The sequence below is a fragment of the Paraeggerthella sp. genome, assembly GCF_048427265.1.
GTDB classification, from domain to species: domain Bacteria; phylum Actinomycetota; class Coriobacteriia; order Coriobacteriales; family Eggerthellaceae; genus Paraeggerthella; species Paraeggerthella hominis.
Window position 1 is genome coordinate 1 of sequence record NZ_DBFOSR010000119.1, and the last position, 55,967, is coordinate 55,967.

Sequence of the window (55,967 nt, forward strand, 5' to 3'; positions counted from 1 at the left end):
GTATCGGGCATAGCGAACAGGACGGCGAGCCCTGTCGTGACAAGGGGGGGCGCGGCGGGTGCGACGCAGGCGCGGCGGGCGCGGGGGCCGGTGCGACGCAGGCGCAAGAACCGGCGCGACGCGGGCGCGCGGGACCAAGCCCGTCAGCAAGCGGACCGCGCACGTTGTGGCGGAGCGCGTCCCGCTTGAACGTTGCAAGTTTGTCAAAACGGAAGAGTTTTGCTGGTCCTCAACCCAGAATAAACCCAACCTGCAAACCTGTGATCAGGCATGATAAAAAACGCTCATAACCACATTGCCTCGACAGGGCGAAAAATCGCCGCAAAACTCGCTGGTTTTGACAGAACCTCGGCCCCACCGTCGAAACGCGCGGCGGCGAAAGCACGAAAACGCGATATGGGCACTTTCGCGAAACGCAGCCGCCGCCGCGCGCACTGTGGGATAATAGGCAAGATTTCGACCCACAAGGAGATTCAAGAATGACCGTGCAGAACCCCCGCATCACGAACCCTGCCGACGTGCGACATCGCTTGCAGCCCGTCGTCGTAGGCGGCGACATCCTGGCGTACAGCTACGTGCGAGAACTCCATCGCGCTTACCAAGTCGAACGCACCATCGTGCTGGCAACGCAGGACATCAAGATGCTGTCGAGCAGCCGCTTCACCGACTATCGCCTGGAGCCGCTCATCCACGATCCGGAAGGCCTGTACGATGCGCTCGAGCGCGTTGCCGCGCAGACGCACGCCGAAGATCCCGACCGCGTGCTGCTGGTCCTAGGTTGCGACGACTGCCACGCGCGCATGCTGTCCGCCGGGAAGGCGCGCCTGGAGGCCGCAGGCTACACGGTCCCCTACATCGATTTCGATCTGCTTGACGAGATCACGCAGAAGCGGCGCTTCTACGAACTGTGCGAAGAACTGGGCATCCCCTACCCGCGCACCTGGTACTTCGACTGCGGCGAAAACGGTCCCGACGAGCTGCCCGTGCACGACTTCCCTTACCCGCTTATCGCCAAACCCTCGAACTCGGCGCAGTTCCAAGACGCCACCATCGAGGGATGGCGCAAGATCTACGAGATCGAGACGCCGGAAGAGCTTGCCCAGGTGTGGCGCAGCATCCGCACGTCCGATTACAACAACGAACTGGTGTTGCAAGACTTCATCCCCGGCGGCGACGACGCCATCCGCACGCTCACCACGTTCTCGGACGCGTCGGGAGACATGCGCGTGGTGTCGGGCGGCGTCGTATGCCTTCAAGACCACGACCCCACCGCGCTCGGCAACCCGCTGTGCATCATGGGGGAACGCGAAGAAGCCATCATCGAGGCCGCAAAGAGCATGCTCGCCCGCATCGGGTACCGAGGATTCGCGAACTTCGACATCAAGTACGACGAGCGCGACGGATCCTTCCGGTTCTTCGAGGTGAACACGCGCTGCGGGCGCAACACCTACTACATGAGCTTGGGCGGCGTGAACTTCGTCACGCTCATCGTGCGGGAATTCATCTTGGGAGAGCGCATCGACTACCGCGAAGCGTACGACCCGTTCGTGTACAGTTGTGTGCCCCGCTACGTGCTCGACCGCAGCATGGAGAACCGCGCGCGCCTGCAACAAGCCCTTGACGTGCTGCGTCGCACAGCCGAGCCCTACCCGCTGCATTACGGGTCGGACTCGTTCATGCACAACATGTGGGCACGCATCATGCACCTGAACCAAATCCCGAAGTTCAAGCGCTTCTACTGGGATACCGACGGCAAGCAGCTGAAGTAACATGGACGCCCATGCCACTTCGAGCACGGGAAGCAGCAACGTGCACCACGGCTTTCGCAGCCTGATCACGGTCTCCGCAGGCTACGGCATTGTGTGCGGGCTCACGTTCCCGCTCATGATATCGAGCACGTTTCTGCAGGAAATGAGTCTTTCGCACGGAGCCGGGAACTCGTTCGGCGCGCTCTTCTTCATCGCGTACACGGCCACTATGCTGATCACGGCGGCCCTTCACGTGTTTCGCCGCAAGGCGGAGCATCGCCTGCGCATGGCCACGGCATTCGGTGCGGCGTTCCTTGGCAACGCGCTCATGCTTGCTCGGCTTCTTGGGGCAATCGAGGGCGGATGGCTCTACGCCATCGTGGTGTCGGGCAGTATCGGATACGGTCTTGCAACTGCGGAATTGGGATGGATAGGGCGAATATCCGCGCTTTCGCGAGAAGGCGGCCCTTCCCTGGCGCGCGCGATCCCCCTAGCCTACCTGATAGGCGGAATCGCGGCGACCATCATCTTCTGGGCAAGCGGAATCATGGAGCTTGCATTCGCGCTTACCATAATCATCGTGTCGGCGGTGCCTTTGATCGCTCGGCAGGAGCTTGAAGCGGCGGGAAGGCGCATCAGCATCTCGGAAGCAGGCGTCATCGATTTCGTGAAAGCCGTTTCGTATCTGGCGGTGTTCTCGTTCGCGTTCGGAGCCGTCAGCCAGGTTGCTGCCACTGCCGAAACCGACATCATTCCCATCCAGGCGCAAGCCATGCTGGGAATCGTCGTGGCCTCGATGATCATGCTGGGCGCTTCGTTTTTGCGCAAACGAGCCGTTCAGGTGTCGGACCTGTACGGCATGCTGTTCCCCATCGTGGCCATCGCCCTTGTCGCGCTGCCCTTCGTCACCTCGCCTGCGGCGCACATCGCCGCGACCGTGCTGGTATTCGTAGCCTTCTATCTTTCCTGCATGAACGTGCGCATCATCGTATGCCAGCTCAGCGAACGTGACAACGTGTCGCTTTGGGTGTACCTGGGAACCGCACTGGGCATCGGCGGCTTGCTCATTCTTGCCGGCGTGGCCCTAGGGGCGCGGGTCTTGGCCCAGGGCAGCCCCGCAACCGGGCTGGCCCTCATATCGCTCACCTCCCTGTTCGTGCTGGCCATGAACCCCGTTTTGTCCACGCGGCTCGAACGCAGAATCCAAAAGCAGGCGGACAACTCCGAACATGCAAGCCAAGCAAACTCGCCCGCGCCCGAAAACCGCGAGGACCCCGCCGCGCTTCTTCGGGCCTTCGCAGACAAGCACGCCATGACCGCACGCGAGAGCGAAGTCCTCGCCTTGCTCTGCCAGGGACGAACACGCACCTACATCGCAGCCGAGCTTGGCTTGTCGCCCAACACCATCAAGGGCTACATCCACAACGTCTATCAAAAAACAGGATCGATCGACAAGCAAGACCTTATCGATCGCGTTGAGCTTTATCGCGACCGCACGGCGCTATAGGCGTCTTGCCGCATCGATTTTCGCAGGTCAAAGCATTCAAAAAGCAGTCGCCAGCCCCACCCTCCATTATGGAGGGTGGGCGGCTTTGCTTGACGATTTCACCTTCCCCACCCCTTTTGGTGCTGGTTCGAGATTCCTCCGTTCGTATGATGGGCCCAGAGCGAACAGGGAGGTTCGCGAAACCGCAAGGATTGGGAGGACATCATGCACAACAAGGGTATCGAAGCTGCCGAGGCTGCATCGCAAGGATTCACGCGTCGGTCGTTTCTGCTCGGCTTGGGCGCAACGGCTGCCGTAGTTGCCGGCAGCGGACTTGCCGGCTGCGCACCGCAGGCAAGCACCGGCTCCGCCGCGCAGGAATCCGACGGCGCTTCGAACGGAAGCGGCAACACGGCCAAAGCGGATACCGTTCAGGCAGTTGCAGAGACGCCGGCCAAGTCCCAGGAATCGAAGGACACCGACATCGTAGTCATCGGCAGCGGCATCGCCGGCATGAGCGCCGCCACCGAAGCAGCTCTCGCAGGCGCGCGCGTCATCGTGCTCGAAAAGCACTCCGTTTCGGGCGGCGACTCGTCCATCTGCACCGGCAACTTCTACTGCTGCGGCTCCAAGAAGCAAGACGACATGGGCCTTACCAACTACGGCACCCCTGAAGAAATCGCCCAGTTCCTGTTCGATCAGTCCGACGGAGACGCGAACATGGACATCTGCCGCATGGTGGCGGAAAACGGCGGCGCGGCCATGGACTGGCTGGTCGGCTTCGGCTGCGACTTTAAGAAGAAGCCCGGCGACGGCGTGTCCGACCGCTCCATGGTATCCACCAACGGAGGCAAGGGCATTATCGATACGCTCATCGCCAAAGCCGAGGAAAACGGCGCTGAAGTCATGATGGAAACGCGCGCTATCAAGATCCTCACCGAAAACGGCAAGGTAACCGGCGTGGTCGCGCGCCAGGGCGACACCGAGTACACGATTTCCGCCAAAGCGGTCATGCTGGCTTCCGGCGGGTTCGACGGTCAGGACTGGTCGAAAGAGCTGTACGCACCCGGCACGGTGGGCTGGCACACCTTCTCGAGCCCCAGCAACACGGGCGACGGCATCGAGTTGGGCAAAGACGCCGGAGCCCTCACGCTGCTCAAGGGCGGCCTTTCGCAGATCCACCTGGTGGGCAAAGAGCCCCTGCCGCTCAACGACGAGCTGTCGCAGCTGCGCATGATCAACACGGGCGTGTTCGTAACCGACCTTGGCTACCGTTGCGCGAACGAATCCATGACCAGCCAATTCGACTACTTCACGCCGTTCATTCAGAGCGGCCGTAAAGAGTTCTTCATCATCTGCGACTCGCAGCAGACCGACAAGCGCATGGAGCTGCTGAAGAAGGGCGTCGAAAAGGGCGTCGTCAACACCGCCGACACCATCGAAGAGCTTGCCGAGCAAGCAGGTCTGCCCGGCTATCCCCTGACGAAGACGATCGAGCAGTACAACAAGCTCTGCGAAGCTGGCGAGGACCCGGCCTTCCATAAGAAGCCCGAAGATCTTCAGCCCGTCGTGCAGGCGCCGTTCTACGCCGTCCAGATCACGCCGAACACCAACGACTCGTTCGGCCAGCTTGCCATCAGCACCAAGGCGGAAGTGCTCGACAAGGATCGCAAGCCCATCCCCGGCCTGTACGGTGGCGGCACCATCGCTAACGCCGAGCTGTTCTACATGCGCTATGCCGTAAGCGGCGCCTCCATGTGCATGGGCACCGTGACGGGTCGCATAGCCGCTCAGGAAGCCATGAAGTACTACGGCGCCTAAGCCAACCGTCCCTCCCCCCTCCAAACGGAAGGCCCTCGTCATGAGGGCCTTCCGTTTTGCATAGAGTCTTTAGGCGATCACACCGGGCGCTCGTGCCCCTCTTCCGTGGTCAGGATAAGCGGACCGTCTTCGGTGATTGCCACGGTCTTTTCAAAGTGAGCCGAAGGCAGGCCGTCGCGCGTGCACACCAGCCACCCGTCGGGCATCACGCGCGTCTTGTACGTTCCCACGTTCACCATAGGTTCGATAGCCAGCACCATGCCAACCTCAAGCTTGACGCCCGTATGCTTCCGGCCGAAGTTCGGCACGTTGGGATCCTCGTGCATGTCGCGTCCAATGCCGTGCCCCACGTACTCGCGCACCACGCCGAAGCCCGCCGCTTCGGCGATGGACTGCACCGCATGCCCGATGTCGCCCAGGCGATTGCCGAGCCGAGCAGCGTCAAGGCCCGCCCACATGCACCGCTCGGTCACCTCGAGCAGGCGCTGCTTTTCGGCCGAAATCTTCCCTACGGGGTAGGTCCAGGCGTTGTCCCCCACCCAGCCGTCAACCGTCGCACCCGTATCGACGGACAGGATGTCGCCGTCTTTGAGCACCACGTTCGCGGAAGGGATGCCGTGCACGATCTGGTCGTTCACCGATGCGCAAATCGAACCGGGAAATCCGCCGTAGCCTTTGAACGCAGGTATGCCGCCTTCTGCACGGATGATGGTTTCCGCCAGCTCGTCCAGCTCAAGCGTGGACACGCCCGCTCGAACATGGGATCCCACCTCGCGCAGCACCAAAGCCGAAATGCGACCGGCTTCCTTCATGGCCTCGATCTCGGCCTTCGACTTCTTTATGATCATACTTTCAACGCACCTTGCCTCTAACGTGCCTGTTCTCTTGTCGCCGACCAGTATAGCACCCCTTCCGAACCCTACGGCCCCGGCTCCCTCGCAGCTTGCCGCCGCAAGTCGATCGCACCGCAGCTCGCACGACGGTCGTGCACAAGGTCGGGCTATACGGCTTCAAGCGGCGGAAGCTTCCAGTCGAAAGAAAGCACGCGCTCGTCCGGGAGGTAGATGCGCATCGTCAACGAGAATACGTCTTCGCACAAAGGCAGCCAGAAGCGCACGCGATCGTCTGCGGGCCCTTCAGCCTGAAGATACAGATCGAGCGATCCGTCCTCGTTGAAGGGCAGGTCGTCCACCTCGCCGATGTTGTAACGGTTTAGCTCGTTGGGTATCAACCGGCCCGCTTCGGTGTAGGCTGTAAGCGACCACCATCCCTCGCTTGCATGGGGCGGGGTTTCGCCCGCGGCCAAAATGCAGGCGGTACGACTTGTCGCCGCGCAAGGGGTTCCCTGCAGCATCCACGACCATCGACGGATACACCGCCATGGTCACGGGATTGGCGAATCCGCCGAACGCCACCACAGCGCGATACGCGTAATCGGTGCCGAACGTGCCCACGCGATCGTCCATGAACATCCAGCCGTTCGAAACGGTGGTGCTGGCATGAGCCGACGAGAAATCGCGATCCAGAAGCGTCGGCAGATACGCAGCCGCCTCGGCAACGCCTTCCCCCAAGGCAGCGATGTCGAACGTCAACCCTGCGCCGATGCCTACGGTTTCGAATTGCGCCAGCGTCGGGGCGTCCTCGGGGGCTCCCGGGTTGCCCGAAGCCAGCCCGTTGAAGCGCGTGAAGAAATCCTGGACGGAAAGCCGTTGTATGAACTCCAAGGGAACGTAGTCGTACGCAGGATAGTACGACCCCTTCGGACACGCGTACCCCGCGCCCTCGTCCAGCGCGTGGGCTGAAAGCGGGTACATTCTCATGCCCTGCTGGGCCTCTCGTACGCCCGGCAGGTCGTCAACGCCAAAGCACTTCGTGCGAAGCAGCAGCCAAACGAAATTCGTGGGCATGGAGACCTTGGTCACGCCCTGCGGAAGCTCGCCCGACCAGAACGGTCCAACAAACGCGTAGGTTGCAGCATCGCTGCCCCCTACTCCGCCCGTACCAAGCACTACGGGCGTGTTGGAGTACCCATCGAACGTCTGAATCGAGCAGTAACGATCCGTGGCGGGCTTGTACAGCAAAATCGGCTCGGCCCCCAGGTCCAGATAAGCCTGCGAGTACACCGTATCCACGTTCGGACGCGTCAAGCTCACCATATCGGGCGTCGCCAGCGCTTGAGCATGGAACAGCTGGTTGATGGGAGCGTGCTCCGCGTCGGGGACCACCACGTTCGTCGTCCGGTCTTTGATGACGCCCATGAGCACCAGCGGATACGCGTACAAGTACGCCCTCTCCAGCAAAGCCACGGTTTCCTGCAGCGTTTCGGGTTGATTCGGGTAAACGGAAGCCTCCATGCAGATCTCCTAACCTCGAAGCGTTTTGGCGCCGAGCGCGCAACGCACCGCACGTCGGGCGCTCCTTTGCCCCAGTGTAGCGGCTTCCTTTTGAAAATCATAGCGAATCGATCAACGAGAAGACGCTTCTCCGAAAGAGGAGCCGATCGTTGCGAAACGCGCATGCAGAGCAAAACGAGAAGACGGGGCCGACGGCTCGTGTTCGTTCCGATGTCAAACACGAATCGTCGGCCCCGTCCCCCTTTTACCCAAGGTCGGTTTCGTCGCGCGGGGGCGGAGGCTTCAACCTGCCCGCTTCGCTCAACGCACGACGCAAGATAAACTCCACCTGCGCGTTCACGCTGCGCAGATCGTCAGCAGCCCAGCGCTCGATGGCCTCCCATAAAGCGGGGTCCACGCGCAAGGGGTATTGTTTGCGTTTCGCCATATCGTCACCGCATCGGCGCACCCGGGAGCAAGCCTGGGTGCGCCGATTCCTTTTACTGGTAGAGCGTGCCCGTGTTCAGCACGGGCTGCGCGTCAGAGTCTCCGCAAAGGACCACCATCAGGTTCGAAACCATAGCGGCCTTGCGCTCGTCGTCCAAGTCTACCACGTTCTTGCTGGATAGCTCGGAAAGCGCCATATCGACCATGCCCACGGCACCCTGCACGATCTTCTCACGCGCAGCGATCACCGCGTCAGCCTGCTGGCGACGCAGCATCGCCTGAGCGATCTCCGGCGCATACGCAAGGTGCGTAAGGCGCGCGTCGTCAATCACCACGCCGGCCTTTTCCAAGCGCACCGAAAGCTCTTCTTTAAGGGCGGCGGAAACCTCCTCGATGTTGCTGCGGAGCGTGATCCCATCCTCGGGCTCGCCGGGCATCTGATCGTAAGCGTACGCGGTAGCCACGTGCCGCAAAGCCGTTTCGCTTTGCGTGTGCACGTAGGAATTGTAGTCGTCCACGTCGAACAAAGCCTTCGCCGTGTTCTCAACGCGCCAAACAACGACATCTGCGATCTCGATGGGGTTGCCACATTTGTCGTTCACCTTCAAGTGGTCGCCGTTGTACGTGCGAGCGCGCAGCGAGATCTTCGTATTCATGGGCACGGCTTTGCCCGTAGCGGGATCAGCCGTGCTGCCAGCACTACGCGAGTAGAACGGGTTCGCCCAATGGAAGCCTTCGTCTCGCACCGTGCCCTTGTAGTCGCCGAACAGGATGAGAACGCGCGCCTGGTTCGGCTGAATGGTGAAGAAGCCCATGAGCAGAATCAACGGAACGATGCATACTCCCACGATGCCTGAAACAAGCAGCCCGACGCCAAGCGCCTGCGCTGTGGTGGTCACCGGAGCATCGTCGGGAGGAAGCATGGTAGCCCCCGTAGCGATTATCGAAGCAAACGCGACGACCAAAACCAGCGTCAACACCAACATCGGCCAGCCGCTTCGCACGTGAACGGTCTTTTCAACGGACATGACGGTTCCTTTCTCAGATTGTCGATACCAACATGATATCACATTGAGATCTTAAAAGAGGGTAAAAGAAAAGGGACCCGCAGGTCCCTTTTCTTTAACGTCTAACAGTGCAGCTTATTCGGCAGCGGCTTCCGTGTAGTTGCGGGTCACGCCCGAGTCAACGGAAACGCCCGGCGTCATGGTGGCGGAGACGGAGATCGACTTCACGTACTTGCCCTTGGCCGCAGCCGGCTTCATACGCAGGATCTCGTCGTACACGGCGCCGTAGTTCTCAGCAAGCTGCTCAGCCGTGAAGCTGGCCTTGCCGATGACAACGTGAGCGATACCGTAGCGGTCTGCACGATACTCCACGCGGCCGCCCTTGAGCTCGTTGATGGCCTTGACGACGTCGTTGGTCACTGTGCCCAGCTTGGGGTTCGGCATCAAGCCGCGGGGGCCCAGGATCTTGCCCAGACGACCAACTTTGCCCATCTGGTCGGGCGTCGCAACAGCGGCGTCGAAGTTGAACTCGCCAGCCTGGATCTGCTGAACCAGCTCATCGGTGCCCACGATGTCGGCGCCGGCTTCCTCGGCGGCGCGGGCAGCCTCGCCCTCAGCGAACACAGCAACGCGAACCGTCTTGCCCGAGCCGTTCGGCAGGCTCACGGTACCACGCAGCTGCTGATCAGCCTGACGGGTGTCGATGCCCAAACGGAAGTGAGCCTCAACGGTCTGGTCGAACTTAGCCGTCGAAACCTCCTTCACAAGGCTGAACGCTTCGAGCGGAGCGTAGGTGGACTCGCCGATCTTCTCGAGAGCCGCACGGTAGTTCTTGGACATTTTCATGATGTTTCCTTTCGTGGTGTGTAGCGGACGCGAAGCGCCCTTCCACTTTCCTGTATCGTCAAAGCAGCTGCGCACATCATGCGCAGCTGCGATCACGCATTGCAGAAGACGTCGTTAGTCGATCGTCTTGCCCTGGAGCATAGCGGCAACCTTCTTGGAAGGCACGTACTTCTTCTTCATCTCGCGACCTTCGATGCGCACGCCCATGCTGCGCGCCGTACCGGCGATGATCTCCATGGCAGCCTCAACCGTGTTGGCGTTGAGGTCCGGGAGCTTGATCTCGGCGATCTCGCGGAGCTGGTCCTCGGTCAACGTGCCGACGGACTGCAGCTGCGGGATGCCGGAACCGCTGTTGATGCCCAGCTTCTCCTTGATGAGCACGGCCGCCGGAGGAGTCTTGCACACGAAGGTGAAGGACTTGTCCTCGTACACCGTGATCTCAACCGGGATGATGGTGCCGGACTGGTCCTGCGTCTGAGCGTTGAACGCCTGGCAGAACTGCATGATGTTGACGCCCTGAGCGCCGAGCGCCGGGCCAACCGGAGGAGCCGGGTTCGCGGCACCCGCGGGGATCTGAAGCTTGATAAAGCCGGTTTGCTTCTTTTCAGCCATGGTGAACTATCCTTTCAGCTGACTGTCACACATAAAGTTAAACGTTGTTTCTATCAACAAAGCGGCTGGTTTCGAGTGAGAAGCCCCGGTCCACGCGGGCACGCGAAGCCGCTTTTGTTCGCACCTTTAGATCTTCGCCACCTGATCGAACGAAAGCTCGACAGGAGTTTCGCGGCCGAAGATGGAGACCATAACCTTCACCTTGCCCGCATCAGGCGACACCTCGGAAACCACGCCATCGAACTCGGCGAGGGGACCCGACACAACCTTGACCGATTGGCCCACTTCCAGGCTCGAAGAAACCGCAGGCTTCTTCTTCGTGTCCGTGCGCTTCATGATCTTGTTGTACTCTTCGCGCGTAAGAGGAGCAGGGTTGCCGTCCGCGCCCACGAATCCGGTTACGCCCGGCGTGTTGCGAACTGCGGCCCAGCTACGATCGTCCAAGTCCATACGGACGAGAACGTATCCGGGGAACACCTTCTTCTCGCTCTCGACGCGACGACCGCCCTCTTTGATCTCGGTGACCGTCTCCGTCGGGATTTCGATAGCGAACACATTGTTCTCAAGACCCATCGTTTCGATGCGCGTCTCGAGGTTCTTCTTAACCTTGTTCTCGTATCCTGAATACGTATGCAGGACGTACCACTTCTTAGCCATCTGCTAAGCCCCCAAACCAGAAATCGCAACCAACAACGGCGTGATAACGACGTTGTCGAGCACGGCGACGTACACGCCGAAGAACAACAAGGCAACAACCACGACAACGCTCCAACGGAGCACGTCCTGCTTAGTCGGCCAGGTAACGCGCTTCAGCTCAGAGCGCACGTCCTTGAGAAAACCGAAGCGGCGCTTCTTCGCCGGCTTCTTCTCAGCCTTCTTCTCAAGTTCCTTGCGCTGCGCCTTGTCCTGCTTGCCGTCGTTCACGGACGTTTCGTTCTTCTGGGATTTCTTGAAGAACTTCCTCTTGGGCGCTTCAGTTTCAACAGCGTCCGCCTCAGCGACCTTGTTCGCCTCGGCTTCGGCAGCCTGAAGCTGCGCCTGCTCCTTGCGAGCAGCACGAGCAGCAGAAGCCTTCGCACGCTGTGTCTTTGATTTCTTCGCCATCTGATTCCTTAACCGGGGATCGTTATCCGTCTAAACGCCAAACAAGCAGCCTGATTCCAAGCTGCTCATCCAAGCAACCTGAATGCAAGCTGCTCATATCTCGAGCTGGCAGGCCAGGAGGGACTCGAACCCCCAACATGCGGTTTTGGAGACCGCCGCTCTACCAATTGGAGCTACTGGCCTATGCTCGTGCAAACCTCAGACGCGCTATCGGGTCTCTTTATGCACCGTGTGGCACTGGCACCACTTGCAGTACTTCTTCAACTCGATACGGTCGGGATTGTTCTGCTTGTTCTTCTTGGTCGTGTAATTGCGGCGCTTGCACTCCGTGCATGCCAAGGTGACCAACGTACGCATGAATTCTCCTTTTACCTAATCCGAACGGCGCTCGAATCGCATACACATGAATTCTCATGAACGGGGCCCGCTGATGCGGGCCCCGCATAAGGTTAACCGGTGAAACAGGGTGCTACTTGATGATCTTGGTCACGCGACCGGAGCCAACCGTGCGGCCACCCTCGCGGATAGCGAAGCGCAGGCCCTCTTCCATCGCGATCGGGTGAATGAGCTCGCCCTTGATCTCGATGTTGTCGCCCGGCATGACCATCTCGGTGCCCTCGGGAAGGTGGGCAACGCCCGTCACGTCCGTCGTGCGGAAGTAGAACTGCGGACGGTAGCCGTCGAAGAACGGCGTGTGGCGGCCGCCCTCTTCCTTCGTCAGGATGTAGACCTGGCCCTCGAACTCGGTGTGCGGGGTCACGCTACCGGGCTTGCAGAGAACCTGGCCGCGAACGATGTCCTCGCGCTTGACGCCGCGGAGCAGGCAGCCGATGTTGTCGCCAGCCTGAGCCTCGTCGAGCAGCTTGCGGAACATCTCGATACCGGTGCAAACCGTGTTAGCGGTTTCCTTGATACCGATGATCTCCAGCGGGTCGTTCACGTGCAGCACGCCACGCTCGACACGGCCGGTGGCAACGGTGCCACGACCGGTGATGGTCATGGTGTCCTCAACAGCCATCAGGAACGGCTTGTCGACCATGCGCTCCGGCGTCGGGATGTAGGAGTCAACGGCGTCCATGAGCTCCCAAACCTTGTCCTGCCACTCCTTCTCACCCTCAAGAGCCTTGAGAGCGGAGCCGCGGATGATCGGGGTGTCGTCGCCGGGGAACTCGTAGCTGTCGAGCAGCTCGCGAACTTCCATCTCGACGAGCTCGAGGAGCTCCTCGTCGTCGACCATGTCGCACTTGTTCAGGAAGACGACGATGTAGGGAACGCCGACCTGACGGGCGAGCAGGATGTGCTCGCGGGTCTGAGCCATGGGGCCGTCGGTAGCGGCGATAACCAGGATGGCGCCGTCCATCTGAGCAGCACCCGTGATCATGTTCTTGACGTAGTCAGCGTGACCGGGGCAGTCAACGTGAGCGTAGTGGCGAGCTTCCGTCTCGTACTCGATGTGAGCGATGGAGATCGTGATGCCGCGCTCGCGCTCTTCGGGGGCCTTGTCGATGTTCTCGAAAGCCGTGAAGTCGGCGTGAGCGGTGCCGTGAGAGCCGTCGTTCTCGGACAGCGTCTTGGAAATAGCAGCCGTCAGCGTCGTCTTGCCGTGGTCAACGTGACCGATGGTGCCGATGTTAACATGCGGCTTGGAACGCTCGAACTTCTCCTTAGCCATGTGTCATCCTCCTTATAGGGTTCGCTTTCGCGAAAACAAAACAAAAAATAACGACGCGTCCGACAAAGCGGACGCGGAATAATGCAAATGGTAGCGGTGACTGGATTTGAACCAGTGACGCCACGGGTATGAACCGTGTGCTCTGACCAACTGAGCTACACCGCCATTTAGCATGGAGCCTGCGATCGGACTTGAACCGACGACCTCTTCCTTACCAAGGAAGTGCTCTACCGACTGAGCTACACAGGCGAAAGATGGTGGGCGCGCTAGGATTCGAACCTAGGTAGGCATAGCCAACGGGTTTACAGCCCGTCCCCTTTAGCCACTCGGGCACACGCCCATAATTCGCTGCTCAATTCATGTGTATTTATCAAGCTGCCTGCCGCTCTTTCGTTTGTCCCGAACGAGCGAGCAGGAGAATAATACGCTAGGATTCAAACCGTGTCAACCATCTACACGCCTCCGGGTGTGTCTCCATCATTCCTCCTCACTTTGACCCTCTTGCATGGATATAGAGTCGGCGGGCTTTTTCTCCCCTATACCGCTATCACCTGGATAAACGGCTTGCAACAGCGGCTGATACGCACTTATGAGGGTATCCAGGCTCATGCGAGCATTTGCTCCGCTTGTCGAAGGAAGCGGCACAAAATTTGCTTCCGGGATCATTTTCCTTGCATAGCGCTTGAAAAGTTCTTCGGCTTTTCTTCCCGTGGTGAACACCGTGGAAATCGAGGCGATTCGCACGATGCGCTCCAGATCGTTGGGGACGGGATTCGCAATGCTTGCATCCGAGGCGCCTTCGATGGTGCACGAGGCCAACACGTCCCAAAGCGCAATATGGTGCCGTAGCGCAAACTGCGCGCGGGCATCGGTGCCTTTTGGTTCTACCTCGTCGAACAAAGCCGCCAAGACCTTCCAGAAGCGATTTTGGGGATGGGCGTAGTAAAAGCCCGCCCTGCGCGAAGCCGGCGAAGGCATGGTTCCCAAGACAAGTACGCGCGAAGACTCGTTGAACACCGGCTCGATCGGGTGAACGACGCTTTCGACTCGGCCCATGCGGCGGCGCTCCCCTACGCTCGGCTGGGAAACTCGACGGACGCCCGAGCCAACACGTGGCCCTGGATGGCGCGGCGAAACTCGTTAAGGTAGTACCCCTCGGGAAGGTCGAGCTCGCAATCGAGCGCATAGACGGTCAGCGTGTAGACATGCGTCTTGTCTGGAGGGTACGGTCCGGAATAGCGTTGCGTCACCTGCGGGTTGGAGCTTCCGCCGGCAAGAGGCGACCAGTTGCTGTTGGATCCCTGAACGCAAGGCACGGCTCCCGACGCGCTTGCATTTTCGGGAATACGGGTTGCGTCGGGCGCAATATTGCAGGCAAGCCAGTGAATCCAGCAGAATCCGCCCACGGGAATGGCGTCCCAATCGACGAACGCAAGCGCAAGCGATCGCGCGCCCTCCGGCACGTCCGTCACCTCGAAAGGAAACGAACGGACAGGATTTCCGTCCACCGTGTATTCCTCCGGGGCGTATTTCCCGAACCTGTCAGGCAAAAGCCCGTTCTCAAGCTCAACGGTTACGCGCATCCCTCTCCCCTTTCGACATCCGGCGCTTGCGCGCGATACGAAAAAAGGGCCGAAGCCCTCTTTTCGTATATGGTTTTCCAACTTAGAACTGAAGCGCCGCCGTGAATTGCGCCCACGACAAGGGGTCGGTGTCGCGCACGTAAGCGTTGAAGGTTGGTGCGTGCACGTAATGCGAGCCGCCGTAGCTGACCGCGATGCCAACGTGGCCGTAGCGCCACAGGACGTCGCCGGGGCGAGCCTGGGACACCGGAACGATATTGGAAGCAGCAGCGTACTGGGCCTCGCTCTGGTGCGGCACGTAGCGACCGACCTGACGGTACGCCCACGTAACCAAGCCGGAGCAGTCGAACGCGTCCGGACCCTCGGCGCCCCAAACGTACGGGCAGCCGATACGGCTCATGGCATAGCCCACCACGCCGCTGTAGTCGCCGACGCTTCCGCCGCCGCCAGAGCCGCCGTTGTTCTGCTTGCGAGCCTCGTCCTCGGCAGCAGCCTGAGCAGCTGCTGCTGCGGCGGCCGCTGCAGCAGCCTGCTCTTGCAGCAGAAGCTCCTGCGCCTCGGCGTCGAGCGTGCTGACCAGTTTGGCCGCGTTATCGACTTTGGCCTGAACCTCAGCCTGAATCTGCTTGGCCTCTTCAGCCTTCTGCGACGCGATCTTTTCCTGGCGAGCATACTCGTCTTTGGCAGTCTGAAGTTCTTCGCGCAGAGTCTTGGTCTCGTTGACCATGTTCGAGTCGTTCTCGTTCATCTGGTTCAGAAGATCCCAGTTCTGCGTGAACTCGTCGAACGACGTAGCGCCCAGGACGAAATCGAGGAAGCTCGAAGAGCCGGAGCGGTACATGCTGCGCGCACGCGTTCCCAGCTTGTCCTGGAGATCGGCGATCTTGCCGTTGGCGTCGTCGATCTTCACCTGCTCGGCCTCCATGGCCTGCTTGGCAGCGTCGCGCTTGTCCAGCGCGGAATAATAGTTGATCTCGGCTGCCTCGAGGTCAGCCTGCAATCCAACCAACTGATTGCGGACGGCGTCAGCTTCGGCTTGCTTCTCAGCAGCCGTCTCTGCGAACGCGGCCTTCGGAGCCATAAAAGAAAGGGCGCCGAGCGCAGCAGCGCCGCTGATAAATGCTCGCCTGTCAAGTCCGATTAGATGCTCGCTCATGCGAAAGCCTCCTAGATTGAGCACGTAGTACGTATGGGCAAAAGCTGAACGAATAATACCATGTTTGCGCCGTGGAACAAAAAGCGTTGTGGAGGCATTTCATAACCCCTGCTCAGGTAGGAAAGACTGGGCAACCGCTTGAAAAGCCGTCCGCCGTATCGGGCTCCCAATGACTTAATGAGCCTGGGAACTGGGCAAATGCATTACCACAACCACTTGTGCCCCTACTTCTATATATAGTAGAACGGGCCCGACGCTTGCGCATCAAGCCCGTTTCCATTCGGTTCGGCAGGTGCAAAACCGCTTTACTTCGAGACGTCGGCCTCCATGTAGTGATCGAACTCGTGCTGCACGGCCTCTGACGGTGCAGCGGTAAGCTTCGACACGATAACGATAGCCAGAAGCGACACGATGAACGCCGGCAAAAGCTCGTAGATGCCGAACACGCCGCCCAAGGGCTTGATGAGGTTATGCCAGATGAGCACCGTTGCCGTACCGGCGATCATGCCGGCAAGCGCACCCTGCATGTTCGTGCGACGCCAGTACAGGCTGCACAGCGTAAGCGGGCCGAACGACGCTCCCAGGCCAGCCCAAGCGTAGCTGACCACGCCGAAAATGGACGAGTTCTCGTCGTACGCCACGAATATGCCGAACAGGAAGACCGCAATGAGCGTAAGACGCGCGACGATCATGACCTGGCGGTCGGTGGCGTCCTTCTTGATGACGCCGCGGAAGATGTTCTCGGCCACCGACGAACCGGCGATCAGCAGGTACGAGGACGACGAGCTCATGGATGCGGCGAAGATGCCGGACACCACAACGCCGCACATGAAAGGCGGCAGGATCATCTGCGAAAGCACGATGAACACGTTCTCGGCCGCCGCTTGCGTTGCGAACTCGGTGGGGATGATGGAACGTCCCACCAGGCCGATGCAGATGCCGCACGCCAGCGACACGACGCACCACACCACGGCGATAACGCGCGATTTCTTGATTTCCTCGGCGTCACGGATGCCCATGAAGCGCACGAGCACCTGCGGCATACCGAAGTAGCCAAGGCCCCACGCCAGCATGGAAGCGATGGTGATGAGCGGATAGTCAGCCGGAACGTCGAACAGCGGCGCGCCGTTTTCCACGATCTGCTTGCCGGCCTCGTCCACGATGGGCACCGCGATTTCCGTGCCGCTCAAGAAGCCGGGGATGCTCTGCAGGAAGGCCACCGTGTTGTCGATGCCGCCCGCCCAGGCCACCGAACCGACAAACACCACGGCCAGTGCGAAGAACATGAGCACGCCCTGCACGAAGTCGGTAGCAACAACGGACAAGTAGCCGCCCACCAGGGTGTACAGAAACACGACGATAGCGCCGAGCACCATCATGGTGGAGTAATCCAGGCCGAACAGCGTGGCGAACAGCTTGCCGCACGTTACGAAGCAGCTGCCCACGTACACGCAGAAGAAGACCATGATGATGATCGCAGCCACCGTCGATACGATGTTCTTCGTATCATGGAAGCGCTTGCTGTAGAATTCCGGCAGCGTGATGGAGTCGCCCGCCACCACGGAATACTTCCGCAAACGCTTCGCCACGAATTTCCAGTTCAAGTAGGTGCCGATCGCCAAGCCGATAGCCGTCCACATGGCATCGGAAGCGCCGGTGAAGTACGCGACGCCCGGCAGGCCCATCAGCAGCCATCCGGACATGTCGGACGCCTCGGCGGACAGTGCCGTCAGCCACGGGCCGACGCCGCGCCCCCCTAGAAAGTACTCCGCCGTCGACGAGTTTGATCGCTTCGCGTACACGAAGCCGATGGTCAGTACGACGATAAAATAGATGAGCATCGCCAGTACGGTCCAGAAGTCGCTGGTGACCACGTTCGTCCCCTCCCCTCATAGTGATCCGATTCAAATCGGAAGATGTGCGAAACGATGGGATTATAAGGCATAACGGTCCGCGAAAGGTCGACTATTCGCCAAGCCGCGAACAGGCTCGGCCGATCGCGCGGGAATACGGCCCTTCCGCGAACCCCGTTCGCCGGGGCGCAGGGAGCGCTGCGCATGGACGCTTTGCGCAATCCGGCAAGCCCGCAAAGCCCCTGGCAGCTGCCCGATCGGGCCGATCGGGACAATCGGGGCTTCGCCCATGGTTGGCCGGCAACGGATACTTTATACTGTGGCGGTACGAGCAAGACGATCAGGCGGAAGGACGCACGATGACAGCGTACGCAGAGCGAGCAACCGAGGAGCTATCCGAGCTCAAGGCGAGTTTGGAACGGGAGCATGCCGCATTCAAAGCACAGGGCCTCGCGCTCAACATGGCGCGCGGCAAGCCCTCGAAGGCGCAGCTTGACCTGAGCATGCCTCTGCTGGAAACGCTGACCACACTCGAAGCCTGCACGGCCTTAGACGGCACCGACGCGCGCAACTACGGCGTGCTCGACGGCCTGCCCGAAGCGAAGGCCCTGATGGCAACCATGCTGGACGATCAGCCCGAAAACGTGATCGTGTTCGGCAACGCCAGCCTGAACGTCATGTACGACACCGTGGCGCGCTGCTGGATGTTCGGCACCTTGGGATCGGCTCCCTGGTGCTCGCTCGATCGCGTTGCCTGGATCTGCCCGACGCCGGGCTACGACCGGCACTTCGGCGTGACCGAGGCGTTCGGCATCGAGATGATCCCCGTTCCCATGACCGAAGACGGTCCCGACATGGACGAAGTGGAGCGCATCGCTGCGTCGGATGCGGCGGTCAAGGGAATTTGGTGCGTGCCGAAGTACTCGAATCCCGGCGGCGTCACGTACTCAGACGAAGTGGTGCGCCGCTTGGCGTCCATGACCTGCGCCGCCGCCGACTTCCGCATATTCTGGGACAACGCTTACGGGATGCACCACCTGTTCGAAGCAGCGGACGAGCAGGACCACCTGCTTGACATCGCACGGGCATGCGCCGAAGCGGGAAATCCCGACCGCTGCTTCAAGTTCGCCTCCACTTCCAAGGTCACGTTCCCGGGAGCCGGGATTTCCGCCATGGCGGCCAGCCCGGCGAACATCGCCGAGGTCAAGCGCTGCATGGGCGCGCAGACCATCGGACACGACAAGCTCAACCAATTGCGCCACGTACGCTTCCTGCGCGATGCCGAAGGGCTGGCAGAGCACATGCGCAAGCACGCCGCCATCCTGCGCCCGAAGTTCCAGCTGGTAGTTCGCAAACTGGAAGAAGGACTGGCCGACGTGGGCGAATGCGCATGGAGCAACCCGCGCGGCGGGTACTTCGTGTCGTTCGATGCGCCGGAGGGAACGGCTGCGCGCGCCGTGGAGCTGGCCAAGGAAGCCGGGGTTACCATGACCGGCGCAGGAGCCACGTACCCCTACGGCCGGGATCCGCGCGACTCGAACATTCGCATCGCGCCCAGCCTGCCGCCGCTTGAAGAGCTTGACCAGGCCATGGACGTGTTCGTTTGCTGCGTCAAGCTTGCCTACGTGGAAAAGCTGCTGCGCTAACGCAACGCAAGCAGAGAAGCGGAGCGGGGCGAAGGGAACGCCGTCAACCCTTCGCCCCGCTCCGCTTTTTATCGGATAGCCGCCAGATCTTCAGCCAGGCTCATGTGGAATTCGACGATCGAACTCCACGTCCTACCGTCGCCCGTAATGATAGGCGTATCGCGTTTGCGCTGATCGATGACGTCGTTGTGGTTAAGCCCAGGCTCCCCTTCCGGCACGCGCAGCTCCTGCCAAGGATCGCGCTTCGTGGACGAAGCGGGAACCAGCCCGTCGTTTTCGCCGTCGTAGCGTTTCACCATCCAGTGCATCCACGCGCCCTTAGGCGAGCGATGGCGCGGCTGCTCGACGGCTCCGAACGTGCGGTACTCGATGTCGGGCAAGTCGGGATACGCTTCGTTGAAGCGAGCGGCGCCCTCCGTCGACAGATCATGCAGCACGCCGATGCAGTCGGCGTACATGTCGCCGTTTTTCGTGGCCTTCCAGTTGATGGGAGACGCAATCCTCTCCAGGCACGACGAGCTCATCCCAAGAAAATGATCGGCGGTTCTCAATCCCCCGTGCGGCGTTGCGAACGTGGTAATGGAGGCGATGCGGCCCCGCATGCTCGGTCGATGAGCCAGGCAACGCGCGTCGAGGCCGCCTTTGGAATGGGCGATGATATGAACCTTGGGGGCTTCGGTTAGTTTGAGCGCCATATCCAGCGTACGCTCAAGCTGGTAGACGTTCGATTGAACCGACCCGAGGGAATCCTGGTTTCCGAACATCGCGATGCCGCCCCGCCGACGAATCTCCTGGGGAATGCGGCCCCACAGGTTCGACTCGATCGCGCTGCGATCATGGGCAAGAATTCCGTGTAGGTACACGAACGGATACGAAGTTGAAAGATCGGTCAAAACGGCTCCGAATCAACGATGATGCGCAACGGTGCTCCCAGCTGCTTTCTGCTATGTACAGGAAACGATTACAGCACGAATCAACGAGCGCGACAAGAAGCCGCTTCGGAATTGCCCAGATCGAACACGCAAACAGCGCAGACGGCAGGGGGCGAACAGTACGTGCCCGCAAGTCGCAAAAGCCTCCCCGGCAACCGAGGTCGTCGGGGAGGCTGCATTCGCAGGCGCCCGGGGAGGGAGGGGACGCTGCGAGGCCTATAGACGCAGGTTACGCGCCCAAGGTATCAAGAGGCTCGTCCAACTTGCCCAGCGCCGAGCGCACGGCAAGCACGCCGAACGTCCAAGCGCGGCCATGCGATCCGCCCGTAATGAACAGCGGGTAGTCGTCGCCATAGTACGAACCGGAAACGTTGCCGGAAGCGTACAGACCGCCCAGAGGCTCGCCATCGGGCTTCACCACTTCAAGCTTTTCATTGATCTTCAAACCGCTCACGGTGCTGAGAACGGCGGGCATGCGCTTGACCGCGTAGAACGGAGGCTGCTTGATTGCATTCCAGGACATAAATTGGCCGTTTACGCCGAAGTCTTCGTCAACGCCCTTTTCTGCAAGTTCGTTGTACCGGGCAACGGTCTTGAGGAATGCAGCCTTCTCGATCCCGCAAGCGTCCGCAAGCTCTTCAAGCGTGTCGGCCTTCACAATGGCGCCGCGCTCGATGGCGTCCTGCCAGTCGGCTTCCGGGTTCGTAGTGGCACGGCTGTGGCTGTTGGGATGCTTGTAATCGCCCTTCGCCGCATGCACGGCCCAATTGGCGTCAGTGATCTGGAAAGCGGTCTGCTCCGGCTGGAGACGGACGGACGTCACCACGCTCTGGTAGCCCAGGTCCTCGTTCGCAAAGCGCTCGCCCTTGAGGTTCACGCGCAACCACGGAATACCGGAGTACGGAGCGCCGCCTTCGGGCATCCACGTGGGATCGAAGTGCATCATGATGCAGTGCGGGCCCTCATCCATGGCCGCACCGGCCCAAAGGCCCATCTTGTGACCGTCGCCCGTGTTGCACGGTGCGCCGTGCATGGTCTGCACGCCTTGCAGCATAGGGGCGAAGCACTCGAGCATTTCGGGGTCGTCGGACAGATCGCCCGTGGCCATGAGAACGCCCTTGGAGGCGTTGATTTTCACGTACGACTTGTCTTTGCGCTGGCCCACGACTCCCGTCACGCGACCGCTCTCGTCCTGGACAAGACGAACCGCAGGAGTTTCGTACATGATGTTCGCCCCTGCAGCCACAGCTTTTTCAACCATGGTATTCAGGAGCAGACGGAACTGCTCGTAGCGCGTTGCCATGTCGTTGTTGATAAACCAGCCATACGTATGACCGCTCTCCAACATGACGGGCGTATGTTCAGGCGTTTGGCGAATGATATAGTCCATAACCTCGCCGCTGCGGCGCAGGAACAGATTGACCGCACGCGGATTGTCGCGGCCATTGGACAAGTTGGCAAAATCGGCGTAAATCTGAGGCAAATCGTACGTCTGGCCTGCTTCCAAGAACTTCTTGGAATTGTAGGCGGCCACGCACCACCCGTTCGTCTGAACCTTTTCCATCTTCTGAAGCACGGTCACTTTAGCCCCGCTCTGCGCGGCAGCAAGCGCAGCCGTCGTGCCCGAAGAACCCAATCCTATGATGCAGATTTCGGTATCGATGGTCTCTGCGATGTCTCCGTCCGCAATGGGCTCAGGTTTCGTTTCCCAGCTCCAGCGCGTCTGCACCGCCTCTTCCTTCTTCTGCTCCCCGGTGTCCTTCGGGGAGCACCCCGCCATACCTGCAACAGCCGCACCCGCAGCCGTTACCGCCGCTGCGGTCAGAAAACCCCTACGAGACAACTCCTTCATGAAACCGCCTCCCTTTCTCGTTCTTTGCTTTCGCACGGTCTCGCATCTGCTTGATGCTGGGCAAGACTTTACGTCGGAAGCGACGGAGGATCGTCACCCATCAGCTGCTTTAACCAGGGGAATTAACGCCTCCCCTTCTCCCCCTTCTTGCTGAAAACAGGGGGATTTCCAGCTCATGCGCGTATTGGAGGCTCTGCAGGCTCATGCAAGTCGGTATAATTGTCCGCACGTCTGGGGAGGCGTATAAAGGAGGGGCGCATGGAGGGCGAACAAAGAAAACTGTTGGGAATGCCGTTCTGTTTTGCGGGAATGGGAATTTTTCGCGCATGGACCGAAACCGTGTACGCCAACACTTCGATAGTGTTCCCCATTCAGGCAAACGCCTTCGCCGACTTCACCGCTTTCAACATGATTACCGCCATCACGCTCGTCGTCGTTGCGCTTGGCGCAAGCAGGATTGCACCTCTGTACGGCAAGTCATGGCCGGCTCCCGTTGCTGCCATCTGCCTCATCGCGTCAACATGCTGTAATTTTTATTCCATACTCGACCCCGGAACCAGTCAATACCTAGGTATCCCCGCCGTCATTGCGGGAGGAGTAGGCATAGCGTTTCTTATTTTGCTGTGGTCGGAGCTTTTCGGATGCCTGAACCCCTTGCGCGTAGCCCTCTACTACTCCGGAGGAATCGTTGTCGGATCGCTCATCCTTTGGCTTTTCAAGGGTTTGGCGCTGCCTTGGCTGTTCGTCTGCACCTGCCTTGTCCCAATGGTATCGCTCGCATGTCTCAAGCAGGCGTACTCCTACCTTCCTGACACCGAGCGGCCCCATGCCACCTGGGGATCGTTTTCGCTTCCCTGGAAGCCAATCGCCGTCGTTGCGCTTTATTCGTTCTCATACGGACTGTGCGAGCACGTATTCGAAGGACCGCTCGGCATCCATTCAGGATTGGGCTGCGTGTTTGCAGGCGTGCTCGTATACGCCTGCATCAGCTTGCGCCGCACGGCTTTCCAATTCTCCGCGCTTTGCAAGATAGCCTTGTTGCTTATTGTATTCTCGCTTGTTCCTTTCGGAGATTTCCTCCCGCGAGGAAGTTTCATTTCAAGCTTTTGCGCTCTTGGCAGCTACACGCTTTGCTTGATTGTAATCATGATCATTCTCAGCAACCTCGTCTACCGCTACGGCGTCAACGCACTATGGCTATTCGGGATCGAGCGAGCAGTGCGCCTTGTTTCCGTGCAAGCGGGAATCGGAACAAGAGATCTCACGAGCCTTGTTGCATCGCCTTTCGCAGTGGATGTTGCATTGGGCGTCGTGGTCACCTTGTCGGTAGTTTTCGCAACAAAGCTACTGCTTTCGGAAAAACAGCTCTCTTCGCCTTGGGGTGCCGTGCTCAAAGAAACCCTCGAAGACGACCAAAACATGCCAACCGAAAGAAATCGCCTGGGAATAAAGTGCCAAGAACTCGCGGAACGAGCGGCGCTCACGCAACGCGAAGAGGAGATTCTTCTGCTGCTTGCGCAAAGGAAGAAGCCTGCCGACATCGAACGCGAACTGTTCGTAGCGAACAGCACCGTAAAGACCCATGTGAAGCACATCTACCAGAAACTCGACGTGCATTCTCGCAAAGAGCTGTTCAACCTGCTGGGCATCGAAAACGCAGGGTAACGGGCTAGCGGGCAAACGACGCACGCCGCATCAAGCGACGGCTCCGAGATGCGCAGAGGGATCCGCGCGCGGAAGCGTTCGGAAGGCGCGCCTTCGCATTTGCCCGCGGGATAGTGGCGCTTCACAGTGAAAAGCCTTCGCCCCGCACCTCCCGCACCTGAAGTATTCGACCAAGAAGCTGCTCCTTTTGCGCCGAACCGCGCTCTTGACAGATCGACGCCAACATACACGTGATCCCTGACTGCTCGATTTTTACTCAAATGTTGCGTACGGACTCGCTCCCTCAAAAGCCGCATCTCCGTGAACTGGGCTAATAGAATGCAGCCCTTAGAGGGACGACGACAAGGAGGGCCTACGGCCCAAAAAACGCAACATTGCGCGTAAAATCGAGCAGAAGCACCGGCCGCTACGTCAAACATCTGCCGGCATCTTGCAAGCCGCTCGTAAAAAAGCCCTCGGCGCAATGCCGAGGGCTTTCAACTTTCAGGAACTCACCACCACGCTTGCATCCGCGCGTTCGCTTACGCCTCCGCGTACACGTCCTTGAGCTTGAGCAGGTGCTCGTAGCGCTCCAGAGCAGCCTTCTCGTTGCGCTCGAACAGCTCGGTCGCGCGCTCGGGGAACTCGCGCGTCAGGCGGCTGTAGCGTGCCTCGTTCATAAGGAACTCCTGGTAGCCGCCCGCGGGCTCCTTGGAATCCAGCACGAACTTCTTGCCCGCAGGAGCAGCCGGGTTGAAGCGGAACAGGTTCCAGTACCCGCAGTCGACCGCCTTCGCCATTTCGTCCTGGCAGTTGGCCATGCCGCCCTTGATGGAGTGCATCTCGCACGGCGAGTAGCCGATGATGAGCGACGGTCCCGGATACGCCTCGGCCTCGGCGATGGCCTTGATGGTCTGGGCCGGCTTCGCGCCCATGGCCACCTGCGCCACGTACACGTAGCCGTATGCCATAGCGATCTCGGTCAGGCTCTTCTTCTTGACGTCCTTGCCGGCGGCCGCGAACTGCGCAACCTGGCCGATGTTGGTAGCCTTGGAAGCCTGGCCGCCCGTGTTGGAGTACACCTCGGTATCAAACACGAACACGTTCACGTCCTCGCCGGAAGCCAGCACATGATCAAGGCCGCCGTAACCGATGTCGTACGCCCAGCCGTCGCCGCCGAAGATCCACACGGACTTCTTGGTCAGGTATTCGCTGTTCTCCAGGATGTCGGCGGCAATGTTGTTACCCTCGGCGATTTCCTGGAGCTTGGCCACATACGCAGCAGCCGCCTCCTTGCTTGCCTCGGCCTCGTTGCGCGCCTCAACCCAAGCTTGCGCCGCATCCTTCACGGCCTGATCAGCATCGGAGGCAAGCAGCTTCTCCGTGTCGGCCAGCAGCTTGTCGCGCACGGCCTCGTGACCCAACAGCATGCCCAAGCCATGCTCGGCGTTGTCCTCGAACAGCGAGTTCGACCATGCAGGACCATGACCGTCCTTGTTCATGGTGTACGGCGAGGTAGCTGCAGGACCGCCCCAGATAGACGAGCAGCCCGTCGCGTTCGCCACGTACATGCGATCGCCGAACAGCTGCGTGACCAGCTTCGCGTACGCCGTCTCGGCGCAGCCCGCGCAAGCGCCCGAGAACTCGAGCAGCGGCTGCTTGAACTGGCTGCCCTTGACCGTCGCATCGCCCAAAGCGGGCTTGTCGGACACCTGGTCGACGCAGTAGTTGAACACGTCTTGCTGAGCCAGCTCGGCTTCCTGGTCCACCATCTTGAGCGAATCGCTCGGGCACACGTTCACGCACACGCTGCAGCCCATGCAGTCGAGCGGCGAAATGGCTAGCGTGTACTGCATGCCTGCGGCGGCCTTGCCCTTCGCCGGCACCAGCGTGATGGCGGACGGAGCAGCGGCGGCTTCCTCTTCGGTCAACGCGAACGGACGAATGGTGGCGTGCGGGCACACGAAGGCGCACTGGTTGCACTGGATGCAGCTTGCCGCGTCCCACGTGGGAACGCTCACGGCAACGCCGCGCTTCTCGTACGCAGCCGCACCCTGCTCGAACTGGCCGTCAGCATGTTCCACGAACGCGGACACGGGCAAACGGTCGCCGTCCATGCGGCCAACCGGCTCCATGATGTCGCGAACCATCTTGACCAGCCCAGGGCGGCCCTCAAGCTCGGCACCCTGGCCCTCGTCCTTCGCGTCAGCCCAGCTGGCCGGCACGTCCACGCGCACGAACGCCGTCGCGCCAGCATCGATAGCGCGATGGTTCATATCCACGACTTCCTGGCCCTTCTTCAGGTACGACTTCGTAGCCGCGTCCTTCATGTACTGAAGAGCCTCGTCCTGCGGGATGACGTTTGCCAGCGTGAAGAACGCCGACTGCAGGATGGTGTTCGTGCGCTTGCCCATGCCGATCTCGCGAGCAAGGTCGATGGCGTTGATGGTGTACAGCTTGATGTTGTTGTTGGCGATATAGCGCTTGGCCTCGGCGCTCAAGTGGTGCTCGAGCTCTTCCGGCGTCCACTGGCAGTTGATCATGAACGCACCACCGGGCTTCACGTCGTTGACCATGCGGAAGCCCTTGGTGACGTAAGACGGGTTGTGGCACGCCACGAAGTCCGCCTTGTTCACGTAGTACGTGCTCTTGATGGGAGAATCGCCGAAGCGCAGGTGGCTGATGGTCACGCCGCCCGTCTTCTTCGAGTCGTACTGGAAGTACGCCTGCACGTACTTGTCGGTGTGGTCGCCGATGATCTTGATGGAGTTCTTGTTCGCGCCCACCGTGCCGTCGCCGCCCAGACCCCAGAACTTGCACTCGATGGTGCCGGCCGCAGCGGTGTTGGGGCTGTTCGGATCCTCGGGCAAAGACAGGTTCGTCACGTCGTCGACGATGCCGACCGTGAACTCGCGCGCCGGCGCATCCTTCTCGAGCTCCGTGTAGATGGCGAACACCGAAGACGGCGGGGTATCCTTCGATGCCAGGCCATAGCGGCCGCCAACCACCGTAAGATCGGTGCGGCCCTCGTGCGCAAGCGCGTTCACCACGTCCATATACAACGGCTCGCCCAGGGAGCCCGGCTCCTTGGTACGGTCCATGACCGCGATCTTCTGCACGGTGGACGGCAGCGCCGCCATGAACTTCTCGGACACGAAGGGACGGTACAGGCGAACCTTCACCAGACCCACCTTCTGGCCGTTGGCGTTCAGGTAGTCGACAACCTCTTCCACCACGTCGCAGAACGAGCCCATGGCCACGATCACGCGGTCGGCGTCGGGAGCGCCGTAGTAGTTGAACAGCTGGTAATCGGTGCCCAGCTTGGCGTTGACCTGGTTCATGTAGTCCTCGACCACGGCAGGCAGCGCGTCGTACACGCCGTTGCACGCCTCGCGGTGCTGGAAGAAGATGTCGCCGTTCTCATGGCTGCCGCGCATGGCGGGACGCTCAGGGTTGAGCGCATGCTCGCGGAACGCGCGCACGGCGTCCATATCGCACATCTCGGCCAGATCGTCGAAATCCCACACGGCGATCTTCTGCACCTCGTGCGACGTGCGGAAACCGTCGAAGAAGTTGATGAAGGGGATGCGACCCTTGATGGCGGCCAGATGGGCGACGGCGGACAGGTCCATGACTTCCTGGACGTTGCTTTCGGCCAGCATGGCAAAACCGGTCTGGCGGCATGCCATGACGTCGGAGTGGTCGCCGAAGATGCTGAGCGCCTGGGTGGCCACGGTGCGCGCGCTTACGTGGAACACGGTCGGCAGCATCTCAGCGGCAATCTTATACATATTGGGGATCATGAGGAGCAGACCCTGAGAAGCCGTGTACGTGGTGGTCAGAGCACCCGCAGCAAGCGAGCCGTGAACCGCGCCTGCAGCGCCGCCCTCGGACTGCATCTCGCACACCTTGACAGTGGTGCCGAAGATGTTCTTCTTTCCTGCAGCGGACCACTGGTCCACCAGGTCGGCCATAGGGCTCGACGGGGTAATAGGATAGATGCCTGCGACCTCGGTAAACGCATAGGAGACGTACGCCGCGGCATTGTTGCCATCCATTGATTTGAATTCTCTCGTCATATTCCTCTCCTTTGAAGGGGATGTGGCCCGACCGGAAATTCGCACGGAGAACGCAAGCCCCCGTGTGACGCAATCGCACGCGCGGGCCCCGACCCTCTTCTCTCGCACAGAACTCTTCGCCTGATCCGACTATACAGCCCTCATAATACCAGTACGAATTCGCCTCGCAGCGCGGCGGACGCACCGGACGGCATGTCGCGGGCGCACTCGTCGGCAAACGGCCTGACTCGCGCGCAAGCAGCACCTGCAAAAAGAGAGCCCGCCTCCCTGAGGAGACGGGCTCGAACCAGCTTCATCGCGCATGCGTTCCGCAAGCAGCGCTTGCCAAGAACCGAGACGCTACTTGCCCAAATCGGGGTGCAGCAGCGAGGGCGCAGCCCCCAAGAGCAAGCGCGTGTAGTCGTCTTTCGGATGTTCGAACACCTCTTTGGCGGTGCCGTTTTCCACAGCCTCGCCCGCGTTCATCACGATGATGCGGTCGGAAATGTAGCGCACCGTCTGGATATCGTGGCTGATGAACACCATGGACAGGCCGAGCTCCTTCTTCAGGTCCATGAGCAGGTTCAGAATCTGTGCGCGCACGGACACGTCAAGGGCGCTCGTGGGCTCGTCGGCAATGATGGCGTCGGGCTTGAGCGACAGGGCGCGCGCAATAGCCACGCGCTGGCGCTGGCCGCCGGACAGCTGGCCCGGCAGCGCGTCGAGCACCGACCCCGGCAGGCCGACCATCTCGATCAGCTCGTTCACGCGAGCCTCGCGAGACGTCTTGTCGCCCACCTTGTGCACCACCAGCGGGTCAAGCAGCTGGTCGTGCACGCTCATGCGCGCGTTGAGCGCCGTGGCGGGGTCCTGGAAGACCACCGAGATCACGCGGCCGATCAAGCGGCGCTGGGCGGCGGAGCGCTTTGTAACGTCCTCGCCCTTGAAGAACACGCGGCCCTCCGTGGGCTGCTGCAAGCCGCACATCACGTTGGCCGTGGTGGACTTGCCGCAGCCGGACTCGCCCACGATGCCCAAGGTCTGACCCGGCATCAGCTTGAGGGTCAGGCCGCGGACGGCCTGCACCTTGTTCGGGTGCAGGATGGAGCCGGTGCGCGTCTTGAACGTCACGCGGATGTCGTCGAGGAAGATGATGGGCGTCTGCCCGTCGGCGGCGGAAGCGTTCGCCACGTTCGTTTCGAGTTCGCTCATAGCAGCACACCTCCGGGAACGTACGGTTTGATGCCAAGGCGCTTGAGTTCGCTGTCAGGCAGCTCGGCGTAGTAATGATCGGTGCTTTCGACGCGCTTGAGCACGGGACGCAGCTGCGACACCTTGTCGGGATGGCTCGAACGCGGCGTGAAGCGGTCGCCCTGAGGGAAGTCCTTCGGGCTGGGAACGCTGCCGGGAACCTGGTGCAGGCGGTCGCCGCCGGCTTCGATGGAAAGCACCGAGCCCAGCAGTCCGCGCGTGTACTCGTGCACGGGGTGGCACAGGATGTCCGACACCGGACCCTGCTCGACCACCTGACCGGCGTACATAACCGTGATGGAGTTCGCCACTTCGGCGACAAGCGCCAGGTCGTGGCTGACGAACACCATGGCGAAGCCCAGTTCCTTCTGCAGCTTGTTCAAAAGGTCGATGACCTGCTTCTGCACGGTCACATCAAGAGCCGTAGTGGGCTCGTCGGCGATGATGACCTTCGGGTCGCGCGTGAGCGCCATGGCGATGAGCACGCGCTGACGCTGGCCGCCCGACAGCTCGTGCGGATAGGAGTCGAGCGTGCGCTTCGGGTCAAGGCCCACCAGCTCCAGCAGCTCCTCGGCGCTACGGGTGCCGCCGCGCTTGGTCAGCTGCTTCATCTGAGCCCTGATCAGCATGGACGGGTTGAGCGAAGACAGCGCGTCCTGGTAGATCATGGCGATTTCGCGGCCGCGCAGAGCGTTCATCTGCTTCTGGTCCATGGCCAGCAGGTTCTGACCGTCGTACAGGATCTCGCCCGTGACGGTTGCCTTCGGATCGAGCAGGCCCATGATGGTCAGCGACGTAATGGACTTGCCGCAGCCGGACTCGCCCACCAAGCCCATGGTCTGGCGCGGGCGCACCACGAAACTCACGTGGTCCACCACGTTCACGTCGCCGTGACGCGGGAACTTGATGCACAGGTCCTTGACTTCCAAAATAGGCGGCACATCGGTGCGAGCCTCAAAGCGATCGGTGCGCGTCTTCTCGATGGTCTGCAGCTGCATCAGGCGCTTCTCCAGCATGTCGGCCTGAGCGGCGTACGCCAGCGTGGGGTCGGCAACCATCTTGTCGGCTTCGCGCTCGGCCAGCACGGCGGAGTCGTCAGCCTTGACCGGAGCCTTGGGAGCGGCGGCCATGGCGTCGGTGATGCCCTCGGACAGGATGTTCAGGCACAGAACCGTGATCATGATGGCAAGACCCGGGAACAGCGCCTGCCACCAACGACCGGACAGCACGCCGTTGCGGGCGTCAGCCAAAATGTTGCCCCAGGTGGGAGTAGGCTCGGGGATGCCGGCCGAGATAAAGGACAGCGACGCCTCGAACACGATCGCGTCGGCCACCAGCACGATGGTGAACACCATGACCGGGGCGATGCAGTTGCGCACAACGTGCTTGACCAGGATCCACGGGGCACGAGCGCCGCTTACGACGACGGCGCGGACGTAATCTTGGTTGTACTCCGAAACCACGTTCGCGCGCACGATGCGGGCGATCTGGGGAATGTACAGAAAGCCGATGGCGAAGATCAGCGTTGCCAGCGAGTTGCCGAACGCGATGACGAACGTGGCGGCCAAGGCGATGCCCGGAAACGACATGATGACGTCGAGCACGCGCATGATGACTTCGCTGACCCACTTGCGGGACACGGCGGCGATAGCGCCGATGATCGAGCCGCACACAAGCGCAAAGCCCGTAGCGCCGATGCCGATGATGAGCGAGTAACGCGCACCGTACATCATGCGCGACAAAACGTCGCGGCCCTTGTCGTCGGTACCGAACAGGAACTGCGCATCAGGAGCCTGGCGCGCCGTGAAGATAGCCAGCGGATCATGCGGGGCAACGATATTCGCAAACGCGGCGATCATAACGACCAGCACCAGCACCACAAGCGAGATGCGCGAGCCGATGCCCATGGCCTTCCAGCGACGGAAGCGAACCTTGCCCGGGTTGGCCTCCATTTTCTTCGTAAGGTTTCCTCGTAACTGAACCATGCTACACCGTCCTGATTCGCGGATCGATCAGGATATAAAGCATATCCACGATGATGTTGATAACGATGAAGGTGATGGCCACCACCAGCACGACGCCCTGAACCAGCAAAACGTAGCTGTTCTGGATGCCCGAAAGAATGGCCATGCCCATGCCGGGGAGATTGAAGATAACCTCGATGACCACGGCGCCGCCGATCAGGTAGCCGATGCGCAGGCCCAGAACCGTAACCGGCGTGATGAGCGCGTTGCGCAAGACGTTGCGCGCTACGACGACGCTCTTCGGAATGCCAGCGCCCAGCGCCGTGCGCACGTAGTCCTTGTCCAGCTCCTCGACCATCGACGTGCGGATAACGCGCGTCAGCTGGCCGGTAACGGGGACCGCCAACGCGATGGCCGGCATGGCCATGCGAGCGAGCCACCCTGCCGGATCCTGCGATATCGTAGGCAGCGGACCCGACGCCGGCAGCAGGTGCAGCATCGAAGAGAACAGCAGGATCATGAGCACTGCAAGCCAGAACGAAGGCGTTGCGATGCAGGCGATCGAGAAGACGCGGATGATCTGGTCGGGCCATCGATCGCGGTACAGCGCTGAAACAACGCCCAATATCACCGCGAAAAAGACCGCTATGATCAGACCGAGGAACGTCAGCTGCAACGTGACCGGCAGCGCTTCGGCGATACGGTCGGATACGGCTGCCTTGTTAGCACCGTACGTTCCCATGTCCCCCTGGAACAGGCCGGCCATATAGTTTCCATACTGTACGAGCACCGGATCGTTCAACCCGTGCTCCTCGCGGTACTGCTCGGCTTGCGCCTCGGTGGCGTTCTCGCCCAAGACCGAATAAGCTTGGTCAATAGGAGACAGCGCCATAATGAAGAACACGAGAATGGTCACGCCGAAGATCATGATCGGCAGCGCTATCAGGCGCCTTCCGATCAGTCGTAGCAGGTTGCTCACCGCGTCCTCCTTTCGTTTTACGGCTCTTACGCTTTGACAATTACTGGCTTTGTGCGCGGGCCGTTTTCAGCCGAATGCGGCCCGCGCACAAACATCCATTAGGCATTCTATATGAATCTTGGGTATAGCTGCACAAGAAATATGTGGTCAGATTGTCGGAAAACGGAGTGTTTTTTGTAATCTTTGGACGCGCTTAGGCGCCATCGGACTTGAGCGGCTTGCCCAGCTCTTCCGCCAGCACGGGCAGCAGCGCGGCAAACGTGGCGTCGATTTCCTTTTTCTTGAGCTGGCATTCCCAGATGACGTGCACGGTCCAGCCCATCTGCTCAAGCGCCGCGCGGCTTCGCTCGTCCCGCTCCACGTTGCGCTGGAACTTCACCACCCAGTACTCCACGTTGCTTTTGGGCATGGACGGCTTGCATCGCGGGCAGCGATGCCAAAAACACCCGTTAACAAATATAGCTATGCGCTTGCCCGGCCACGCGATGTCCGGATGCCCGGGAACCTTCCATTGCAGACGGTAGCCCGTCAACCCCGCAGCGCGCAAGCGCTGGCGAACGAGCAGCTCCGGCTTCGTGTTGCTTCGCCGGTTTCCCAACATGGACTTGCGCACGTTCTCGTTCGTAGCCGGAGGGGCTTTCAGGCGCGCGGGAGCGGGAAGCGCAGGGCGCGAAAGCATGCGCACCGCCATCGCAAAGCCTTCTGCGGGCATCTCGTCGTTTGTTGCATACGCGTTACTTTTATGGAGAGTGGAGTTCATGGAGCGCATGATACCACTCATATTCCCTGATCGTTCACTAGCAATAACAAACCTGTCCGCAACTTCAAAAGCACAAGTCCTTTATTTTCTGTAGGTTTTCCCCGATAATGGGCACTGCTGTTGTGCGCGTGCCCAATCACGCGCGTGCAATCGAGGCGCGGATGCCTCGAAACCGAAATGGAGGGAAACCAATGGAACAGCATAAGAATGCATCTTTGTCCCGCCGCACGTTCCTGGCGGGCAGCGCTGTCGCAGCAGCGGCAGCAGGCCTCAGCCTGTACGGCTGCGGCGGCGGCAACGCCGAAACGCCGGCCGAAGGCACTGGCACCGACGCCGGCGCTGCGGTCAAGGGCGGTCAGCTGACGGGTGCTTGCGCCTACAGCTCCACCAACGTCAACCCGATTGGCAACAGCTCCGCTCTCATGCTGGGCGCCACGTGGCACGTGTTCGAGGGCCTGTACGACCTCGACCTGCACACGTACAAGACCTACAACGCGCTGGCCGCCGCCAAGCCGACGAAGGTCTCCGACACCGAGTACGAGGTCGCCCTGCGTGACGGCGCCAAGTTCTCCGACGGCACCGACGTGACCGCCGCCGACGTGGTGAACGCGTTCGAGAAGAACATGGCCGACGCCACCTACGGCGCCTTCCTGTCGTTCATCTCCGCCGTTGCCGCGAAGGACGACAAGACCATCGCCTTCACGCTGAAGTACCCCTTCGAGAGCCTGCTCGAAGGCCGTCTGAGCGTGGTCAAGGTCTTCCCCGCCGCCCTGTCCGAGGACGACCTGAAGACCAAGCCGATCGGCTCCGGCCCGTGGGCGTACGCCAGCATCAACGGCGACGACGGTGGTGCGATCGAGTTCGTTCCCAACGAGCACTACAACGGCTCGCTGCCGGCCACGGCCGACTCCATGCACTGGGACGTCCTGCTTGACGATACCTCCCGCACCACCGCGCTGCAGGAGGCCACGGTTCAGGTTATGGAGAACGTTCCCGACGCCAACGCCGACCAGCTGGTGGGCGCTGGCGCGACGGTCGAGTACATCCAGGGCTTCAACCAGCCGTTCTTCATGTTCAACACGCTGAAGGAGCCGTTCAACGATCCTCGCGTGCGCCAGGCGTTCTTCTACGCTATCGACACGAACAAGCTCATCGCCAACGCGATGGACGGCCACGCATCCGCTGTCACCGGCTTTTTGCCCAAGGAGCATCCGAACTATCATCAGGCTTCCACGGTGTACACCTATGACCCGGAGAAGGCCAAGAGCCTGCTCGCCGAGGCTGGCGTGACCGACCTCAAGTTCGAGCTCATGACCAACAACAACTGGGTGAAGAACCTGGCTGCTCAGGTCAAGAACGACCTGGACGCCATCGGCCTGAACTGCACCATCAACGAGACGAAGATCGACTGGGCGTCCCTTGCCGAGTCCGACAGCATCCTCCCCTACGACGTCATGCTGACCCCGGGCGACCCGACCTGCTTCGGCAACGACCCCGACCTGCTGATGTCCTGGTGGTACGGCGACAACGTGTGGACCCAGGGCCGCACCTGCTGGAAGAAGGCTGGCGACGGCAAGTTCGAGGAGCTGCAGACCATGATGCAGCAGGCTCGCGAGGCCACCGGCAAGGACCAGCAGGAAATCTGGAACAAGTGCTTCGATCTGCTGTCCGAGCAGGTTCCGCTGTACCCGCTGTTCCATCGCGCACTGGCGACCGGCTACCAGTCCGCCACGATCACCGGCTTCCAGCCGATCGCGACGACCGGCCTGGTCTTCCTGGGCGCAAGCGCCAAGGCGTAAGCAAGCGCTTCGCACCATACCAAGCACCGCACAGGCCCGCTTCCACAAGGAGGCGGGCCTTCTTGTTGCAACAAGGCGATTTTCCTGTGGCAACCAACCCTTGTTCGTTGACGTGCCTACAAGAGCGGTCTATTCTTTTACCGTTTGCATACAGACACGGAAAAGAGGCTTTAAACCCATGACTGATTCACCGTTTCGCGGCGTAATCCCCCCGGTCGTCATCCCGCTGACCGAGAAGCGACAGCTCGACCTGGAAGCGCTTGAGCGCTCCATCAACCGTATGATCGAGGCGGGCGTCGACGGCCTGTTCTTCCTGGGCTCTTCGGGCGAAGTCGCCTTCCTGACCGACGCGCAGCGCTACCACGTGCTGCAGGAAGCCGTCGCCATGGTGCACGGCCGCGTGCCGGTTCTGGCGGGCATCATCGATATGGAAACCCTGCGCGTGGTCGACCAGGCAAAGCGCGCCGCCGGCTACGGCGTGGATGCGCTGGTTGCCACCGCCCCCTTCTACGCGCTGGGCGGCCCGAAGGAAGTCGAGCGCCACTTCCGCGCCATCCGCGAGCAGACCGATCTGCCGCTGTTCGCCTACGACCTGCCCGTATGCGTGCACACCAAGCTCGATCCCACGATGCTTGTGCGCCTGGGCACCGACGGCGTGCTGCAGGGCGTCAAGGACTCCTCCGGCGACGACGTGTCGTTCCGCTGGCTGTGCCTCGAGAACGAGGACGCCGGCCATCCGCTGCAGCTGCTGACCGGCCACGAGGTCTGCGTCGACGGCGCGTACCTGGCCGGTGCCGACGGATCGGTGCCGGGCCTGGCGAACCTCGACCCGGTAAGCTACGTCGAGCAGTGGCGCGCCGCTCAGGCTGGCGACTGGAACCGCGTGAAGGAGCTGCAGGATCACCTGGCTCGCCTCATGTTCCTGACCCGTCAGGTGAAGGCCACCGTGGGCTTCGGTGCCGGCGTGGGCGCGTTCAAGACGGCTTTGTGGCAGATGGAAGTGTTCAACACGAACCAGATGCGCGAACCCGTCCAGCCCCTGGAAGGCGAAGACGTGGAGACCATCGTCAACGTGCTCAAGCGCGCCGGCCTTATGGACGGCGACGCGCCCGTGCGCAAGTAGGCTGCTGCATGAACGTCGAGTATCCGTGCACCGTAGCCGTCGTCGATGTCGGCGGCACGAAAATGGCAGGGGCGCTTGCACATTACAGCTCCCCTGCCGCCGAACCCGTCATCGAAGGACGCCGCAGCGTGCCAACGAACGCGGCCCGCGGAGGCGTCGCGGTGCTCGACACGCTCTGCGACCTGGTCGGCGATGTGCTGGCCAGCGCCGCAGGGCCCGTTGCGGGCATTGGCGTGGGCACGGCCGGATGCGTGGATGCGCACACCGGATCCATCGCTTACGCCAACGAGCTTATGCCCGGCTGGACCGGACAGCCCGTCGCCGATCGCCTTGCGCACGCTCACGGTCTTCCCACGGCGGTCCTCAACGATGTGAAAGCGCACGCCTTGGGCGAAGCGCGTTGGGGGGCGGCCCGGGGAGCCCAAACCTGCTTGGTGGTTGCCGCAGGAACCGGCTTGGGCGGCGGCATCGTCGCTCATGGGCGCGTGCTGCTGGGTGCCCACGGATTCGCCGGCGAGCTGGGACGCACCCCCTGTCCCGACGCTTCGGGCGAGCCGCGTACCTGCGGAAACGCCAGCGATTTGGAATCGATTGCCGCTGGCAGCGGCATCGAGCGCCGCTATGCGGCTGCGGGAGGAGACCCCGTAACCGGCGGCGAGATCGCGCAGCGCGCCTTGCAGGGAGAAGAGCTTGCCCGCCGCATCATCGAAGAGGCGGGTTCGGCCCTGGGAGAAGCTATCGCCACCTGGACGGACCTGCTCGACCCCGAACTGGTGGTGCTTTCGGGGTCGGTCTGCAACGCCGGGCCCGCGTGGCGCGCCGCCGTGCAAGCGGCGTTCGAGCGACAGGCCCCCGCCGTGATGCATGCCTTGCCCATCGTTGGCGCAACGCTCAAAGACAACGCGCCCCTTATCGGGGCAGCCGAGTACCTGCTGGACACCTTGAAAGGACGTTTGTGATCAATCCGCTTATCGAATCGCTTCGCGGCAAGCTCATCGTAAGCTGCCAGGCATATATGGGCGAGCCTATGCGCCACCCCGAAACCATGGCCCAGATCGCGCGCGCCGCCGAACTGGGCGGTGCGGCCGCTATCCGCTGCCAGGGCCTGTCCGACATCGCGGCTATCAAGGGACGAGTCGAGATCCCCGTGATCGGCCTGTGGAAAGAGGGGCACGAAGGCGTCTACATCACGCCCACGTTGCGCCATGCGCGCGCCTGCATAAGCGCCGGATCCGACGTGGTTGCCCTTGACGCAACCGATCGACCGCGCCCCGACGGCCGCACGTTCAAGGAAACCGTCGAAGCCCTGCGCGGGGAAACGCTGGTCATGGCCGATTGCTCCTGCATGGCAGACGTCCATCGCGCGCTCGAAGCGAGCTGCGACATCGTATCCACCACGCTTGCCGGATACGTGCCGGGAGGCCTCGCGAAAACCGACGGCCCCGATCTGGACTTCCTGAAGGAAGCCGTTGCCGCGGCAGGCGACGTGCCGGTGTTCTGCGAAGGCCGCATCCACACCACCGACGACGCGAAGGCAGCCATGGACGCCGGAGCGTTCGCCATCGTCGTCGGGACCGCTATCACGCACCCGACAAGCATCACCACCTGGTTCGCGAACGCAATCGCGTAAACCGCTTAACGAAATGGGGAGCACGGCAACAGCCCTGCTCCCCATTTCGTTTCACTTCCCCTTCACCGCTTTTTCCCGTTTCGTTTCACCCTCGCCTTCGCAAGGATCCGGAAGACATGGTCCATACGTAAGGGGATTCGAAGTACGCCTGATCAGCCGGATCATGCGTCACCCAAAGCACGGTCTTTGCTTCGAGCAAGGGTTCGAGAACTTCCATAACGCGGCGCTTCGTTTCGCCGTCAAGGCCCTTAAGGGGCTCGTCGAACACGATAACGCTGCTTGGCGCCATGACGGCTCGCAGCAAAGCGACCCGTCTTTTCATGCCGCCCGAAAGCGCATGCACCGGACGTCCAGCCAATCCGGCCAAGCCCACCTTGTCCAGCAAACGTTCCATATCGAAACGCAGCACCTCCCGCGCCTGCGGATCAAGCCGTCCGTGCGGCAAGCGTATGTTCGCGGAAATGCTGAGGTTTTCACAGAGCCTGTCCTCTTGGAACACGGCAACGCATCGAGCATCGTCCGCCTTCTCGACAAGCCCTTGATCGGGTTGCTCAAGCCCAAGCACCAACCTGAGAAAGGTGGTTTTCCCGCACCCCGACGGCCCTAGAATACAGTGAACCGCACCGTCTTGAAGATCCGCCGAAAATCCTTGCATGACAACGGTGTTCCCATAGGATTTCGTCACGTCGACAAACCTCATCGCATCTCCTCCACCTTCGCCACGGCCTGTGCAAGCAGCTTCGCGAACGACCGCTCGAACACCAGGCTGATGAGGACGATGACAACCGTCCATGCGAACAGATCAGGGGTGTTCAGGTAGACTTTCGCATCGTAAAGACGCTCGCCGATGGAGAAACTGGGAAGCCCGATGACCTCTGCGGCAATACCCGCCTTCCAGCACATGCCAAGAGCAAGCGAGCTTGCTGCCTGAAAGTACGGCAGCACTTGAGAGCAGTACAGGTAGCGCAACCGTGCAAGAGGGCTTAGGTCAAACACCTGGGCCATTTCCAAAAGCTGCGGATCAACCTGCCGGATGCCCTCCAGAACATTAGCGTACACCAGGGGAAACACCATCAGAAACGAGATGACGATCGACAGGTTGGCAGATGACACCCAAATGAGCACCAGGATGACGAACGAAGCCACAGGCACGGCTTTGACAGCCTGCACAAGCGGCGCCAGCAAGCGACGCACCCACTGAAAGCGGGAGGACAGCGCCGCCAGCAAGGTGCCCAGCACCATAGCCAGCAAAAACCCTACGGCAATACGAGAAAGGGATACGGCTATCGAGCCCCAGAAATCCACGGTCTGCACCAGCTCCGCCAAGCGCATGGCAACAGCCACAGGAGACACCAACAGCACCTCCTGGGCTATCGCCATGCTGGCAACTTGCCACACGATCAGCCAAAACGCCACCGGGAATACGATACCGAGCGCTTTGCCCGTCACGTAAGCCCCTTACGCCCCGTAGTAGAAGTCGTCAGCGGGAAGCGAGCCGCCAACCGACTGGGGATTTTGCTGGGACAGCACGTTCAGGTAGCCGGACAGCTTGTCCTTCATGTCGGAGCCGCTCAAAAACACGATGTTGCACCCCGGCAAAGCCTTCTTCGCAACGCCCTCGGGAACGATGTCGTACGATCCCACCAAAGCGGCGGCCTGGTCGACGTTGGCGTTGACGAAATCAACCGACTCGCGGTAATGCTCCATGAACGCCTGCACCGCCTGGGGGTTCTCCTCGATGAACGACGCACGCGCAACCGCTACGCCGGTTACCAGCGCGCTCGGGGCGCTTGCATCTTTTTGCAGCGCGTCCCATTCCTTGGTCAGGTCAAGCGCAACGCGAATGTCGGCGTTCTTCGCCTGGGCCGCCGCCACAAAGGGCTGGGGAAGCATGGCGATAGCATCGGGGTTCTGAGCCATAGCTGCGATGCATTCGGCATGCTCGCTCTTCCATTCGATGGTCACGTCTTGACCAGGCACAAGCCCATTGCTTTCCAGGATATAGGAAAGAGCATACTCCGGCGTTGCACCCTTGCCCGCGGCGTAGATGGTCTTGCCCTTCAGATCGGCTGCGGTCTGCACGGAGTTTCCGGTTTCGCAGATGTACAGGATGCCCAGCGTATTGATGGCCAGAACTCGCACCTCGCCGTTAGTGTTGTTGTACAGAACCGATGCCAGGTTCGCGGGCACGGCTGCGATGTCGACCTCGCCCTTGGCTATCTTGGGAACTACCTCGTCAACCGACGCAGCGATATCGAACGAATAGTTGTTGTCGGTCGCCTCGCTTTTGTCAACCTGGTCCATGAACTTCACCAAGCCCATAGCCGTGGGGCCCTTCAGCGCAACCGCGCGCGCGTCAACCGGAGCAGCCGCTTCCGCAGAAGCGCCTTCTTCGGTTCCCGCCGAGGGCGCGGAGGCGCCGCCCGAAGCGCAGCTTGCCAGCATAAAGGCGCTCAGGGCCATAGCGGCCGCAAACGCCCAAACCTTCTTCAGTACCATGAAAACCTCTTTCTCTTGTTTTTCCGATTCGAAAGCGCCTATGGAATCACCTGAACGACCGCGCGCCAAGGGAAGTTCGCACATGGCTGCACCTCACGTTCGCACGTACAGATCGTTTCCGCGGGAAACCACGCTTCCCTCGCGTTTCAGGTGAGCGATTTCGCGAAAGAGCGTCGCTCTGCTTATTCCCAGGTAACGAGCCATTTCTTCGCGAGTTCCCTCAAACATGACCAGTCCGTCGCATGTCGCGCGATCGCGCAGATAACTCAGCAGCTTCATGCGCGACGTCTGCATGGTCAGCTCTTCGATGCGGCGCAAAAGGAACTGAATCTTGCTGTTGCAGAGCACCAGGTAGCGTGACATCAGCTCGCCGTCGTTGTTCATCAACTCGATCAAGTACTCTTTGGGAATGAACAGCACGTCCGAGCCTTTGCGGCTGCGCAGCACCGTCGTCAAGTCGTTAGGGGCAAACAGATTGCATATTCCGAACATCTCCCCTTCGTACAGGGAAGACAGTCTGATTTCGCACCCGTCGAACGCAACGCTGTACACGTCGATCACTCCTCGCAGGACCAATCCGACGCAGGAAACGTCGCCCGCTCGATCAACCACCATCTGGCCGGTGCGCAACCGTTTCGCACGCACGCGCTGCGGGTCGATTCGAACATCGCGCAACAGCTCGGAGTGCTCCAGCGCTTTCGCAATGTCAGCCACCGTATGACTCACCTCCTTCCGACGTTCAGCAAACGGCACCTACCAAGGCTCATTACACCACAAAATAGTTAACTTTGGAAAACTTTTTTAGCGAAAGCGTCTCACTTGATACTGACGATCTTGGAGGAAACCGCCATCGTAGAGCGCAAGCGTTGCGCCTTAGACCGAAACCGAGCAATGAAAGACGGGAGGATGCATGGACAAGGTAGTTCTGTTCAGCGGATCATCGGCAGTCGGAAAAACCGCCGTTCTTCGATGGGCGGCGCCCACGTTGGCGCAACGGGGCTGTCCGCCCGCCCTGTGCAAGATCGATTGCATATCGGATGAAGACCGTCACGTGTTCGCAGGACTCGGCTTGCCTGCTGTATCGGGAATCAGCGGCGATATATGCCCCGACCATTTTCTGGTCTCCAACCTTGCCGACCTCTGGGAGTGGTCGCGCAACCAAAACGCTTCATGCCTGCTCATAGAAACCGCCGGCCTTTGCCACCGCTGCTCCCCTGCCACTCGAAACATGTTGGCAGGATGCGTGGTGGACGGGACGGCCAGCTGCAAGGCGCCCGAGCATCTAGGGCCCATGCTTACGCAGGCGGACTTCGTCGTGGTGTCGAAAACCGACATGGTGTCCCAGGCAGAGCGGGAGATCGTCTGCGCGAACATCGCACGTATCAATCCGCATGCCGCCGTGTTCGCCATCGACGGGCTTGCCGGCTACGGAGTCGACGAATTGTGCGACTGGATCATGGAGCAAGCACCTCCGCCCACGCTTGAGGGAGACACGCTGCGCCACACGATGCCGTCCGGAGTTTGCTCGTATTGCGTGGGAGAACGCCGGGTAGGATCGGCGTTTCAACAGGGCGTCGTGGGTAAAATGACCTTCGAAGACCAACCGGCGGCACCGGGCAAAAGCACGTCATGCCAAAGAGCGCCGCTGGCCGCTTACCAGGAAGGCGGCAGTCCATGCATGAGATAACCGTACTTCCCGGAACCGACAAGCACGAAAAGCCCGAACGGTTCGACCGCATCGAATTGCACACAGGCGGACTGTACGCCATCGTCGGCAACACCGGATCGGGCAAAACCCGCTTCATCAAGGACATCGAACAGCTTGTCCAAGGAGACTCCCCCACCAAGCGAAGCGTCCTCGTAGACGGCGACGCCCCTCGAAAAGAGCAACGTCGCTCCTACTCCGGATCGCTCATTGCGCATCTGAGCCAAAACATGCGCTTCGTCTTGGACGTTTCCGTTGACCAGTTCATCGAGCTGCATCGCGCCTGTCGCGCCTCAAGCGCAAGCGCGCCCGAAGTGCTCGAGCTGGCAAACCGCATTACGCCCGAGCGCATCGACGCCGCCTGCAACCTCAACCTGCTATCAGGCGGACAAACCAGAGCGCTCATGATTGCCGACATCGCGCTTGTTTGCAACAGCCCCGTCGTCCTGGTCGACGAGATAGAGAATGCAGGAATCGACAAGGAGGCGGCGTTCGAAGCCCTCCTTGATGCGCGCAAGCTCGTGCTGGTGGTCACGCATGACCCGCATACGGCGCTTCTGGCCGATACACGCATCGTCATGGCGGGTGGAGCCGTCTCTTGCGTCCGCACCCGCACAACTGCCGAAGAGCAGCTGGAGGCCCGCCTTCATCAAGCCTACCGTCAAACCAAGGCGCTCCAAAGCGCCCTGAGAACAGGAGAAGCACTCGCATGAACGAATCGAACGAACGCTCCAGCAAAGAGCCCGTAACCGTTACGCTGTACTGGAACCACATCTGCATTCTGCACAACTTCGAGAAAGCCTACCTTGCGAACCTGCAAGAACGCCTGCGAAGCGAAGGTATACATCTGGTCGTGCGTTTTTTCGGACTTGGATACGACGAGCACATGGCCGCCTACCTCGCACGCGACGGAGCGCAGATGCCCGACCTTATCGTGTCGGCCGATCTGGAGGTGTTCGAGTGCGCGAAGGTGTTCGATGCGCTGGGGCCTCTGCACGACTGCGCAACCTGGCTCCCGCTCAAAAGCACCGCCGTCGTGCAGGCTGTAAAGCGCACCGACCAGCTGCTTCCCGTAGTTGCCATTCCGCTTGTGCTGTACGGCGGATCGCCCATCCCGAACGATCCTCTGCCCACCCTGGTTCGCAACGCGCGCGTAGCGTTCGGGGGAATCGACAACTCGGCTGGAAAGATCCTGGTGAAATCCGTATGGGAGCGCTACGGCAAGGCCGTTGCGGAAGAGCTGCTGCAACGCTGCACCGTTACTGCGATGCCCATCAGAGCGTTCAAGGCCGCCCGCACCAAAGAAGCGGATTTCGCCTTGGTCCCCTCGCTGTACGCCTTGCGGGCTGACGGGACCGACTCGTTCTTCGAAGCGTCGCACGAGGGACCCGTATTGCTGCCATCGTACTTTTGCGCGCGCACGTCAGTCGAAGAGAGCGTTGCGCGCCGCGTATGCCGCGAGCTGCTATCCGAGGAACTGCTCGACTTCTACGCGGCCAACGGCGACCTTGTAGCATGTCCGCAGCAACCGCTCGAGCACGCGTCGACTCAAGACGACGCGGATGCCTGCCTCACCGTCAGTCAATCGTTCATCGACGCGCTCGACTCCCGCACGTTCTACGAACTCTACCGCCAGCACATTCCCTCGGCCGAGGTGATCGGCTAGATTTCTCGAGACCCGGTCGAGCTTGGCCAGACAGGAGGCGGCGGCAGGCGGGGCGAGGCGAGACCTGGAAACGGGCCGCCGCCCTCGCCTCGCACGCTCCGCCCCACCGCAGCAGCCTCATCGGCTGCCGTACGCCTCGCCAGCCCCGCCTTGGCTGCTCTACGAAAGCAGGCGACCCCGCAGCACGACGTGACGAACATTGAGATCTTCGTCGAGCACAACGGCGTCGGCGATCTTTCCCGGCTGAATGCCGCCTCGCTCGTCATCGATGCCGATAGCACGCGCCGGATTGACCGAAGCCGCCTTCACCGCGCTTGCCAACGATACGCCCATGTCCTTCACCGCCACGCGAACGCAGCTCATAAGATCGGTGTTCGATCCCGCAATCGTTCCGTCGGCAAGCGTAGCGCGGTTGCCGCGCACGGTAACGTCCTGCCCCCCCAGGGTGTACGTGCCGTCCGGCATGCCCGCGGCCATCATGGAGTCGCTGATCAGGATCATGCGATCGTCCCCGAACGCAGCAAACAACAAGCGCACCATAGCGGGATGGATATGCACGCCGTCGGCAATCAGCTCGGGCGTCACGTCCGGGCAGTCGAACGCCGCAGCGATGGGACCCGGTTCGCGATGATGCAGCGAGGGCATGGCGTTGCATAGGTGCGTCATGTGACGCGCGCCCGCCTCGATAGCCGCGCGCGCAACTTCGTAATCCGCTTTCGTGTGAGCGATCGACACGCGCACCGACGGAGCCGTTGCCTCGATGAACTCCAAAGCCCCGGGAACCTCGGGGGCTACGTCCACCAGCTTGATCAGACCGCCCGAACGATCCTGCAAGCGCCCGAACATAGCGACATCGGGTCCATGCAGGTACGCCGGATTCTGCGCGCCGATATTGCCCGGAGAGATGTACGGGCCCTCCATGTTGATGCCCACAAGTGCCGCCCCATCGGGCTTCGCCTCGTACGCGGCGGCGCAGTCCATCACGGGAGCCAGCACCTCTTCCGGGTACGTCATCGTGGCAGGACAGATGGCCGTCACGCCGCGCGAGGCCTCGTAGCGCGCCAGCACGTCGAAAGCCTCCTCGGTCCCTTCGCAGAAGTCGTGGCCCTTGCATCCGTGGAAATGCACGTCCACCAAACCGGGGATCACGTAGCAGCCCGTCGCATCGACAACCGAAGCATCGCCAGCGGCAGCGTCTGCGAATCGCTCGCCGACCACGGCAACCTCGCGTTCGACGAACCCAGCCCCGTCGAATACCTTTCCTCCCGTTATGATCATAACTTCATCCTTTCCGTTTTCGCCCATTCTCGCACCCGCGGGGTAAAAGAAAAGGATCTCCACCAAGCAAGCAGAGATCCCGTTTCATGCACTGAGCAAGCCGCCGCAAGCCCTTCGCGCAAAAGCGCGAGCGCCCCGCAGCCCGAAGTCCAACCTACCCGAGCAGCGCACCGGCTTCCTTGTCGACGATCACCGTCACGTCCGGATGCAGCTGCAGCACCGAGGCCGGAACCTGCGGCGTGACGGGGCCGAAGAAGGCATCGCGCACGATCTGCGCCTTGCCCTCGCCGTTCGCCACTACCAGCACCTTGGCGGCGCGCATGATGGTGCCGATGCCCATGGTGTACGCCTCGCGCGGAACCTCGTCGATGGAATCGAACAGGCGGCTGTTGGCCTGGATGGTGCTTTCCGTCAGTTCGACCACGTGCGTGTCAACCGGGAAGCAGTCGCACGGCTCGTTGAAGCCGATATGGCCGTTGTGGCCCAGGCCCAGAAGCTGCAAGTCGACGCCGCCCGCCTGGGCGATGGCCTCTTCGTACGCCGCGCACGCAGCATCGGCGTCCGGGTTGGAGCCATCGGGCACGTGCGTGCGCGCAACGTCCACGTTCACATGGTCGAACAAGTTCTGCTGCATGAAGTACCGGTAGCTTTGGTCATGCCGAGGATCCAGCCCGCGATACTCGTCCAAGTTGAACGTCGTCGCGTCAGCGAAGCTGATCTTGCCCGCTTCGCAATCGCGCACCAGCTCGGCGTACAGCCCGATCGGCGTGGAACCGGTTGCCAAGCCCAGCACGCAGGACGGGTCCTTCGCGAGGCAATCGGCAATGACGTCGGCTGCTTTGCGGCTCATTTCTTCGTACGTGTCGGCGATGATGATGTTCACTCTGCATTCCCTTCTCGGACAATAGGGTCGCGACGGCTCCACGTCGTCGCGCTTGCCGTCACTGGACGCTAGGTCCAGAACTGCGCGGTTTCGATGATGTTCCGGTACGCCCAATCGTACACGTCGGAGTACCAACCCGTCTCCGGCACGAAGCACAGCAGCGCGCTGTACAAAACCGAAACGGTCACCAACGTCAACAGCACCTTCATAAGCAGGTTCTGCGTGGTGGTGCCCGGGGTTAGGTTCTCGTTCACGATAAAGACCAGCAGCACCACGGCTGCCAAGAACATGAAGCTGAAGTCGGCGAAGTAACGCTGCAGGATGCCCGCCATCTGGGCATCGGCAACCGCTACGATGACGCCGCCGAAAAGCAGTACGATAATCACGCCCGCTATGGTGCGCGTCGAGCGCTGGCTGATGCGCAGCTGCAAGATGCGCTTCGCGAACGGAAGCACCCACAAGACGGGCAGGCACGCCAGGATGCCGCCGAACGTGGCTTCCTTGATGGTTTGCCCCATGTACGTGGTGTCGAACGGCGCAGCTTGCAGATACGGAAACACGCCCGTCACGCTAGGGGGTTGCAGGAAATACGCGAACAGCGCCGGCGCCAAACGACCGATGTTCCAACCGCGCTTGGTCATGTCGTTCACGGTAAGGTTGTAGTTGGCCCCGAAGTCGGTGAGCGATCCGAACCGCGCGTAGTTGTATCCCATCAGACCGGCAGCCACCACCAGGTAAGGCCCTATGAGGCAGGCGAACTCGCGCGCGCCCTGCGGCGAGAACAACCGGCGCTTCGTGATGTACGGACGCCAGAACAACGGAAACGCCAGCAAAGACAGCACCAGCAGCTGCGGTCGGCAGCCAGCCACCAGCGCCATGCAAAGCGACCCGAGCAGGTACCATTTCTCCGGACGAGCAGACGCGCGCCCCTTCATCCAGAAGTACAGGCCCCATACCGAGAACGCCAAGCCCAGCGCGATGGGCAGCGAATAGAACGTCGGGAATTTCAGCAGGTAGAGCACCCCGCAGCACATAACCAGGGGAATCTGCAGAAGCAGGTACAAGCCCAAGCTCACCCGCTTGAAATGGTAGCGCGCAAAGCGATCGAGCAGCGCCGAGCACCCAAGCACGAACGCGATCACCGCAATAAGCACGCCGATGGCCGTTGGGAAGTTGGCGCCGGTGAGCAAATAGAACGGCAGATAGAACAGCAGCACCGGAACCACGCCGAAATACACGTAGTAATGCCCGTCATGATAGGCAACGTCGAAGAGGTACTTCTCCCCTGTCTCCTTCTGCGCTTCGTCGCGCGCGCCCTTGTCGTACGGGTCGCTCATGTCCTGCAGCCACTGAGGCGGCTCCTCTTCAAGGTACAGCTGACCGCGCGCCATAGCCTTCGCAAGCTCTGCATACTGCTGCGCGTTGTCGCCGCCCACTTCGAAGGAGTTTACCAGGCTTACGCCGTCCCACGAACCGCTGTTGTAGTCCTTGGTAGCCACGCCGACCAGGTTCGACCCCAGGAAAAGGAATGAGCTGAGCAGACATATCTCGATGGCCACGGTGGCGACGATCACGGCCTTCGACGTGCGCGGCTCGTCGACGATGCGCATGCGGTAGATGGCGGAGCGAGGCCGGAACGCAAATGCAAGAGCCAGCAGCCCCGCAGTGATAATGAAGCGCGTGGTGTTGAAATCGAAAGGATGATGCGCGTTCAAGCACAGATCGGATAGCTTGATGGGATACTGAACCTCATCCCCCACAACTTCAATGCGCAAATTGCCCACGAGGCCCGTGGTATTCAAGTTGATGTATTCGCTCTGATCCGACAACGTGGACACCGCAACGTTGGGAACGCCCACCGTGTACTCGGTCGAATCGAAGTACGTATGGTGCGCCTCGTCGGTAAACTGGATTTTGACGGTCAGTTCCTGAGCGGGCTGGCGGTAATCGAAGTTGAGCCAAATGTTGTGAACCTCGGTATTGAGGTTCGAGAACTCCAACACGTTGTTCACGGCGGTGATCTGGTACTGGTCGTCCGTGGTTTCGCGCAGCTGAAGCTTGTCGTTCAGCGAGATGGTGTTGTACCCGGCGGACGTGAAGTAGTTGATGTTGAACAGAAACGTTTCGAGCAGAAGCGCGATGGCAAGAATAGACAGCACGCTTTTCACTATATGACGAACCGTCGCTCGATGAGAGCGCATGAAGGTGCCGTAAGCGTAGGCTATGTTGCTTCGTACGGTTGGCATGATGAGACAGGATTATAGAGGAAAAAACAACGGATGGGGCAGATCAGGCCCCATCCGTCGGCAATACCACGAGAAAGTCGCGCAGATGTTACAGTTCGAGCGCCTGTTTGACGTCAGCGTAGACGACATCGGCATCGCGATCGCCGTCGATGGACACCAGCAGATCGCAGCCGCGGTAGTAGTCGATGAGCGGAGACGTGGACTTCTCGTACACATCCAAGCGGTTGCGCACCGTAGCCTCGTTGTCGTCATCGCGCTGGTACATCTCGCCGGAGCACTTCGGGCAGGAAGCGTCGGTAGCCGTACCGATGTAGCCGCACTCACGGCACATGCGACGCGAGGTCAGGCGCTTCACGATCACCTCGAAATCGACGTCGATAAGCAGGGCGGCGTCAAGCGGGCGCTCCAGCTTGGAAAGCTCGGCGTCAAGCGCAACGGCCTGCGCGGATGTGCGCGGGAAACCGTCCAGGATAAAACCCTTCTCGGTATCGGGATCCTGCAAGCGCTCGGTCACCAGACCGATGATGACCTCGTCGGGCACCAGGTCGCCTGCGTCCATGTAGGACTTAGCCTTCTTGCCCAACGGCGTGCCGGCCTTCACGGCCGCGCGCAGCATGTCGCCCGTCGAGATGTGCGGCGTACCGAACTCTTCGACCAGCTTGGCAGCCTGCGTTCCCTTGCCAGCGCCCGGCGCGCCCAACAACACGATGTTCATGATGTGATTTCCTTTCGACTTACAATCGATGCGCCGTATTGTACCAAACCGCTTAGAGAGCTGCGCATATTTCAACAGAAAGACAGGTTGCCGGTTCTCAACAATCTGGCAACCTGTCATCAGCGTCGGGCTGTCGAGCATTTTCACCCGTGCCCCAGCGAAACTTCGAGCGTTCTTGAAGCTCGGGTGCTCGCGGGTCGAACCGCAAGACGCTTGCGCGCGAAAAACCGCTCCCGCTGGCAGGTTCTGACGGTTTGGGGTCGTTTGACCCGACAAGACGAACGCCCGAGGAAGTGCGATGCGACGGCCCAACGCTGTGACCAGGCAAAACAGAAAATAGGGAAAACGGCAGCGCGAGCAGGGCGCACTGCAGCGACCTCAAACCGTCAGAACCTGCCAGCGGGAGCGGTTTTTCGTGCACAAGGGGCGGTTGCATGCGGGACGGTTGCATGCAGGGCGGTTGCATGCAGGGCGGTCGCATGCAGGGCGGTCGCATGCGACTCGACGGCAGTTGGCAGCGGGCGGCGAGCTGTCTGCAGCGGGCGACAAGCATCGTGCATCGTGCATCGAAATCTTGTACAAACCCCGTACACGAGAGAGGGGCTGCAACAAAAAACGCCCCGGCCAAACATCTGACCGGGGCGTTTATCTTGCAAGAACGGACTACTTGAAGAAGCCGTCGTAGTTGTGCATCTTCAACTGACTCTCCACCTTGTTCATAGTGTCGAGAGCAACGCCGATCATGATGAGGATCGACGTGCCGCCGAACGCCTGAACCAGCGTGTTGCCCGTGAAGTGGAAGATAATCGTAGGCACCACTGCGATGACCGCGATGAAGATGCCGCCCGGCAACGTCACGCGATGCAGCACGTTCTTAATGTACGTAACCGTAGCGGAACCGGGACGCACGCCCGGAATGAAGCCGCCCTGCTTGCGCAGATTGTCGGCCGTCTCGTCCGGGTTGAACACCATCGAGGTGTAGAAATACGCGAAGAACACGATCAGCAGCACCGTCAGGATCCAGTTCACCCAGCCAGACGAGATGGCGTCGGCCACCATGGTCAGCCATTCGACGTTGAAGAGCGCCGCCAGCTGAGCCGGGAAGTAGATCAAGCAGCTTGCGAAGATGATCGGGATAACGCCCGCCGCATTCACCTTCAAGGGAATGTAGGTGGACTGTCCGCCCATCATCTTGCGACCCTGCACGCGCTTGGCGTAGTTCACCGGGATGCGGCGCTGCGCACGCTCCACGAAGATAATCGCAGGAATGCACGCCAGAACCACCAGCACGATAAGCGCCGTTACCGCGATGCCCATGGCCGTATCGGCCGACAGGTTCACCGACGAGAAGATAGCGGAAGGCACGCGGCTCACGATGCTCACGAAGATGATGAGCGACATGCCGTTGCCCACGCCGCGCTGCGTGATAAGCTCGCCCATCCACATGATGAACGCCGTACCCGCCACAAGCGTGAACACAACCAGAATGTCGGTCACGAATTCGGGGATCTCGGTCGAGAACACCACGCCGTACTGAGGAGACTTGAACAGCAGCAGGTAGCCGATGGCGTTGATCAGGCCCAAGCCCAGCGTCAGGTAACGCGTGACCTGCGTGATCTTGCGACGACCGGTCTCGCCCTCCTTCGCCCAACGCCCTACGGCAGGAATGACGCCCTGCATCAACTGCATGATGATCGATGCAGTGATGTAAGGCATGATGCCCAACGAGAACACCGAGAAGTTCGACAACGCGCCTCCGGTGAACAGGTCGAGCATGGTCATGGACACACCCGAATCAGCGAACGAATGCGCGAACTCGTTGAAGGGGATGCCAGGCACCGGCACATACGCGCCGAAACGATACAGCGCGAGGATGCCGAGCGTGAACAAGATCTTCTTGCGCAGCTCAGGTACCTTGAATGCATCGATGATAGAGCTTAGCAAGGCTCTTCGACCTTTCCTCCAGCCGCCTCGATCTTCGCCTTGGCGGAAGCAGACACCTTGTCAACCTTGATCGTCAGGGCCTTCGTGATCTCACCGTCGCCCAGAACCTTCACCAGCGCGTCAGCATGCTTGATAACGCCTTTGGCCTTCAGGCTCTCGCCGTCCACCACGTCGCCAGCCTCGAAGACTTCCTCGAGACGCTTGACGTTGACGGGCAGGTACTCGACATGGTTGATGTTCTTGAAGCCAGGCAGCTTCGGCAGACGACGCGCGAGCGGAGTCTGGCCACCCTCGAAGCCAACGCCCTTGCCGCCGCCGGCACGGGACTTCTGACCGTTCATACCGCGGCCGGACGTCTTGCCGGTACCGGATGCGGGGCCACGGCCAACGCGCTTGCGGGCCTTGCGGGAGCCTTCTGCCGGCTTAAGATCTTTGAGTTCCATGTTGTTTCTCCTTCTGTCGCTTTTCCGGATCGTTCATCCGGTGTTGGCAGCTCGCCGCCAACAAACTTCCAATAACAGCTTGATTGACGCCTCGTATTCTCCCGAAGCGCCAATCAAGCATTGTAGCGCAATGCAGAGCATCCTGCGCGAGGATTTGTTCGCGCAGGATGCAAGTGCGCCGGCCAAGAGCCGACGCACCGTAGTTTAGATCTCTTCAACCTCGACGAGGTGCTTGATCTTGAAGATCATGCCGCGGACGCAATCATTGTCCACCTGCTCGACCGAGCGGTTGATCTTGCCAAGACCGAGGGCGCGCAGCGTGGCACCCTGATCCTTCTTGTAGCCAATGGCGCTCTTGACCTGCGTGATGCGCAGCGTCTTCTTAGCTTCTGCCATTATTTCTGCTCCTTCCAGCCGTAGATCTGAGCAACGGACAGGCCGCGACGCTCAGCAACCTCCTGGGGGCTCTCCATGTTCTTGAGACCCTCGGCGGTGGCCTTGACCACGTTCATGACGTTGTCAGTGCCCAGCGACTTGGTGAGCACGTCGGTCACGCCAGCCAGCTCCATGACGGCACGAGCAGCGCCGCCAGCGATAACGCCGGTACCGGGCGTAGCCGGCTTGATGAGCACGCGACCAGCGCCGAACTCGCCGATGATCTCGTGCGGAAGCGTCTTCTCGGCGGTCAGAGGCACGGTGAACATGTTCTTCTTCGCGTCCTCGACGCCCTTCTTGATGGCGATGGGCACTTCCTGGGACTTGCCCATGCCCACGCCGACGCGACCGTTGCCGTCGCCAACCACCACAAGCGCGGTCAGCGCGAAGCGGCGGCCACCCTTGACGACCTTGGACACGCGGTTGATGTAGACGACGCGCTCCTGGAGCTCGGGGACCGCGGCGTTGTCTTGTTTGTTACGAGCCATAAGACATTTACCCCTTCTAGAATTTCAGGCCTGCTTCGCGAGCAGCATCGGCCAAAGCCTTGATGCGCCCGTGATACAGGTTGCCGCCACGATCGAACACGACCTCCGTAATACCGGCGTCCTGTGCCTTCTTGCCAGCGATCTCGCCCAGGGCAGCAGCGCCCTCGACGGTCGCGCCGCTCTTGCCCGTGGCCTTGAAGTCCGGACCGAGCGTGGAAACGCCGCACAGGGTCTTGCCGGCGACGTCGTCGACGAACTGCACGTAGATGTTGCTGTTGCTGCGCGTAACGCAGAGGCGGGGGCGAACCGGCGTGCCGGAGATCTTCCCGCGCACGCGACGATGGCGGCGAGCCAGCGCAGCTTGCTTTTTCTGAAGCTTCTTCATGATAATCCCTTCGATCAGTTACGCTCGCGCGCCTAGTCCTTGCCAGCCTTGCCAACCTTGCGGCGGACGTGCTCGCCCTCGTAGCGAATGCCCTTGCCCTTGTAGGGTTCCGGCTTACGCCACTTGCGGATGTTCGCCGCCACCTGGCCGACCTGCTCCTTGCTGATACCGGACACGATGATCTCGGTCTGGCTCGGCACCTCGAACGTGATGTTCTCGGGGGCCTCTACCAGCACCGGATGGGAGAATCCCAGCTGCATTTCGAGATCCTTGCCCTTGAGCGCGGCACGGTAGCCAACGCCGACGAGCTGCAGCTTCTTGGAATACCCGTTCGAAACGCCCTCCACCATGTTGGAGACGAGCGTACGCGTAAGACCGTGCAGGCTCTTCGCTTCGCGGCTGTCGTTGGGGCGAGAAACGATGATCTCCTCGCCTTCCTGAACGATGGTCATCATGGGGCTGAACTCGCGTGCGAGCTCGCCCTTCGGGCCCTTCACCGTCACGGCGTTGCCGTCGATGATCACTTCGACGCCGGCAGGAACGGTAACGGGCTGTTTGCCGATACGAGACATATCAAACCTCCCTTTCCTACCAGATGTACGCGACGACTTCGCCGCCGATGCCCTTTTTGCGGGCATCGCGGTCGGTCATCACGCCGTTGCTCGTCGAGATGATGGCAGTGCCGAGGCCGCCGAGGACGCGGGGCAGCTCATCCTTGCCGGCGTAGATGCGCAGACCCGGCTTGGAAATGCGCTTGATGCCGCGGATGGTCTTGGCCTTCTTGTCACCGTACTTGAGCGTGATCTCGAGCGTAGCGCGCGGCTCGCCGTCGATCACGTCATAGCCCTGGACATAGCCCTCTTCCTGCATGATGCGGGCGATCTCGACAAGCTTCTTGCTCGACGGCATGGAAACCGTCGTCTTGCCGGCAGAGTTTGCGTTACGCACGCGCGTAAGCATGTCTGCGATAGGGTCGGTCATGGTCATAGTTGATTTCTCCTTTGGTTCGTGATGAGCCGAGCGGTTCGGTTCGTCGGCGCCCATAACGCCTCCGCCTGAACCGTGGCACACCCATGCGTACCTTTACCTGTGGCTTACCACGAAGCTTTGGTCACGCCGGGCAGTTCGCCTTTGTTGGCCAGCTCGCGCAAGCAGACACGGCACAGGCCGAACTTGCGGTAGTAGGCGCGGGGACGTCCGCAGCGCGTGCAGCGATTGTGCTGGCGCGTCGAGAACTTCGGCTCGCGCTTGGCCTTGGCGACCATCGATTTCTTAGCCATGCAAATCCTTCTTTCTTATATCCAGCCTTCCTGGCTTAATCGGAAGGCTCGAGAGCACGTTTCAACGCAGACCGCCGAACCAGCGGCCTTAGGACGGACAACGAGAGTGTTATTCCTTATCCTTGAACGGGAAGCCCAGCGCATCGAGCAGCGCGAAGGCAGCATCGTTTTCTTCCGCCGTGGTCACGAACGTGATGTCCATGCCGCGCGTACGGTCGACCTTGTCGTAGTCGATCTCGGGGAAGATCAGCTGCTCGGTGATGCCCATCGTGTAGTTGCCGCGACCGTCGAAGCTGGTCGGGGAAATGCCGCGGAAGTCGCGCACACGGGGAAGAGCGGTCGCCAGCAGACGATCCAGGAACTCCCACATGCGGTCGCCGCGCAGCGTGACCTTGCAACCGATAGGCTGGCCCTCGCGCACATGGAAGCCTGCGATGGACTTCTTGGCACGCGTCACGCAGGGCTGCTGGCCCGTGATGATGCGCATGTCGTTCATGGCGGAGTCGAGCAGCTTGTGGTCGCCGGCAGCGGCGCCCACGCCCATGTTCACGACGATCTTCTCAAGACGCGGAACCTTGTTGATGTTGTCGACGCCCAGCTCTTTCTCGAGCTTGGCAACGATCTCGGTGTTGTACTTTTCCTTCAAACGAGGAGCAGTCATGCTTTCAATCCTTTCGATGAATTAAACGCAGGATTTCCGACCCTGCGTCCCTAGCCGAATTCGGCCGGGGCCATAACCTCGGAGGGGCCCGGCGTTGCCGCCGCGGCTCCTCCGTTGCTTATTCTAGTCGATATCCTTGCCGCACTTCTTGCAGACGCGGACTTTCTTGCCCTCGTCGGTGACACGCTTGGACACGCGGGTGGGCTGCTTGCAGGCCGGGCACACCAGCATCACGTTCGACACGTGGATGGGAGCCTCGACGGACGCGATACCGCCCTGGGGGTTCTGCTGCGTCGGACGCAGCGCCTTCTTGACGACGCCGACCTTCTCGACGACCACGCGCTGCTTCTGCGGAAGAGCGTGAAGAACCGTGGATTCCTTGCCCTTGTCCTTGCCGGACAGGACCTTCACCTTATCGCCCTTTTTGATGTTCATGCTATTCATTGGCGCACACCTCCTTAGAGCGTCTCAGGTGCCAGGGACACGATCTTCATGTACTTCTTGTCGCGCAGCTCGCGAGCAACGGGCCCGAAGATACGCGTGCCGCGGGGGGCACCGTTCGTATCGATGAGCACGGCGGCGTTCTGGTCGAACTTGATATAGCTACCGTCGTTGCGGCGCACTTCCTTCTTCACGCGCACGACCACGCAGCGCACCACATCGCCCTTTTTGACGTTGGTGTTCGGCGCCGCTTCTTTGACGCTGCAGATGATGACATCGCCCAGTCCTGCGTAACGGCGCTTAGAGCCGCCCAGGACCTTGATGCACTGCACCTTGCGAGCGCCGGAGTTGTCGGCCACTGCGAGCATGGTTTGCATCTGAATCATTGCTTTAACCTAACTTTCATCTCGGTAGTCTGAAGCGAATATTCGCCCCTGACTACTTGGCCTTCTCGACGATCTTCACCAGACGCCAGCGCTTCATCTTAGACAGCGGACGGGTCTCCATGATCTGGACGGTATCGCCGACGCCAGCCTCGTTGTTCTCGTCGTGGGCGTGGAACTTCTTCGTCGTCGTCATCATCTTGCCGTACACCGGATGCGGCTTGCGCTCCTTGACTAGCACCACGCAGGTCTTGTCGTTCACGGCGCTTACGACGACGCCCTGACGGACCTTACGGGAGTTGCGATCTTCGCTCATGTATATCCAACCTTCCTTACCGACAAGCCTAAGCGTTCAGCTCGCGGGCGCGCATTTCGGTCTGAATGCGTGCGATGTCCTTTTTGACCTGCTTCACGCGGGCGGTGTTGTCAAGCTGGCTCGTAGCCATCTGGAAGCGCAGGTTGAAAAGCTCCGCGCGCGCTTCCTTGAGTTTCGCCTGCAAATCGTCGGCAGACAGCTCACGGATCTCTGCTGCTTTCATTTATTCCTGCCCTTCCGTTTCCTTGGAAACAATCTTGCACTTGATGGGCAACTTGTTGATGGCCAGACGAAGCGCCTCTTTGGCGGTTTCCTCGTCGACGCCGGCGATTTCGAACATGATGCGGCCGGGCTTAACGACCGCGACCCACGCCTCGGGGTTGCCCTTGCCGGAACCCATGCGGGTTTCAGCCGGCTTCTTCGTGATCGGCTTGTCCGGGAAGATGGTGATCCAAACCTTACCGCCACGCTTCATGTGACGGGTCATGGCGATACGAGCGGCCTCGATCTGGCGGTTGGTGATCCAATGAGCCTCAAGCGCCTGGATGCCGTATTCGCCGTGATTCAGGCGGGTACCGCCCTTGGCCTGGCCCTTCATGGAGCCACGCTGCACCTTGCGGTGCTTAACGCGCTTAGGTACGAGCATTTACTTCGCCCTCCTATCGTTACGATCGTTGCGACGGGGACGGCTCGGACGGGAGCTGCCCTCGAGCGCCGGCTGCGGCGCCTTCTGGCCAGGCATCACTTCGCCGTGGTACACCCACACCTGCACGCCGATGGAGCCCATCGTGGTAGCAGCGGTGGCGAAACCGTAGTCGATCTTGGCACGCAGCGTGTGCAGCGGCACGCGACCCTCGCGATACCACTCGCGACGGCTCATCTCAGCGCCGCCC

General features: G+C 60.8%; 57 protein-coding genes and 4 tRNA genes (1 of these 61 running past the window's edge). 12 read left to right on the forward strand and 49 right to left on the reverse strand.

Annotated elements, in window-relative coordinates:
* Positions 1 to 479 precede the first annotated feature (479 nt).
* From ACMNI9_RS10460 to ACMNI9_RS10470, 3 genes are all read left to right on the forward strand, one after another.
* Positions 480 to 1,769, forward strand: a complete 1,290-nt coding sequence (locus tag ACMNI9_RS10460; RefSeq protein ID WP_114567185.1) for an ATP-grasp domain-containing protein — start codon at positions 480 to 482, stop codon at positions 1,767 to 1,769.
* A gap of 1 nt (position 1,770) precedes the next feature.
* Positions 1,771 to 3,255, forward strand: a complete 1,485-nt coding sequence (locus ACMNI9_RS10465) for a response regulator transcription factor (RefSeq protein ID WP_418832004.1) — start codon at positions 1,771 to 1,773, stop codon at positions 3,253 to 3,255.
* Positions 3,256 to 3,459: 204 nt separating this feature from the next.
* Positions 3,460 to 5,055 carry an FAD-dependent oxidoreductase gene (locus ACMNI9_RS10470; RefSeq protein WP_225749415.1) on the forward strand — a complete coding sequence of 532 codons (1,596 nt, stop codon included), beginning with the start codon at positions 3,460 to 3,462 and terminating at the stop codon, positions 5,053 to 5,055.
* Positions 5,056 to 5,132: 77 nt separating this feature from the next.
* Here ACMNI9_RS10470 and map read toward each other — a convergent pair whose 3' ends face one another.
* From map to putP, 19 genes are all read right to left on the reverse strand, one after another.
* Positions 5,133 to 5,903: a type I methionyl aminopeptidase gene (gene map, locus ACMNI9_RS10475; RefSeq protein WP_216529446.1), complete on the reverse strand. Its 771-nt coding sequence runs from the start codon at positions 5,901 to 5,903 to the stop codon at positions 5,133 to 5,135.
* 152 nt (positions 5,904 to 6,055) lie between these two features.
* On the reverse strand, positions 6,056 to 6,286 hold the full coding sequence (locus tag ACMNI9_RS10480; protein ID WP_418832008.1) for a DUF1214 domain-containing protein: 231 nt from the start codon (positions 6,284 to 6,286) through the stop codon (positions 6,056 to 6,058).
* Positions 6,192 to 7,409: a DUF1254 domain-containing protein gene (locus ACMNI9_RS10485; protein WP_418832011.1), complete on the reverse strand. Its 1,218-nt coding sequence runs from the start codon at positions 7,407 to 7,409 to the stop codon at positions 6,192 to 6,194. The genes ACMNI9_RS10480 and ACMNI9_RS10485 overlap by 95 nt, the downstream gene beginning before the upstream one ends.
* A gap of 244 nt (positions 7,410 to 7,653) precedes the next feature.
* Positions 7,654 to 7,836 (reverse strand): hypothetical protein, encoded by a 183-nt coding sequence (locus tag ACMNI9_RS10490; protein ID WP_114567241.1) that lies wholly within the window; start codon positions 7,834 to 7,836, stop codon positions 7,654 to 7,656.
* A 52-nt stretch (positions 7,837 to 7,888) separates the two neighbouring features.
* Entirely contained in the window at positions 7,889 to 8,863 is a 975-nt protein-coding gene (locus tag ACMNI9_RS10495) for an SPFH domain-containing protein (protein WP_231088270.1), read from the reverse strand.
* A gap of 114 nt (positions 8,864 to 8,977) precedes the next feature.
* Positions 8,978 to 9,691: a 50S ribosomal protein L1 gene (gene rplA, locus ACMNI9_RS10500; protein ID WP_114567239.1), complete on the reverse strand. Its 714-nt coding sequence runs from the start codon at positions 9,689 to 9,691 to the stop codon at positions 8,978 to 8,980.
* Positions 9,692 to 9,802: 111 nt separating this feature from the next.
* Positions 9,803 to 10,300 (reverse strand): 50S ribosomal protein L11, encoded by a 498-nt coding sequence (gene rplK / locus ACMNI9_RS10505; protein WP_114567175.1) that lies wholly within the window; start codon positions 10,298 to 10,300, stop codon positions 9,803 to 9,805.
* A gap of 126 nt (positions 10,301 to 10,426) precedes the next feature.
* On the reverse strand, positions 10,427 to 10,957 hold the full coding sequence (nusG, locus tag ACMNI9_RS10510; RefSeq protein WP_114567174.1) for a transcription termination/antitermination protein NusG: 531 nt from the start codon (positions 10,955 to 10,957) through the stop codon (positions 10,427 to 10,429).
* 3 nt (positions 10,958 to 10,960) lie between these two features.
* On the reverse strand, positions 10,961 to 11,404 hold the full coding sequence (secE, locus tag ACMNI9_RS10515) for a preprotein translocase subunit SecE (RefSeq protein WP_114567173.1): 444 nt from the start codon (positions 11,402 to 11,404) through the stop codon (positions 10,961 to 10,963).
* A 106-nt stretch (positions 11,405 to 11,510) separates the two neighbouring features.
* Positions 11,511 to 11,587, reverse strand: a tRNA-Trp gene (locus ACMNI9_RS10520).
* A 24-nt stretch (positions 11,588 to 11,611) separates the two neighbouring features.
* Positions 11,612 to 11,761 (reverse strand): 50S ribosomal protein L33, encoded by a 150-nt coding sequence (gene rpmG / locus ACMNI9_RS10525; RefSeq protein ID WP_080803366.1) that lies wholly within the window; start codon positions 11,759 to 11,761, stop codon positions 11,612 to 11,614.
* 112 nt (positions 11,762 to 11,873) lie between these two features.
* Positions 11,874 to 13,076: an elongation factor Tu gene (gene tuf / locus ACMNI9_RS10530; protein ID WP_114567172.1), complete on the reverse strand. Its 1,203-nt coding sequence runs from the start codon at positions 13,074 to 13,076 to the stop codon at positions 11,874 to 11,876.
* A gap of 88 nt (positions 13,077 to 13,164) precedes the next feature.
* Positions 13,165 to 13,241 (reverse strand) — tRNA-Met (locus ACMNI9_RS10535).
* An 8-nt stretch (positions 13,242 to 13,249) separates the two neighbouring features.
* Positions 13,250 to 13,325, reverse strand: a tRNA-Thr gene (locus ACMNI9_RS10540).
* A 6-nt stretch (positions 13,326 to 13,331) separates the two neighbouring features.
* A tRNA-Tyr gene (locus ACMNI9_RS10545) sits at positions 13,332 to 13,416 on the reverse strand.
* A 137-nt stretch (positions 13,417 to 13,553) separates the two neighbouring features.
* Entirely contained in the window at positions 13,554 to 14,132 is a 579-nt protein-coding gene (locus tag ACMNI9_RS10550; protein WP_216529449.1) for a DNA-deoxyinosine glycosylase, read from the reverse strand.
* A gap of 14 nt (positions 14,133 to 14,146) precedes the next feature.
* On the reverse strand, positions 14,147 to 14,659 hold the full coding sequence (locus ACMNI9_RS10555) for a YbhB/YbcL family Raf kinase inhibitor-like protein (protein ID WP_216529450.1): 513 nt from the start codon (positions 14,657 to 14,659) through the stop codon (positions 14,147 to 14,149).
* Between the two features lie 82 nt (positions 14,660 to 14,741).
* Entirely contained in the window at positions 14,742 to 15,815 is a 1,074-nt protein-coding gene (locus ACMNI9_RS10560; protein ID WP_418832018.1) for a coiled-coil domain-containing protein, read from the reverse strand.
* Between the two features lie 305 nt (positions 15,816 to 16,120).
* Positions 16,121 to 17,689 (reverse strand): sodium/proline symporter PutP, encoded by a 1,569-nt coding sequence (gene putP / locus ACMNI9_RS10565; RefSeq protein WP_114567168.1) that lies wholly within the window; start codon positions 17,687 to 17,689, stop codon positions 16,121 to 16,123.
* 338 nt (positions 17,690 to 18,027) lie between these two features.
* Between putP and ACMNI9_RS10570 the strand changes: the two genes are divergently transcribed.
* Positions 18,028 to 19,314, forward strand: a complete 1,287-nt coding sequence (locus tag ACMNI9_RS10570) for an aminotransferase class I/II-fold pyridoxal phosphate-dependent enzyme (RefSeq protein ID WP_216529451.1) — start codon at positions 18,028 to 18,030, stop codon at positions 19,312 to 19,314.
* A gap of 68 nt (positions 19,315 to 19,382) precedes the next feature.
* On the opposite strand, the gene ACMNI9_RS10575 is transcribed toward ACMNI9_RS10570, so the two are convergent.
* Together ACMNI9_RS10575 and ACMNI9_RS10580 are read right to left on the reverse strand one after the other, a co-directional pair.
* A complete protein-coding gene (locus ACMNI9_RS10575) occupies positions 19,383 to 20,207 on the reverse strand; it encodes an esterase/lipase family protein (protein WP_418832021.1) in 825 nt (274 codons plus the stop codon).
* Positions 20,208 to 20,475: 268 nt separating this feature from the next.
* Entirely contained in the window at positions 20,476 to 22,098 is a 1,623-nt protein-coding gene (locus ACMNI9_RS10580; RefSeq protein ID WP_114567238.1) for an FAD-binding protein, read from the reverse strand.
* 258 nt (positions 22,099 to 22,356) lie between these two features.
* Between ACMNI9_RS10580 and ACMNI9_RS10585 the strand changes: the two genes are divergently transcribed.
* Positions 22,357 to 23,763 carry a helix-turn-helix transcriptional regulator gene (locus ACMNI9_RS10585; RefSeq protein ID WP_114567165.1) on the forward strand — a complete coding sequence of 469 codons (1,407 nt, stop codon included), beginning with the start codon at positions 22,357 to 22,359 and terminating at the stop codon, positions 23,761 to 23,763.
* A 521-nt stretch (positions 23,764 to 24,284) separates the two neighbouring features.
* Here ACMNI9_RS10585 and nifJ read toward each other — a convergent pair.
* The 5 genes from nifJ to ACMNI9_RS10610 form a co-directional block, all read right to left on the reverse strand.
* Positions 24,285 to 27,821, reverse strand: coding sequence for a pyruvate:ferredoxin (flavodoxin) oxidoreductase (gene nifJ / locus ACMNI9_RS10590; RefSeq protein ID WP_418832026.1), 3,537 nt, complete (start codon positions 27,819 to 27,821; stop codon positions 24,285 to 24,287).
* 339 nt (positions 27,822 to 28,160) lie between these two features.
* Positions 28,161 to 29,012: an ABC transporter ATP-binding protein gene (locus ACMNI9_RS10595; RefSeq protein ID WP_114567163.1), complete on the reverse strand. Its 852-nt coding sequence runs from the start codon at positions 29,010 to 29,012 to the stop codon at positions 28,161 to 28,163.
* The gene (locus ACMNI9_RS10600; protein ID WP_114567162.1) at positions 29,009 to 31,036 is read right to left on the reverse strand and encodes a dipeptide/oligopeptide/nickel ABC transporter permease/ATP-binding protein; all 2,028 of its coding nucleotides are present in this window, start codon (positions 31,034 to 31,036) and stop codon (positions 29,009 to 29,011) included. The genes ACMNI9_RS10595 and ACMNI9_RS10600 overlap by 4 nt, the downstream gene beginning before the upstream one ends.
* Before the next feature lies 1 nt (position 31,037).
* A complete protein-coding gene (locus ACMNI9_RS10605; RefSeq protein WP_114567161.1) occupies positions 31,038 to 31,994 on the reverse strand; it encodes an ABC transporter permease in 957 nt (318 codons plus the stop codon).
* A 193-nt stretch (positions 31,995 to 32,187) separates the two neighbouring features.
* A complete protein-coding gene (locus tag ACMNI9_RS10610; RefSeq protein WP_181792586.1) occupies positions 32,188 to 32,685 on the reverse strand; it encodes a very short patch repair endonuclease in 498 nt (165 codons plus the stop codon).
* Positions 32,686 to 32,945: 260 nt separating this feature from the next.
* On the opposite strand from ACMNI9_RS10610, the gene ACMNI9_RS10615 reads away from it, so the two are divergent.
* The 4 genes from ACMNI9_RS10615 (at position 32,946) to ACMNI9_RS10630 (ending at position 37,306) form a co-directional block, all read left to right on the forward strand.
* Entirely contained in the window at positions 32,946 to 34,553 is a 1,608-nt protein-coding gene (locus ACMNI9_RS10615) for an ABC transporter substrate-binding protein (RefSeq protein WP_114567160.1), read from the forward strand.
* Positions 34,554 to 34,731: 178 nt separating this feature from the next.
* The gene (locus ACMNI9_RS10620; RefSeq protein WP_114567159.1) at positions 34,732 to 35,676 is read left to right on the forward strand and encodes a dihydrodipicolinate synthase family protein; all 945 of its coding nucleotides are present in this window, start codon (positions 34,732 to 34,734) and stop codon (positions 35,674 to 35,676) included.
* Between the two features lie 8 nt (positions 35,677 to 35,684).
* On the forward strand, positions 35,685 to 36,635 hold the full coding sequence (locus ACMNI9_RS10625) for an ROK family protein (protein ID WP_418832033.1): 951 nt from the start codon (positions 35,685 to 35,687) through the stop codon (positions 36,633 to 36,635).
* On the forward strand, positions 36,635 to 37,306 hold the full coding sequence (locus tag ACMNI9_RS10630) for an N-acetylmannosamine-6-phosphate 2-epimerase (RefSeq protein ID WP_216529490.1): 672 nt from the start codon (positions 36,635 to 36,637) through the stop codon (positions 37,304 to 37,306). The genes ACMNI9_RS10625 and ACMNI9_RS10630 overlap by 1 nt, the downstream gene beginning before the upstream one ends.
* 85 nt (positions 37,307 to 37,391) lie before the next feature.
* Here the strand turns inward: ACMNI9_RS10630 and ACMNI9_RS10635 are convergent, their stop codons facing one another.
* The 4 genes from ACMNI9_RS10635 to ACMNI9_RS10650 form a co-directional block, all read right to left on the reverse strand.
* Entirely contained in the window at positions 37,392 to 38,006 is a 615-nt protein-coding gene (locus ACMNI9_RS10635) for an ATP-binding cassette domain-containing protein (RefSeq protein WP_418832036.1), read from the reverse strand.
* Positions 38,003 to 38,755, reverse strand: a complete 753-nt coding sequence (locus ACMNI9_RS10640; RefSeq protein WP_225749426.1) for an ABC transporter permease — start codon at positions 38,753 to 38,755, stop codon at positions 38,003 to 38,005. Before ACMNI9_RS10640 ends, ACMNI9_RS10635 begins: the two co-directional genes overlap by 4 nt.
* Positions 38,756 to 38,764: 9 nt before the next feature.
* The gene (locus ACMNI9_RS10645) at positions 38,765 to 39,805 is read right to left on the reverse strand and encodes an ABC transporter substrate-binding protein (RefSeq protein ID WP_418832039.1); all 1,041 of its coding nucleotides are present in this window, start codon (positions 39,803 to 39,805) and stop codon (positions 38,765 to 38,767) included.
* 93 nt (positions 39,806 to 39,898) lie between these two features.
* Entirely contained in the window at positions 39,899 to 40,519 is a 621-nt protein-coding gene (locus ACMNI9_RS10650; protein ID WP_216529458.1) for a Crp/Fnr family transcriptional regulator, read from the reverse strand.
* A gap of 196 nt (positions 40,520 to 40,715) precedes the next feature.
* On the opposite strand from ACMNI9_RS10650, the gene ACMNI9_RS10655 reads away from it, so the two are divergent.
* From ACMNI9_RS10655 to ACMNI9_RS10665, 3 genes are read left to right on the forward strand one after another with little or no spacing between them, the layout of a single operon-like run.
* Positions 40,716 to 41,492 (forward strand): GTP-binding protein, encoded by a 777-nt coding sequence (locus ACMNI9_RS10655; RefSeq protein ID WP_216529459.1) that lies wholly within the window; start codon positions 40,716 to 40,718, stop codon positions 41,490 to 41,492.
* Positions 41,480 to 42,223, forward strand: coding sequence for an ATP-binding cassette domain-containing protein (locus ACMNI9_RS10660; protein WP_114567154.1), 744 nt, complete (start codon positions 41,480 to 41,482; stop codon positions 42,221 to 42,223). Before ACMNI9_RS10655 ends, ACMNI9_RS10660 begins: the two co-directional genes overlap by 13 nt.
* Positions 42,220 to 43,176: a hypothetical protein gene (locus ACMNI9_RS10665; RefSeq protein ID WP_216529460.1), complete on the forward strand. Its 957-nt coding sequence runs from the start codon at positions 42,220 to 42,222 to the stop codon at positions 43,174 to 43,176. The genes ACMNI9_RS10660 and ACMNI9_RS10665 overlap by 4 nt, the downstream gene beginning before the upstream one ends.
* Before the next feature lie 159 nt (positions 43,177 to 43,335).
* Here the strand turns inward: ACMNI9_RS10665 and nagA are convergent, their stop codons facing one another.
* The 19 genes from nagA to rpsC all read right to left on the reverse strand — a co-directional run.
* Positions 43,336 to 44,454: an N-acetylglucosamine-6-phosphate deacetylase gene (gene nagA / locus ACMNI9_RS10670; protein WP_114567152.1), complete on the reverse strand. Its 1,119-nt coding sequence runs from the start codon at positions 44,452 to 44,454 to the stop codon at positions 43,336 to 43,338.
* 154 nt (positions 44,455 to 44,608) lie between these two features.
* A complete protein-coding gene (nagB, locus tag ACMNI9_RS10675) occupies positions 44,609 to 45,337 on the reverse strand; it encodes a glucosamine-6-phosphate deaminase (RefSeq protein ID WP_216529461.1) in 729 nt (242 codons plus the stop codon).
* A 68-nt stretch (positions 45,338 to 45,405) separates the two neighbouring features.
* Entirely contained in the window at positions 45,406 to 47,538 is a 2,133-nt protein-coding gene (locus tag ACMNI9_RS10680) for a cytochrome C oxidase Cbb3 (protein WP_225749428.1), read from the reverse strand.
* A 133-nt stretch (positions 47,539 to 47,671) separates the two neighbouring features.
* Positions 47,672 to 48,298 (reverse strand): adenylate kinase, encoded by a 627-nt coding sequence (locus tag ACMNI9_RS10685; RefSeq protein ID WP_114567149.1) that lies wholly within the window; start codon positions 48,296 to 48,298, stop codon positions 47,672 to 47,674.
* A 663-nt stretch (positions 48,299 to 48,961) separates the two neighbouring features.
* Complete coding sequence (gene secY, locus ACMNI9_RS10690) at positions 48,962 to 50,242, reverse strand: preprotein translocase subunit SecY (protein ID WP_114567148.1); 1,281 nt, start codon at positions 50,240 to 50,242, stop codon at positions 48,962 to 48,964.
* The gene (gene rplO, locus ACMNI9_RS10695; protein WP_114567147.1) at positions 50,236 to 50,685 is read right to left on the reverse strand and encodes a 50S ribosomal protein L15; all 450 of its coding nucleotides are present in this window, start codon (positions 50,683 to 50,685) and stop codon (positions 50,236 to 50,238) included. Before rplO ends, secY begins: the two co-directional genes overlap by 7 nt.
* A gap of 204 nt (positions 50,686 to 50,889) precedes the next feature.
* The gene (gene rpmD / locus ACMNI9_RS10700; protein ID WP_114567146.1) at positions 50,890 to 51,081 is read right to left on the reverse strand and encodes a 50S ribosomal protein L30; all 192 of its coding nucleotides are present in this window, start codon (positions 51,079 to 51,081) and stop codon (positions 50,890 to 50,892) included.
* Entirely contained in the window at positions 51,081 to 51,608 is a 528-nt protein-coding gene (gene rpsE / locus ACMNI9_RS10705; RefSeq protein WP_114567145.1) for a 30S ribosomal protein S5, read from the reverse strand. Before rpsE ends, rpmD begins: the two co-directional genes overlap by 1 nt.
* Before the next feature lie 16 nt (positions 51,609 to 51,624).
* Complete coding sequence (rplR, locus tag ACMNI9_RS10710; RefSeq protein ID WP_114567144.1) at positions 51,625 to 51,993, reverse strand: 50S ribosomal protein L18; 369 nt, start codon at positions 51,991 to 51,993, stop codon at positions 51,625 to 51,627.
* 32 nt (positions 51,994 to 52,025) lie between these two features.
* Positions 52,026 to 52,565, reverse strand: coding sequence for a 50S ribosomal protein L6 (gene rplF / locus ACMNI9_RS10715; protein WP_114567143.1), 540 nt, complete (start codon positions 52,563 to 52,565; stop codon positions 52,026 to 52,028).
* A gap of 16 nt (positions 52,566 to 52,581) precedes the next feature.
* Positions 52,582 to 52,980 (reverse strand): 30S ribosomal protein S8, encoded by a 399-nt coding sequence (gene rpsH / locus ACMNI9_RS10720; RefSeq protein WP_114567142.1) that lies wholly within the window; start codon positions 52,978 to 52,980, stop codon positions 52,582 to 52,584.
* Between the two features lie 107 nt (positions 52,981 to 53,087).
* Positions 53,088 to 53,273 (reverse strand): type Z 30S ribosomal protein S14, encoded by a 186-nt coding sequence (locus tag ACMNI9_RS10725; RefSeq protein WP_009306343.1) that lies wholly within the window; start codon positions 53,271 to 53,273, stop codon positions 53,088 to 53,090.
* Positions 53,274 to 53,382: 109 nt separating this feature from the next.
* A complete protein-coding gene (gene rplE / locus ACMNI9_RS10730; RefSeq protein WP_114567141.1) occupies positions 53,383 to 53,934 on the reverse strand; it encodes a 50S ribosomal protein L5 in 552 nt (183 codons plus the stop codon).
* A gap of 123 nt (positions 53,935 to 54,057) precedes the next feature.
* Positions 54,058 to 54,369, reverse strand: coding sequence for a 50S ribosomal protein L24 (rplX, locus tag ACMNI9_RS10735; RefSeq protein ID WP_181792585.1), 312 nt, complete (start codon positions 54,367 to 54,369; stop codon positions 54,058 to 54,060).
* A 23-nt stretch (positions 54,370 to 54,392) separates the two neighbouring features.
* Complete coding sequence (rplN, locus tag ACMNI9_RS10740) at positions 54,393 to 54,761, reverse strand: 50S ribosomal protein L14 (RefSeq protein ID WP_114567139.1); 369 nt, start codon at positions 54,759 to 54,761, stop codon at positions 54,393 to 54,395.
* A 52-nt stretch (positions 54,762 to 54,813) separates the two neighbouring features.
* Positions 54,814 to 55,074: a 30S ribosomal protein S17 gene (gene rpsQ / locus ACMNI9_RS10745; RefSeq protein ID WP_114567138.1), complete on the reverse strand. Its 261-nt coding sequence runs from the start codon at positions 55,072 to 55,074 to the stop codon at positions 54,814 to 54,816.
* A gap of 28 nt (positions 55,075 to 55,102) precedes the next feature.
* Positions 55,103 to 55,297, reverse strand: coding sequence for a 50S ribosomal protein L29 (gene rpmC, locus ACMNI9_RS10750; protein WP_080803034.1), 195 nt, complete (start codon positions 55,295 to 55,297; stop codon positions 55,103 to 55,105).
* Positions 55,298 to 55,720, reverse strand: coding sequence for a 50S ribosomal protein L16 (gene rplP / locus ACMNI9_RS10755; RefSeq protein ID WP_114567137.1), 423 nt, complete (start codon positions 55,718 to 55,720; stop codon positions 55,298 to 55,300). It lies immediately after the preceding gene.
* Positions 55,721 to 55,967, reverse strand: the 3' end of a protein-coding gene (gene rpsC, locus ACMNI9_RS10760) for a 30S ribosomal protein S3 (RefSeq protein WP_114567136.1). Its footprint extends 467 nt past the window's final position; the window shows 247 of its 714 coding nt (coding positions 468-714); its start codon lies off the right edge, out of view — the gene reads right to left on this strand; its stop codon occupies positions 55,721 to 55,723.

What these genes read in the sequence shown, in the direction of transcription:
- ACMNI9_RS10460 (WP_114567185.1), top strand. Translation starts at nt 480, where the DNA reads ATGACCGTGCAGAACCCCCGCATCACGAACCCTGCCGACGTGCGACAT.
- ACMNI9_RS10465 (WP_418832004.1), top strand. Translation starts at nt 1,771, where the DNA reads ATGGACGCCCATGCCACTTCGAGCACGGGAAGCAGCAACGTGCACCAC.
- ACMNI9_RS10470 (WP_225749415.1), top strand. Translation starts at nt 3,460, where the DNA reads ATGCACAACAAGGGTATCGAAGCTGCCGAGGCTGCATCGCAAGGATTC.
- map (WP_216529446.1), bottom strand. Translation starts at nt 5,903, where the DNA reads ATGATCATAAAGAAGTCGAAGGCCGAGATCGAGGCCATGAAGGAAGCC.
- ACMNI9_RS10485 (WP_418832011.1), bottom strand. Translation starts at nt 7,409, where the DNA reads ATGGAGGCTTCCGTTTACCCGAATCAACCCGAAACGCTGCAGGAAACC.
- ACMNI9_RS10490 (WP_114567241.1), bottom strand. Translation starts at nt 7,836, where the DNA reads ATGGCGAAACGCAAACAATACCCCTTGCGCGTGGACCCCGCTTTATGG.
- ACMNI9_RS10495 (WP_231088270.1), bottom strand. Translation starts at nt 8,863, where the DNA reads ATGTCCGTTGAAAAGACCGTTCACGTGCGAAGCGGCTGGCCGATGTTG.
- rplK (WP_114567175.1), bottom strand. Translation starts at nt 10,300, where the DNA reads ATGGCTGAAAAGAAGCAAACCGGCTTTATCAAGCTTCAGATCCCCGCG.
- nusG (WP_114567174.1), bottom strand. Translation starts at nt 10,957, where the DNA reads ATGGCTAAGAAGTGGTACGTCCTGCATACGTATTCAGGATACGAGAAC.
- secE (WP_114567173.1), bottom strand. Translation starts at nt 11,404, where the DNA reads ATGGCGAAGAAATCAAAGACACAGCGTGCGAAGGCTTCTGCTGCTCGT.
- rpmG (WP_080803366.1), bottom strand. Translation starts at nt 11,761, where the DNA reads ATGCGTACGTTGGTCACCTTGGCATGCACGGAGTGCAAGCGCCGCAAT.
- tuf (WP_114567172.1), bottom strand. Translation starts at nt 13,076, where the DNA reads ATGGCTAAGGAGAAGTTCGAGCGTTCCAAGCCGCATGTTAACATCGGC.
- ACMNI9_RS10550 (WP_216529449.1), bottom strand. Translation starts at nt 14,132, where the DNA reads ATGGGCCGAGTCGAAAGCGTCGTTCACCCGATCGAGCCGGTGTTCAAC.
- ACMNI9_RS10555 (WP_216529450.1), bottom strand. Translation starts at nt 14,659, where the DNA reads ATGCGCGTAACCGTTGAGCTTGAGAACGGGCTTTTGCCTGACAGGTTC.
- ACMNI9_RS10560 (WP_418832018.1), bottom strand. Translation starts at nt 15,815, where the DNA reads ATGAGCGAGCATCTAATCGGACTTGACAGGCGAGCATTTATCAGCGGC.
- ACMNI9_RS10570 (WP_216529451.1), top strand. Translation starts at nt 18,028, where the DNA reads ATGACAGCGTACGCAGAGCGAGCAACCGAGGAGCTATCCGAGCTCAAG.
- ACMNI9_RS10580 (WP_114567238.1), bottom strand. Translation starts at nt 22,098, where the DNA reads ATGAAGGAGTTGTCTCGTAGGGGTTTTCTGACCGCAGCGGCGGTAACG.
- ACMNI9_RS10585 (WP_114567165.1), top strand. Translation starts at nt 22,357, where the DNA reads ATGGAGGGCGAACAAAGAAAACTGTTGGGAATGCCGTTCTGTTTTGCG.
- nifJ (WP_418832026.1), bottom strand. Translation starts at nt 27,821, where the DNA reads ATGACGAGAGAATTCAAATCAATGGATGGCAACAATGCCGCGGCGTAC.
- ACMNI9_RS10595 (WP_114567163.1), bottom strand. Translation starts at nt 29,012, where the DNA reads ATGAGCGAACTCGAAACGAACGTGGCGAACGCTTCCGCCGCCGACGGG.
- ACMNI9_RS10600 (WP_114567162.1), bottom strand. Translation starts at nt 31,036, where the DNA reads ATGGTTCAGTTACGAGGAAACCTTACGAAGAAAATGGAGGCCAACCCG.
- ACMNI9_RS10610 (WP_181792586.1), bottom strand. Translation starts at nt 32,685, where the DNA reads ATGGCGGTGCGCATGCTTTCGCGCCCTGCGCTTCCCGCTCCCGCGCGC.
- ACMNI9_RS10615 (WP_114567160.1), top strand. Translation starts at nt 32,946, where the DNA reads ATGGAACAGCATAAGAATGCATCTTTGTCCCGCCGCACGTTCCTGGCG.
- ACMNI9_RS10620 (WP_114567159.1), top strand. Translation starts at nt 34,732, where the DNA reads ATGACTGATTCACCGTTTCGCGGCGTAATCCCCCCGGTCGTCATCCCG.
- ACMNI9_RS10625 (WP_418832033.1), top strand. Translation starts at nt 35,685, where the DNA reads ATGAACGTCGAGTATCCGTGCACCGTAGCCGTCGTCGATGTCGGCGGC.
- ACMNI9_RS10635 (WP_418832036.1), bottom strand. Translation starts at nt 38,006, where the DNA reads ATGAGGTTTGTCGACGTGACGAAATCCTATGGGAACACCGTTGTCATG.
- ACMNI9_RS10645 (WP_418832039.1), bottom strand. Translation starts at nt 39,805, where the DNA reads ATGGTACTGAAGAAGGTTTGGGCGTTTGCGGCCGCTATGGCCCTGAGC.
- ACMNI9_RS10655 (WP_216529459.1), top strand. Translation starts at nt 40,716, where the DNA reads ATGGACAAGGTAGTTCTGTTCAGCGGATCATCGGCAGTCGGAAAAACC.
- ACMNI9_RS10660 (WP_114567154.1), top strand. Translation starts at nt 41,480, where the DNA reads ATGCATGAGATAACCGTACTTCCCGGAACCGACAAGCACGAAAAGCCC.
- ACMNI9_RS10665 (WP_216529460.1), top strand. Translation starts at nt 42,220, where the DNA reads ATGAACGAATCGAACGAACGCTCCAGCAAAGAGCCCGTAACCGTTACG.
- nagA (WP_114567152.1), bottom strand. Translation starts at nt 44,454, where the DNA reads ATGATCATAACGGGAGGAAAGGTATTCGACGGGGCTGGGTTCGTCGAA.
- ACMNI9_RS10680 (WP_225749428.1), bottom strand. Translation starts at nt 47,538, where the DNA reads ATGCGCTCTCATCGAGCGACGGTTCGTCATATAGTGAAAAGCGTGCTG.
- ACMNI9_RS10685 (WP_114567149.1), bottom strand. Translation starts at nt 48,298, where the DNA reads ATGAACATCGTGTTGTTGGGCGCGCCGGGCGCTGGCAAGGGAACGCAG.
- rplO (WP_114567147.1), bottom strand. Translation starts at nt 50,685, where the DNA reads ATGGAACTCAAAGATCTTAAGCCGGCAGAAGGCTCCCGCAAGGCCCGC.
- rpmD (WP_114567146.1), bottom strand. Translation starts at nt 51,081, where the DNA reads ATGGCAGAAGCTAAGAAGACGCTGCGCATCACGCAGGTCAAGAGCGCC.
- rpsE (WP_114567145.1), bottom strand. Translation starts at nt 51,608, where the DNA reads ATGGCTCGTAACAAACAAGACAACGCCGCGGTCCCCGAGCTCCAGGAG.
- rplR (WP_114567144.1), bottom strand. Translation starts at nt 51,993, where the DNA reads ATGAAGAAGCTTCAGAAAAAGCAAGCTGCGCTGGCTCGCCGCCATCGT.
- rplF (WP_114567143.1), bottom strand. Translation starts at nt 52,565, where the DNA reads ATGTCTCGTATCGGCAAACAGCCCGTTACCGTTCCTGCCGGCGTCGAA.
- rpsH (WP_114567142.1), bottom strand. Translation starts at nt 52,980, where the DNA reads ATGACCATGACCGACCCTATCGCAGACATGCTTACGCGCGTGCGTAAC.
- ACMNI9_RS10725 (WP_009306343.1), bottom strand. Translation starts at nt 53,273, where the DNA reads ATGGCTAAGAAATCGATGGTCGCCAAGGCCAAGCGCGAGCCGAAGTTC.
- rplE (WP_114567141.1), bottom strand. Translation starts at nt 53,934, where the DNA reads ATGACTGCTCCTCGTTTGAAGGAAAAGTACAACACCGAGATCGTTGCC.
- rplX (WP_181792585.1), bottom strand. Translation starts at nt 54,369, where the DNA reads ATGAACATCAAAAAGGGCGATAAGGTGAAGGTCCTGTCCGGCAAGGAC.
- rplN (WP_114567139.1), bottom strand. Translation starts at nt 54,761, where the DNA reads ATGATTCAGATGCAAACCATGCTCGCAGTGGCCGACAACTCCGGCGCT.
- rpsQ (WP_114567138.1), bottom strand. Translation starts at nt 55,074, where the DNA reads ATGAGCGAAGATCGCAACTCCCGTAAGGTCCGTCAGGGCGTCGTCGTA.
- rpmC (WP_080803034.1), bottom strand. Translation starts at nt 55,297, where the DNA reads ATGAAAGCAGCAGAGATCCGTGAGCTGTCTGCCGACGATTTGCAGGCG.
- rplP (WP_114567137.1), bottom strand. Translation starts at nt 55,720, where the DNA reads ATGCTCGTACCTAAGCGCGTTAAGCACCGCAAGGTGCAGCGTGGCTCC.